General features: G+C 53.6%; 54 protein-coding genes and 1 pseudogene (1 of these 55 cut by a window edge). 33 read left to right on the forward strand and 22 right to left on the reverse strand.

Features of this window, described 5'->3' with window-relative positions:
• Nucleotides 1-195: 195 nt before the first annotated feature.
• The 3 genes from RHH81_RS08080 to RHH81_RS08090 are packed head-to-tail and all read left to right on the forward strand — an operon-like array spanning nt 196 to nt 1,263.
• Nucleotides 196-405: a DUF2997 domain-containing protein gene (locus tag RHH81_RS08080; RefSeq protein WP_190278215.1), complete on the forward strand. Its 210-nt coding sequence runs from the start codon at nt 196-198 to the stop codon at nt 403-405.
• Between the two features lie 20 nt (nt 406-425).
• Nucleotides 426-812, forward strand: coding sequence for a DUF1257 domain-containing protein (locus tag RHH81_RS08085; RefSeq protein WP_206199740.1), 387 nt, complete (start codon nt 426-428; stop codon nt 810-812).
• A gap of 22 nt (nt 813-834) precedes the next feature.
• The gene (locus RHH81_RS08090; protein ID WP_206199741.1) at nt 835-1,263 is read left to right on the forward strand and encodes a ferredoxin; all 429 of its coding nucleotides are present in this window, start codon (nt 835-837) and stop codon (nt 1,261-1,263) included.
• On the opposite strand, the gene RHH81_RS08095 is transcribed toward RHH81_RS08090, so the two are convergent.
• Nucleotides 1,250-1,681 carry an NfeD family protein gene (locus RHH81_RS08095; RefSeq protein WP_206199742.1) on the reverse strand — a complete coding sequence of 144 codons (432 nt, stop codon included), beginning with the start codon at nt 1,679-1,681 and terminating at the stop codon, nt 1,250-1,252. The two genes, RHH81_RS08090 and RHH81_RS08095, sit on opposite strands and share 14 nt — an antisense overlap.
• 203 nt (nt 1,682-1,884) lie before the next feature.
• Between RHH81_RS08095 and RHH81_RS08100 the strand changes: the two genes are divergently transcribed.
• From RHH81_RS08100 to RHH81_RS08110, 3 genes are read left to right on the forward strand one after another with little or no spacing between them, the layout of a single operon-like run.
• On the forward strand, nt 1,885-2,061 hold the full coding sequence (locus RHH81_RS08100; protein ID WP_190278217.1) for a hypothetical protein: 177 nt from the start codon (nt 1,885-1,887) through the stop codon (nt 2,059-2,061).
• A gap of 38 nt (nt 2,062-2,099) precedes the next feature.
• On the forward strand, nt 2,100-2,864 hold the full coding sequence (locus RHH81_RS08105) for an EI24 domain-containing protein (RefSeq protein ID WP_206199743.1): 765 nt from the start codon (nt 2,100-2,102) through the stop codon (nt 2,862-2,864).
• A complete protein-coding gene (locus RHH81_RS08110; RefSeq protein ID WP_310742882.1) occupies nt 2,845-3,600 on the forward strand; it encodes a DUF429 domain-containing protein in 756 nt (251 codons plus the stop codon). The genes RHH81_RS08105 and RHH81_RS08110 overlap by 20 nt, the downstream gene beginning before the upstream one ends.
• Here RHH81_RS08110 and RHH81_RS08115 read toward each other — a convergent pair.
• Nucleotides 3,597-3,896 carry a DUF6825 family protein gene (locus RHH81_RS08115; RefSeq protein WP_206199745.1) on the reverse strand — a complete coding sequence of 100 codons (300 nt, stop codon included), beginning with the start codon at nt 3,894-3,896 and terminating at the stop codon, nt 3,597-3,599. The genes RHH81_RS08110 and RHH81_RS08115 overlap by 4 nt on opposite strands.
• 285 nt (nt 3,897-4,181) lie before the next feature.
• Between RHH81_RS08115 and RHH81_RS08120 the strand changes: the two genes are divergently transcribed.
• Nucleotides 4,182-5,873, forward strand: coding sequence for a SulP family inorganic anion transporter (locus RHH81_RS08120; RefSeq protein WP_206199746.1), 1,692 nt, complete (start codon nt 4,182-4,184; stop codon nt 5,871-5,873).
• Here RHH81_RS08120 and RHH81_RS08125 read toward each other — a convergent pair.
• Genes RHH81_RS08125 through dnaK form a run of 4 tightly spaced genes read right to left on the reverse strand, consistent with a single transcriptional unit; the run spans nt 5,864 to nt 10,566 of the window.
• Nucleotides 5,864-6,376 carry a DNA-3-methyladenine glycosylase gene (locus tag RHH81_RS08125; RefSeq protein WP_255451731.1) on the reverse strand — a complete coding sequence of 171 codons (513 nt, stop codon included), beginning with the start codon at nt 6,374-6,376 and terminating at the stop codon, nt 5,864-5,866. The genes RHH81_RS08120 and RHH81_RS08125 overlap by 10 nt on opposite strands.
• Nucleotides 6,377-6,422: 46 nt before the next feature.
• On the reverse strand, nt 6,423-7,508 hold the full coding sequence (locus RHH81_RS08130; protein WP_310742883.1) for an acyl-CoA dehydrogenase family protein: 1,086 nt from the start codon (nt 7,506-7,508) through the stop codon (nt 6,423-6,425).
• 3 nt (nt 7,509-7,511) lie between these two features.
• Nucleotides 7,512-8,492 (reverse strand): DnaJ C-terminal domain-containing protein, encoded by a 981-nt coding sequence (locus RHH81_RS08135; RefSeq protein WP_206199748.1) that lies wholly within the window; start codon nt 8,490-8,492, stop codon nt 7,512-7,514.
• 49 nt (nt 8,493-8,541) lie between these two features.
• Complete coding sequence (gene dnaK / locus RHH81_RS08140) at nt 8,542-10,566, reverse strand: molecular chaperone DnaK (protein WP_206199749.1); 2,025 nt, start codon at nt 10,564-10,566, stop codon at nt 8,542-8,544.
• Nucleotides 10,567-10,856: 290 nt separating this feature from the next.
• Between dnaK and RHH81_RS08145 the strand changes: the two genes are divergently transcribed.
• Both RHH81_RS08145 and ribD read left to right on the forward strand, forming a co-directional pair.
• On the forward strand, nt 10,857-11,171 hold the full coding sequence (locus RHH81_RS08145) for a DUF6679 family protein (protein ID WP_024125163.1): 315 nt from the start codon (nt 10,857-10,859) through the stop codon (nt 11,169-11,171).
• 9 nt (nt 11,172-11,180) lie between these two features.
• Nucleotides 11,181-12,320: a bifunctional diaminohydroxyphosphoribosylaminopyrimidine deaminase/5-amino-6-(5-phosphoribosylamino)uracil reductase RibD gene (gene ribD, locus RHH81_RS08150; protein WP_206199750.1), complete on the forward strand. Its 1,140-nt coding sequence runs from the start codon at nt 11,181-11,183 to the stop codon at nt 12,318-12,320.
• Here the strand turns inward: ribD and RHH81_RS08155 are convergent.
• Entirely contained in the window at nt 12,292-12,762 is a 471-nt protein-coding gene (locus RHH81_RS08155) for a hypothetical protein (RefSeq protein WP_206199751.1), read from the reverse strand. The genes ribD and RHH81_RS08155 overlap by 29 nt on opposite strands.
• A 616-nt stretch (nt 12,763-13,378) precedes the next feature.
• On the opposite strand from RHH81_RS08155, the gene RHH81_RS13080 reads away from it, so the two are divergent.
• From RHH81_RS13080 to RHH81_RS08170, 3 genes are all read left to right on the forward strand, one after another.
• The gene (locus RHH81_RS13080; protein WP_310742884.1) at nt 13,379-14,707 is read left to right on the forward strand and encodes a M23 family metallopeptidase; all 1,329 of its coding nucleotides are present in this window, start codon (nt 13,379-13,381) and stop codon (nt 14,705-14,707) included.
• 3 nt (nt 14,708-14,710) lie between these two features.
• Nucleotides 14,711-16,231, forward strand: coding sequence for a uroporphyrinogen-III C-methyltransferase (gene cobA, locus RHH81_RS08165; protein ID WP_310742885.1), 1,521 nt, complete (start codon nt 14,711-14,713; stop codon nt 16,229-16,231).
• Nucleotides 16,232-16,292: 61 nt separating this feature from the next.
• Nucleotides 16,293-16,883, forward strand: a complete 591-nt coding sequence (locus RHH81_RS08170) for a chromophore lyase CpcT/CpeT (RefSeq protein WP_206199753.1) — start codon at nt 16,293-16,295, stop codon at nt 16,881-16,883.
• On the opposite strand, the gene lgt is transcribed toward RHH81_RS08170, so the two are convergent.
• The 3 genes from lgt to rpmI are packed head-to-tail and all read right to left on the reverse strand — an operon-like array spanning nt 16,880 to nt 18,290.
• Nucleotides 16,880-17,686, reverse strand: coding sequence for a prolipoprotein diacylglyceryl transferase (lgt, locus tag RHH81_RS08175; RefSeq protein WP_302676175.1), 807 nt, complete (start codon nt 17,684-17,686; stop codon nt 16,880-16,882). The two genes, RHH81_RS08170 and lgt, sit on opposite strands and share 4 nt — an antisense overlap.
• Nucleotides 17,687-17,700: 14 nt before the next feature.
• Nucleotides 17,701-18,051: a 50S ribosomal protein L20 gene (gene rplT, locus RHH81_RS08180; protein WP_149818464.1), complete on the reverse strand. Its 351-nt coding sequence runs from the start codon at nt 18,049-18,051 to the stop codon at nt 17,701-17,703.
• A gap of 41 nt (nt 18,052-18,092) precedes the next feature.
• Nucleotides 18,093-18,290 (reverse strand): 50S ribosomal protein L35, encoded by a 198-nt coding sequence (gene rpmI, locus RHH81_RS08185; RefSeq protein WP_149818467.1) that lies wholly within the window; start codon nt 18,288-18,290, stop codon nt 18,093-18,095.
• A 65-nt stretch (nt 18,291-18,355) separates the two neighbouring features.
• On the opposite strand from rpmI, the gene RHH81_RS08190 reads away from it, so the two are divergent.
• The 3 genes from RHH81_RS08190 to RHH81_RS08200 are packed head-to-tail and all read left to right on the forward strand — an operon-like array spanning nt 18,356 to nt 20,282.
• The gene (locus RHH81_RS08190) at nt 18,356-18,754 is read left to right on the forward strand and encodes a hypothetical protein (RefSeq protein ID WP_206201667.1); all 399 of its coding nucleotides are present in this window, start codon (nt 18,356-18,358) and stop codon (nt 18,752-18,754) included.
• Nucleotides 18,755-19,486 (forward strand): photosystem II S4 domain protein, encoded by a 732-nt coding sequence (locus RHH81_RS08195; protein ID WP_310742886.1) that lies wholly within the window; start codon nt 18,755-18,757, stop codon nt 19,484-19,486. It begins immediately after the preceding gene.
• A 4-nt stretch (nt 19,487-19,490) separates the two neighbouring features.
• A complete protein-coding gene (locus RHH81_RS08200) occupies nt 19,491-20,282 on the forward strand; it encodes a YdcF family protein (protein ID WP_206199757.1) in 792 nt (263 codons plus the stop codon).
• Here RHH81_RS08200 and RHH81_RS08205 read toward each other — a convergent pair.
• The gene (locus RHH81_RS08205; protein ID WP_310742887.1) at nt 20,279-21,166 is read right to left on the reverse strand and encodes an alpha/beta hydrolase; all 888 of its coding nucleotides are present in this window, start codon (nt 21,164-21,166) and stop codon (nt 20,279-20,281) included. The genes RHH81_RS08200 and RHH81_RS08205 overlap by 4 nt on opposite strands.
• A 271-nt stretch (nt 21,167-21,437) precedes the next feature.
• Between RHH81_RS08205 and RHH81_RS08210 the strand changes: the two genes are divergently transcribed.
• From RHH81_RS08210 to RHH81_RS08255, 11 genes and pseudogenes are all read left to right on the forward strand, one after another.
• Nucleotides 21,438-22,445 (forward strand): PstS family phosphate ABC transporter substrate-binding protein, encoded by a 1,008-nt coding sequence (locus RHH81_RS08210; protein ID WP_310438237.1) that lies wholly within the window; start codon nt 21,438-21,440, stop codon nt 22,443-22,445.
• A gap of 135 nt (nt 22,446-22,580) precedes the next feature.
• Nucleotides 22,581-23,594 carry a phosphate ABC transporter permease subunit PstC gene (gene pstC / locus RHH81_RS08215; protein WP_206199760.1) on the forward strand — a complete coding sequence of 338 codons (1,014 nt, stop codon included), beginning with the start codon at nt 22,581-22,583 and terminating at the stop codon, nt 23,592-23,594.
• Nucleotides 23,595-23,596: 2 nt separating this feature from the next.
• A complete protein-coding gene (gene pstA / locus RHH81_RS08220) occupies nt 23,597-24,544 on the forward strand; it encodes a phosphate ABC transporter permease PstA (RefSeq protein WP_310742888.1) in 948 nt (315 codons plus the stop codon).
• Entirely contained in the window at nt 24,538-25,341 is an 804-nt protein-coding gene (gene pstB, locus RHH81_RS08225; protein ID WP_310742889.1) for a phosphate ABC transporter ATP-binding protein PstB, read from the forward strand. The genes pstA and pstB overlap by 7 nt, the downstream gene beginning before the upstream one ends.
• Nucleotides 25,342-25,451: 110 nt before the next feature.
• Complete coding sequence (locus RHH81_RS08230) at nt 25,452-27,014, forward strand: polysaccharide deacetylase family protein (protein WP_310742890.1); 1,563 nt, start codon at nt 25,452-25,454, stop codon at nt 27,012-27,014.
• 30 nt (nt 27,015-27,044) lie between these two features.
• On the forward strand, nt 27,045-27,716 hold the full coding sequence (locus tag RHH81_RS08235; RefSeq protein ID WP_310742891.1) for a Uma2 family endonuclease: 672 nt from the start codon (nt 27,045-27,047) through the stop codon (nt 27,714-27,716).
• Between the two features lie 125 nt (nt 27,717-27,841).
• Nucleotides 27,842-28,708 (forward strand): cyanophycinase, encoded by an 867-nt coding sequence (locus RHH81_RS08240; protein WP_206199765.1) that lies wholly within the window; start codon nt 27,842-27,844, stop codon nt 28,706-28,708.
• A gap of 93 nt (nt 28,709-28,801) precedes the next feature.
• Complete coding sequence (gene cphA / locus RHH81_RS08245) at nt 28,802-31,492, forward strand: cyanophycin synthetase (RefSeq protein ID WP_310742892.1); 2,691 nt, start codon at nt 28,802-28,804, stop codon at nt 31,490-31,492.
• A gap of 150 nt (nt 31,493-31,642) precedes the next feature.
• Nucleotides 31,643-32,353: a hypothetical protein gene (locus tag RHH81_RS08250; RefSeq protein ID WP_206199767.1), complete on the forward strand. Its 711-nt coding sequence runs from the start codon at nt 31,643-31,645 to the stop codon at nt 32,351-32,353.
• Nucleotides 32,328-32,765: pseudogene (locus RHH81_RS13085) on the forward strand (DUF2290 domain-containing protein). The gene RHH81_RS08250 and the pseudogene RHH81_RS13085 overlap by 26 nt, the downstream one beginning before the upstream one ends.
• 45 nt (nt 32,766-32,810) lie before the next feature.
• Complete coding sequence (locus tag RHH81_RS08255) at nt 32,811-36,458, forward strand: hydantoinase B/oxoprolinase family protein (RefSeq protein WP_310742893.1); 3,648 nt, start codon at nt 32,811-32,813, stop codon at nt 36,456-36,458.
• 10 nt (nt 36,459-36,468) lie between these two features.
• On the opposite strand, the gene RHH81_RS08260 is transcribed toward RHH81_RS08255, so the two are convergent.
• Together RHH81_RS08260 and RHH81_RS08265 are read right to left on the reverse strand one after the other, a co-directional pair.
• Entirely contained in the window at nt 36,469-36,870 is a 402-nt protein-coding gene (locus tag RHH81_RS08260; protein ID WP_206199770.1) for an AbrB family transcriptional regulator, read from the reverse strand.
• Nucleotides 36,871-37,367: 497 nt separating this feature from the next.
• Nucleotides 37,368-37,976: a Uma2 family endonuclease gene (locus tag RHH81_RS08265; protein ID WP_206199771.1), complete on the reverse strand. Its 609-nt coding sequence runs from the start codon at nt 37,974-37,976 to the stop codon at nt 37,368-37,370.
• Nucleotides 37,977-38,065: 89 nt separating this feature from the next.
• Between RHH81_RS08265 and RHH81_RS08270 the strand changes: the two genes are divergently transcribed.
• A complete protein-coding gene (locus RHH81_RS08270) occupies nt 38,066-41,077 on the forward strand; it encodes an SMC family ATPase (protein ID WP_310742894.1) in 3,012 nt (1,003 codons plus the stop codon).
• A 72-nt stretch (nt 41,078-41,149) separates the two neighbouring features.
• The gene (locus tag RHH81_RS08275; protein ID WP_206199773.1) at nt 41,150-42,400 is read left to right on the forward strand and encodes a VWA domain-containing protein; all 1,251 of its coding nucleotides are present in this window, start codon (nt 41,150-41,152) and stop codon (nt 42,398-42,400) included.
• Here the strand turns inward: RHH81_RS08275 and RHH81_RS08280 are convergent.
• The 5 genes from RHH81_RS08280 to RHH81_RS08300 are packed head-to-tail and all read right to left on the reverse strand — an operon-like array spanning nt 42,392 to nt 47,057.
• Entirely contained in the window at nt 42,392-43,168 is a 777-nt protein-coding gene (locus RHH81_RS08280; protein WP_310742895.1) for an SAM-dependent chlorinase/fluorinase, read from the reverse strand. The genes RHH81_RS08275 and RHH81_RS08280 overlap by 9 nt on opposite strands.
• A gap of 11 nt (nt 43,169-43,179) precedes the next feature.
• Complete coding sequence (locus RHH81_RS08285; protein WP_310742896.1) at nt 43,180-43,914, reverse strand: SDR family oxidoreductase; 735 nt, start codon at nt 43,912-43,914, stop codon at nt 43,180-43,182.
• A complete protein-coding gene (locus tag RHH81_RS08290; RefSeq protein ID WP_310742897.1) occupies nt 43,911-45,269 on the reverse strand; it encodes an FAD-binding oxidoreductase in 1,359 nt (452 codons plus the stop codon). The genes RHH81_RS08285 and RHH81_RS08290 overlap by 4 nt, the downstream gene beginning before the upstream one ends.
• The gene (locus RHH81_RS08295; protein ID WP_310742898.1) at nt 45,247-45,654 is read right to left on the reverse strand and encodes a GtrA family protein; all 408 of its coding nucleotides are present in this window, start codon (nt 45,652-45,654) and stop codon (nt 45,247-45,249) included. Before RHH81_RS08295 ends, RHH81_RS08290 begins: the two co-directional genes overlap by 23 nt.
• A complete protein-coding gene (locus RHH81_RS08300) occupies nt 45,651-47,057 on the reverse strand; it encodes a UbiA family prenyltransferase (protein WP_310742899.1) in 1,407 nt (468 codons plus the stop codon). The genes RHH81_RS08295 and RHH81_RS08300 overlap by 4 nt, the downstream gene beginning before the upstream one ends.
• A 239-nt stretch (nt 47,058-47,296) precedes the next feature.
• Here RHH81_RS08300 and RHH81_RS08305 point away from each other — a divergent pair, with 239 nt between their 5' ends.
• From RHH81_RS08305 to RHH81_RS08325, 5 genes are read left to right on the forward strand one after another with little or no spacing between them, the layout of a single operon-like run.
• Nucleotides 47,297-48,256, forward strand: coding sequence for an SPFH domain-containing protein (locus RHH81_RS08305; RefSeq protein WP_302676103.1), 960 nt, complete (start codon nt 47,297-47,299; stop codon nt 48,254-48,256).
• Nucleotides 48,257-48,259: 3 nt separating this feature from the next.
• Entirely contained in the window at nt 48,260-48,529 is a 270-nt protein-coding gene (purS, locus tag RHH81_RS08310; protein WP_206199780.1) for a phosphoribosylformylglycinamidine synthase subunit PurS, read from the forward strand.
• Between the two features lie 5 nt (nt 48,530-48,534).
• A complete protein-coding gene (locus RHH81_RS08315; RefSeq protein ID WP_206199781.1) occupies nt 48,535-49,140 on the forward strand; it encodes a hypothetical protein in 606 nt (201 codons plus the stop codon).
• Nucleotides 49,137-49,862, forward strand: coding sequence for a phosphoribosylformylglycinamidine synthase subunit PurQ (gene purQ, locus RHH81_RS08320; RefSeq protein WP_206199782.1), 726 nt, complete (start codon nt 49,137-49,139; stop codon nt 49,860-49,862). Before RHH81_RS08315 ends, purQ begins: the two co-directional genes overlap by 4 nt.
• Before the next feature lie 23 nt (nt 49,863-49,885).
• Nucleotides 49,886-50,566, forward strand: a complete 681-nt coding sequence (locus RHH81_RS08325; protein ID WP_315863409.1) for a C40 family peptidase — start codon at nt 49,886-49,888, stop codon at nt 50,564-50,566.
• Here the strand turns inward: RHH81_RS08325 and RHH81_RS08330 are convergent.
• The 4 genes from RHH81_RS08330 to RHH81_RS08345 all read right to left on the reverse strand — a co-directional run.
• On the reverse strand, nt 50,563-51,726 hold the full coding sequence (locus RHH81_RS08330; RefSeq protein WP_206199783.1) for a GuaB3 family IMP dehydrogenase-related protein: 1,164 nt from the start codon (nt 51,724-51,726) through the stop codon (nt 50,563-50,565). The genes RHH81_RS08325 and RHH81_RS08330 overlap by 4 nt on opposite strands.
• Before the next feature lie 112 nt (nt 51,727-51,838).
• Nucleotides 51,839-52,738, reverse strand: coding sequence for a hypothetical protein (locus RHH81_RS08335; RefSeq protein WP_225901539.1), 900 nt, complete (start codon nt 52,736-52,738; stop codon nt 51,839-51,841).
• 144 nt (nt 52,739-52,882) lie between these two features.
• Nucleotides 52,883-55,066, reverse strand: a complete 2,184-nt coding sequence (gene glyS / locus RHH81_RS08340) for a glycine--tRNA ligase subunit beta (protein WP_206201671.1) — start codon at nt 55,064-55,066, stop codon at nt 52,883-52,885.
• Between the two features lie 12 nt (nt 55,067-55,078).
• Nucleotides 55,079-56,179, reverse strand: the 3' portion of a protein-coding gene (locus tag RHH81_RS08345) for a polyribonucleotide nucleotidyltransferase (RefSeq protein ID WP_206199785.1). It continues 1,047 nt past the right edge of the window; the window shows 1,101 of its 2,148 coding nt (coding positions 1,048-2,148); its start codon lies off the right edge, out of view — the gene reads right to left on this strand; it ends in the stop codon at nt 55,079-55,081.

The following is a 56,179-nucleotide window of genomic DNA, read 5'->3' on the forward strand; positions in this document are numbered from 1 at the left end:
GACGCAGACTTGGCTCTATAGATGACTGATTCTTCAGGTCTTCAGGCAGCCGGAGGAAACTGCTGCGGAGTGTAAAGTTTATTAAAGCCCTTGACTCCTTTGGTTAGCCTTCGTCACAATGAGTTCCATAGGTTAGGACTTGAATTTTATCCTCGTGAGCGGTTTGTCATAACTGCGAGGGAGTAGGCTGTGCCAATGCTAGAAACCCTTGAATTCGTGATTTATCCCGATGGCCGTGTCGTTGAAACGGTGACGGGAATTTCTGGGGCATCCTGTGCTGAGGTGACTGCTGCCATTGAAGCGCAGCTGGGGTGTGTCATTAGCCAACAGCCCACCGCAGAATACTACGCTCCCCAAGAGGAAGAAAATCAATTGGTTGTTCAATCTGTCCCCTCCCAGTGGTAATCGTTGAGGATTGGTGATCCATGTCGCACTTCAGCCAAATCAAAACCCAAATTCGCAGTTTACCCGCCCTCCAGTCTGCCCTAACGGACTTGGGCTTACCATGGCAATCTGGCTGCCAAGAAGTGCGCGGCTTTCGCGGTCAAACCCAAACGGCTCAAGTCGTTGTTCCCCAAGACAACGGCTATGACATTGGCTTTCGCTGGAATGGCACCGAGTATGAGCTAGTGGCAGATTTGGAGTTTTGGCAGCAGGCATGGTCAGTGGATCGCTTCTTGAATAAAGTCACTCAGCGCTATGCCTACCATGCGGTGTTGCAATCCGCTACTGAACAGGGCTTCCAAGTGCAGGCCACAGAACAGCAGGCCGATGGGAGTGTCAAGCTCGTATTGCAACGCTGGCGTTCCTAGCCGTTGAAGATCATTCAAAACAATGGAGAGGCACGGGGCAGAGGGGCAACCCCTTGGTTTAGAGCCAGAACTTGGCGGCCAACTTCGCCAAAGTGAACCTCGCAGCGGCTACGAACCTGAACTCGGGGGCACTCACCGTCAGCGCGGTGTCTATGTCGATGAAATTACCTGTATTGGCTGCAAACACTGTGCCCATGTGGCGCGAAATACGTTTTACATCGAGCCGAACTACGGGCGATCGCGGGTGGTACGCCAAGATGGTGACCCCCTTGAACTGATTCAAGAAGCCATTGATACCTGTCCCGTTGACTGTATCCACTGGGTAGATTACACGGAATTAAAACGGCTTGAGAAAGAACGCCTTGAGCAGGTGGTTCCCCTTGCCGGTTTCCCCATTGATCCAGCCACCACGCACCGCAAGAAACGGCGATCGCCGCCTAGGACTGAATAGCATCCTCGGGCATCACAATCAGCGTCGTTCCCTGACGGCCAATGATAATCACCCGCTGATGTTCGGGAATGGCCAAGCGGGGATCACCACAGCGAGCTTGCCAAGAAATCCCTTCGTACAGCACTCGCCCCGTCTCGCCAGCGGGGATTTTCGTAAGTGTTTCCGCCTCGGCGGCTTCCTTGAGGACGGGGGGAACTCGCTTTGGTTGATACCGCCGCAGGAGAAAGGCCACCACAACGGAGAGCAGCATCCAGAGGAGAATCTGTATTGAAAAGCTGGGAATCAGAAACGAGAGAAAGGCAACAATCAGGGCGCTGAGACCGAGAGTGGCTTCCATAAAAGCCGTCGGCAAAACAAGCTCCATCACAAAAAGAATGATGGCAACAATTAACCAAATCCAAAAGGGAGACAGGGGCATTGCTCTTATCACCGAAGGCAGCCACTTCAACGATAGCTCAAACTCTGCGGCTACAGCGAGCAGGTTTAACCGTTTTGAGTGTATTCAATTCTTGCGAAAGGTTGCACTGGAACTTACAAGAGTCCCACTGCGTCAAGAGAGCCAGCACTCAAGAGAGATTCATCCGATTCTGTACAATAATGACTTCAACGAGGCGAACAACGATGACGGATCTATTCATTCCCCTCTTGGTGGGACTTCTCACCCTTGGACTGTTGACCAGTTGGCTATGGCGACCGACAGCAACGCCAGTTTCCCGTGCTGAACAGGTCAATACCCCTGATTTTGTTGCCGATGCGCCGCCGCCGGATGATGAAGGAACACCGCCCCGCCGTGGATAGGCTAGGATTTTCCTAGGGGCTTCTAGAAGAATGATTGAGTGATCAAGCAGCTTTGGGCAGCAGGACGGCGGTTTCAGGCGGGTTTCTTTGCCTTTGGTCGTGGTCTTTTTTTTATCGCCCGTTATCGTCTTTGGGGCTATCTACTGTTACCTGCCTGCTTGAGCCTCGTTCTGGGGGTAACGCTTATCATTGCTGCTTTCTGGGCTGTTCAAGTCATTGGTGATTATTGGTTTGTGGGTGGGGAATGGCAGTGGCTATACCAAGGGTTCATTGATATTTTGGCAACCCTCATTGCTGTCTTTTTGGCCCTAATTGGCTATCAAACGCTGATTCCCCTTGTGGTGATTCCTTTCCTTGGTCCGCTGCTCAACCGTGTTGAAAAAATTACCACGGGACAAACGATTGAGGTGGGGTGGCGGCGCGATCTATTGAACGCTATTATCGGTGGTTGGTTTGCGCTGCGGGATGCAGTGTTGCAGGTGATCTTCCTGCTGCTTTCATTTCTAACAGGGCCGCTGCAACCTATCGTGATGGCGATCGTTAACAGTTTCTTTCTAGGGCGAAGCAGCTTTGATTACCTCCTTGAAAAACACAGCACCTCTTTGAGAGAGCGCAAGCTCTTGACCCGTGCCTATACGCCACAAATCTATGGTCTTGGTCTAGCGCAGTTTTTGGCACTCTTCATTCCCTTCGTGGGGTTAGTGCTGGTACCGCCAGTGGGAGTTGTGGCTGCTGCTTTGCTGATTCAAGATCATCCACCGCAACAACAGTTGATGGCAGTGAATGCGGTTTCTCGGCGTTGATCTGGCGTGGCGGGGGGGAGCGTCGGGGTACTGCTGTTTGCAGTGGCAGGGACAAGATTTGGCGCTGGTCGCTTGCGATCGCTCCCGTGATACGGATGAACTTTTGGCATGGATTGATCGCGATGCACCCTCTGCGCAAGCAGCCATGGTGGCGGTGGATGCCCCCCTCATTATTCCCAATTCGCGGGGAATGCGTACCTGCGATCGCCAAGCTCACCAACTGCTTGGGCGCTATCACGCCGGCTGCTATCCGGCCAATCAGCAATCCCCCTTTGCGCAGCACACCACGGGTTTTAGTCAAGCCCTTAGCCAACGGGGGTTTCGCCATGCGCCTACAATCGCCCCCCAAGCACACGGGCGATTTCAAATTGAAGTCTTCCCCCATGCCACGGCGATCGCCCTCTTTCAGCTTGACCAAATCATTAAATACAAAAAAGGCCGCCTTGCAGAACGAGCCAAAGGGTTAGCCAAGCTTAGGGATTTAATGGCCACCCAGCTTCCCCACTGTGAGCCACCCTTAGCACTAGAACTCACTATCGAAATCCCCAGCAACGGGCGAGACCTCAAGGCTCTTGAAGATCAACTCGATGCCGTTCTCTGTGCCTACACGGCAGCCTATTGGTGGTATTGGGGGCGCGATCGCCACTGGGTTTTGGGTGGTGAGTCTTTTTCCCCAAAGCCAGCATCAACCGATGCCTACTTAAAAACTGGCTATATTGTTGTTCCGCGTGCCTAGCTTTCGCGATTGCGGTAGCGTTGCAGTTCCGTGCGTAGAGCAGCAATTTCCGCCCGCAAATCATCAATCAAAGCTTGCCAATCCACTTGTTGGCTACGCCGAGGCACCACCATTTCTGCTTCTTGACGGGCACGAGCTTGCACCTCTTCCATGAATTGATGGAGCCGCTGCTGCTGCTCGGCATCAAATCGCCCCAGTTGACTTAGGAATTCCACAAATAGATGCTGCGCCTGATCACGCAGGAGCGTTGCGGTTGCTCGACCAAGGAAAAAGGCATCCAGCGGCGATTGACTCATAGGAGTGTCATGACCTCGTAAGTTGCTGCTCTCAATCCCTGAGTGTAACAAAGTTTTACAGTGAGCAAGCCTCGCTCTCTGCCGATTCTCCCCTTTTTGCCTATAGGACAGATAAGAAATTCTTTGATGTTTTCCCTAGACCGATTGTCTCCCCTAAAGCATAGAATTATATCAATTAAATATTTTCTTACCATAGCTACAAGTTATGAGGATACTCCCATAGGGAGTGCTCTTAACAGCGATTTCGCTATGACACCCTCTCTAGATTCGCCAAAAGGGGCAGAAATGCTAACAAATTTAGTTAATCGAGTTCACTTTCGCTATTGGCGCGGCGATCTCTTTGGTGGGCTGACTGCCGCCATTGTCGCCTTGCCGATGGCCTTGGCCTTTGGGGTCACCTCTGGGGCTGGTGCAACGGCGGGACTGTACTGCGTCGTCTTTCTTGGCTTTTTTGCGGCTCTCTTTGGGGGCACGCCAACACTCATTTCCAATCCGACAGGGCCGATGACCGTCGTGATGACGGCAGTGATCACCCGCCTGACCAGTGAATATCCCGAACAGGGGTTATACATGGCTTTTACGGTGGTAATGCTGGCGGGCGGTTTTCAAATCCTCTTTGGTCTGTTGCGGTTGGGTAAATACATCACCCTCATGCCCTACACCGTGATTTCTGGCTTTATGTCGGGAATTGGCCTGATCATGATCCTGCTGCAAATTGGTCCACTGTTGGGGCACAGCAGTAAAGGGGGGGTCTTGGGGGCAGTGCAAAACTTGCCAGAGTGGATTCAAACCCTGAACTCGGCTGCCCTTACCTTGGGCTTGTTCACCCTCGGACTCATTTATTTCACGCCCCAGAAAATTCGGCGAATTGTGCCGCCACAGCTTCTCGCCTTGGTTTTAGGCACGATTTTGTCAATGGTGTTTTTTGCGGATGCCGGTTTGACCCGCATTGGCACGATTCCCACGGGGCTGCCAGCGTTTGTGCCGCCGACGTTTACACTGCCTGCGCTGAAAACGATGATTGTGGACGGGGCAATGCTGGGGATGCTCGGCTGTATTGATTCGCTCCTGACCTCGGTGATTGCCGATAGCATTACCCGCACCCAGCACGATTCCGATAAGGAACTGATTGGCCAAGGTATTGGTAACCTACTGTCCGGCTTATTTGGTGGTCTGCCCGGTGCCGGTGCCACGATGGGCACAGTGGTGAATATTCAAGCGGGGGGACGCACCTGCTTATCGGGCATGATCCACGCTGTCATTCTACTGATGGTGGTGCTGTGGGCTGCGCCTTTGACGGAACCGATTCCCAATGCCGTGTTGGCGGGGATTCTGATCAAGGTGGGGATTGACATCATTGACTGGAATTTTCTCAAACGTGCCCACCTCTTGTCCCTGCGGGCGGCCTTCATTATGTATGGTGTGATGCTGCTGACGGTCTTTGTGGATTTGATTGTGGCGGTGGGTGTGGGTGTCTTTATTGCCAATATGCTGACGATCAAGCGCTTGGCGGATCTGCAATCGGAGGATGTGAAGGCGATTACCCACGCCGATGATCAAACGCCCCTCACCCCCGAGGAAAAAGAACTCTTCCGCGAAGCCAAGGGTCAACTGTTGCTCCTCCACCTTGGGGGTCCAATGAGTTTTGGCTCCGCTTGGGCAATTTCCCAGCGGCAGGCGATCATGTCGGACTATAAGGTGCTGATTCTGGATGTCAGCAGTGTGCCCCTGTTGGGGGTAACGGCAACGTTGGCCATTGAGTCACTCATCCAAGAGGCACAAAAGCATCGTTTAGCAATTTTTCTCGTGAATGGTTCGGCGGATAAGGTGCAACAGCGGCTGCAACGCTTCCGTATTTTGGATCGGTTGCCGGCAGACCATGTGGTGAGCAATCGCCGACAAGCCCTCGAAAAGGCCATTCAGTTTCTCCACCAACCGGAGGAATTGCTGGAGGTGACAACGGGCAGCTACGAATAACGGGAGACCGCCGGGTTGCCCTGCACATACCACCGCCACGGAATCTCCTGACCTTGGGAAATACCAATGCGAGTGGTTTGTACCACAGGGGCTGTTAGGGGTTGGGGTGGCTTTTCTAACCAGAGGCCGCTCTCTTTCCCTAGCATCAAGCCCGAAAGCTGGCGATCGATCCCCAAGACTTGGCACAGTTTCCCCGGACCAGCAGCACTGCGGGGGGGCAAGGGCGGACTAAGCATCTCAAGGGCACGAATGAGAACAGCACTGGCAAAATTGGGGCGATCGCTGGCGATATTCAGGCAGTGGTGAATGCCATAGATTTGATAGACATAGATTGTCCCTGGTGCCGCAAACATCGGGGCGTTGCGAGCCGTTTGGCGACGGTAGCCATGACACGCGGGGTCGCCGGCCATATAGGCTTCAGTTTCAACAATACGGCCTCGGTAGAGTTGACCATTGGCCTGCTGTCGCACGAGAAGACACCCCAGTAATTCTTGGGCAACCACTGGGGCAGGGCGAGCCAACCACTCAAGGGGCAGACACTGATCTTGCTCAATGGGAACCCTTTTCAAGCAACAAATCCTCCATCAAGGCATGGCGCACGGGGGCATTCAAGCCAGAGACGGTGTAGAGCATGGCTTCGCGATAGAGACGCTGCACTGTGTGACTGAGCATCAAGGCACTGCCACCCGTTGTCATCAGGGCAGCCTGAGCCGCTTGGACGGCAAGGTGAATGGCGGCGGCGCGCAGTTTTGCATGGTAGGGGGGATTCAGGTTCTCTAGCTCTTCTTGAATTTGGTCGTAAAGGCGGTGCCAGCGATCGCGAAAGTGGTGATAGAGGTCTTTGGCGTCGGCACTCTCAGCGAGAATCTGCAAACTGGCACGGCCACAACCCATGGGGGCGGCACTGCCCCGCAGCAATTGCTGGCGATCGCGGACGGCCATCCAATCCACCTCACTGATACCCACTACATCTTCCGGCGGGACTAACCAATCCACCACTTCTGCTTGCACCGTTTGAGTTGAGGGCACAGCCGCTAGAGGCAAGGGCAATGAGAGGTGCAAAATTCCGCCAGTGGCCTGTTGGGCATTGATAAAGGGCATGAGGGCAAAGAGAAGACGCTGATCCGGTAGGGGAGCTGCGGCGACAAACATCGTCATGTGCTGAAAGCCACTGAGCCAAGGCAGTGTTCCCCGCAAGAGGTAGCCCTCGCTGGTCGGTTGAGCTTGTAGATCCACTGGGTTGTGGCGTAGGTGGGAAAAGCTGACACCAATCAACATCTGCCCCTTCATTAAGTCCGCTAGGTAGGTTTGGGCAACGTTCCCTTCAGGATGTTCAAGAATGATCCCCAAGGCGGATTGATGTTGTGCCACCAAAAAGGCAAGGGCACCGGAGGTTTGCGCTAGTTGCAAGTTCAAATGCCACAGGGTACGGCGATCGCACCCCAATCCCCCCCTTGCCTTGGGTACCGCCAAACGAAAAATGCCCAAATTCCCTAGGGCTTGCAGACTTTCCGATAAAAGGGACTTTTGCTGATCAATGCGGTTGGCAATTGGCGCAACAACGGTACTGAGGTAGGTCTGAATGTCCTCTAGGAGAGGCTGCGCTGCGGGGTCAGCAAAGACCAAGGCATCCATAGTTTAGGAGTACGCCAGATGGGCACGGGGGTTGTAGGACTCAATGGCCTGAAGTTGCCGGTAGAGATCGCGTTCAGCATCACTCAGTTGGGGCGGCAGTGTAATGACAATTTCCACCAGTTGGTCACCGCGATCGCCATCGGGGCGAGGATAGCCCTTACCCGCCAGTCGCAAACGTTGGCCTGTGCGTACCCCTGCTGGCACCATCATTTTCACCCAACCATCGAGGGTCGGGGCTTCAATTTGGCCGCCGAGGGCAGCCTCACTGGGGGTCACGGGGAGTTCACAGACGATGTCGTAGTCCTCAAGGCGAAAGAGGGGATGGGGCGTCACTTGAATTTTCAGATAGAGATCACCTCCACCTGTACCTTGACCCCGCAGCCGAATCCGCTGACCCGTAACCATCCCCGGTGGCAGCGTCACTTCTAAGGAGCGTCCATCCCCAAGGCGAATCCGCTCCCGTCCCCCTTCGTAGGCCTTCTCGAGGGGGATTTCTAGGGTGGCTTCAGCGTCGCGACGACTCACAGCGGTATAGGCGGTTTTGACGGTGCCGGGGCGAAAGTAGTCTGTGTCTATCGTAGGCGAGCGACGGGGGGGATCCGCAGCAACCGTAGAGGTGCGGGGCGATCGCCGACCCAACAGTTGATCCAAAAACTCTTGAAAATTATCTTCACTGAGGTCGGGTTCTTCCCTGACACTGGTGCCATTGCGCCGAGCCATAGTGGTACGTTGGGAAGGGCGAGTGCGAAAGCCGGGCTGTGACCAATATTCACCGTAGCGATCGTATTGCTCACGGCGAGCCGGATCACTTAGGACTTGGTAGGCTTCACTAATGTCTTTGAACTTCTCTTCAGCAGCGCGATCGCCCGGATTCATATCGGGATGATACCGCCGCGCCAGCCGCCGATAGGCACGTTTAATTTCCTCAGTGCTCGCACCTCGATCCACGCCCAAAAGCTGGTAGTAATCTCGAAAATTACGCATCGACAGTCCTATCTACACTCACAGTTGCGGCAAACAATGCAAACAAGTTCTACCAGTCGTCGTCATCCCAATCCTCCCATGCGGCTGAATCACTGCGCTGGGAATACCCCCGAGAACGCCGCGTCCGGGGTGGCTCATCCCACTCATCCTCATAATCGTCACGCCGCCGCTCTCGACCCCGCACCGCATCAAGGCCTTTATTGACTGCTTCCTTGAGGTTGGGCAGCTTAAAGACATCCTCATCGTCTTCCAATGCTTCTTCGCTGAGGCGCAGTTGGCGGACAAAGTCGTAGAGCCGCTCTTCAAGAGCCGCATAGGTGAGGTCAATCTGGCGATCGTCCTCATTGCGAATGGCCTCCTGCAATTGCCGCACTAGGGCCTCAATACTCCGGCGCTGATCAGCGGCAAATTGATAGCCAAATTCCTGAGCCGCTTCCCGCAATTGACGTTCAGCGCGGTGAATCAAATCTTGAGCACGGTTGCGCTTCTCAATGCGTGCCCGCCGCTGGCGATCGCTGGCAGCGTTGGTCTCGGCATCCAAGAGCATCTGCTGAATTTCCTCTTCACTGAGGGTTGATGCCCCCTGAATCACCACACTTTGCTCACGACCGCTAAAGCGATCCAAGGCCACCACTTGGAGCAGGCCATTGGCATCCAAGTCAAAGGATACTTGAATTTGGGGCACCCCCCGAGGCGCTGGCGGAATTCCCGTTAACTTAAAGCGTCCCAAGGACTTATTGTGTTCTGCCAGTTCTCGCTCCCCTTGAACGACGTGGATTTCCACTTGGCTTTGGTTATTTTCTGAGGTTGAGAAAATATCGGAGCGGCGCACCGGAATCGTTGTATTGCGGGGAATCAGCACCTTCGTGACGCCGCCAATGGTTTCCACACCCAAGGAAAGGGGGGTTACATCCAGCAGCAGGATATCCTTCATATCCCCGGCGAGAATGCCTGCTTGAATGGCGGCACCAACAGCCACCACCTCATCGGGGTTGACATTTTGGTTGGGTTCACGGCCAATCATCTGCCGCACCAGATCCTGCACCATGGGCATCCGCGTCGCGCCACCCACTAGCACCACGGCATCAATTTGAGCGGGGGTTAAATGGGCATCCATCAGTGCCTGTTCGACCGGATAGCGCAGCCGTTGCAGCAGGTCTTGGCTCAGGTCTTCAAATTGGCGACGACTGAGGGTGGTTTCAATGTGTTTTGGCCCATCCGCTGTGGCGGTGACAAAGGGCAGATCGATATTGGTTTCCAGTAAGCCTGAAAGTTCAATTTTGGCTTTTTCGGCAGCATCGGTGAGCCGTTGTAGCGACTGGCGATCGCGCCGTAAATCAATGCCCTCTTTGGCGAGGAAGTCTTCGGCTAGCCAGTCCACAATCAACTTATCAAAGTCATTGCCCCCCAGTTGGGTATCGCCGCTGGTGGCCTTCACCTCAAACACGCCATCGCCAACATCGAGAATGGAGACATCAAAGGTGCCACCGCCAAGGTCAAAAACGAGAATCGTCTGCTCCTTCTGGCGATCGAGGCCATAGGCAAGGGCTGCTGCCGTCGGTTCATTAATAATCCGCCGCACATTCAGACCCGCAATCCGCCCAGCATCACGGGTGGCTTGCCGCTGCGAATCATTAAAGTAGGCGGGGACAGTAATCACCGCATCGGTGACGGGTTCCCCTAGATAGCGGCTGGCATCCTCCACCAGCTTGCGCAAGACCATGGCTGAAATTTCTTCGGGGGCAAATTCCCGTTGCAAGCGTGGGCACTTGATGCGCACTTTACCCGATTCATCGCGGCGAATCGTATAGGGTACCCGCTTGGATTCAGCCGTCAGTTCACTGTATTCGCGGCCAATAAACCGCTTCACGGCATAGAAGGTGTTTTGGGGATTGAGCACCGCCTGTCGCCGCGCCAACTGACCCACAAGGCGCTCGCCATCTTTGCCAAAGGCCACCACAGAGGGGGTGGTGCGGGAGCCTTCTGCATTGGCAATCACAACGGGTTTTCCCCCTTCCAACACAGCAATGACGGAATTGGTTGTCCCCAAATCAATGCCAACAATTTTGCCCATGCCGTTTGAACGACTCCGCACTGGTTAGAATAAATGAATAGCGTTATAGTAACGGATTATTTACCCTTTGTTACGCTTATTCGATTGTACGAGATCTGCCCCAGACCGTCAGAGAATCACTCTTTCCCCTGTGCTGCGCGATCGCTACAACGATATGAACAACCTCAGTCCCCACACCTCCCATTCACCGCTGCTCATCTTTTGAAGTCTAGCGGTAAGATGACAGGCAAGAGGTTGCAGCACAGCTTATCAACTGTTGCTACGCCCAATTCCGAGAAGGAGACCGTTCTATGCTACACCGCAAGCTTTATCAACTCTATACCGACGGCCAAGAAGTCTGGATTTACTTGCGGGATCAACAACGCCTGATTGACCGGGCACGCATTGTGGACATCGAAGGGAATGTTGTTACCATCCGCTACGAAACGGAGGAAGACGACGAAGTGTGTGCTTGGGAAGAGATCGTCAATATCGAAAGCATTGGCTCGATTTCACGGCGGCTCGCAGCAGTTCCGCGGGGTTATGCGGAGTTACCCATTGCGGATGAGTGTCCAGAGGCGGAGCAACTGCCGAAGCATTCCTCGGAAACCGAACACGAGCGTTGATTCTTACCCATGCGCTCAGCCCCCGTTGTGGAGGAGATAGCCACGATTGATGCCCAGTACATGGGGCGCTGCCTTGAGTTAGCCGCTCGTGCCAAAGGCTGTACGGCTCCAAATCCCCTCGTGGGCTGTGTGATTGTGGCGGAGGGACGGGTGATTGGAGAGGGGTTTCATCCCAAGGCAGGGGAACCCCATGCCGAGGTGTTTGCCCTGCGCAGCGTCAGCGAGAGCGATCGCCCCCTCCTCAGCAAGGCCACCCTCTACGTCAATCTTGAACCCTGCAACCACTATGGCCGCACGCCCCCCTGTACCGAGGCGATTATAGCGGCGGGTATTCCCAGGGTGGTGGTGGGCATGATTGATCCGAATCCCCAAGTAGCGGGGGCGGGGGTAGAACGGCTGCGCTCAGCAGGCATAGAAGTCACCGTCGGCGTGCGGGAAGCAGAGTGTCAACGCCTGAACGAAGCGTTTGTGCATCGGGTGCGCTATCAGCGTCCCTTTGGCATTTTCAAATACGCCATGACCCTCGATGGCAAAATTGCCTCCAGTGCCGGCCACAGTCTCTGGGTGAGTGGTGAAGCCGCACGCGCCATGGTGCATCAACTGCGCTCTGAATGCGATGCCGTGATTGTGGGGGGCAATACCGTGCGTCTGGATAATCCCCTTTTGACCTCGCGCCATGAGCGCAATCCCCTACGGGTGGTGATGAGTCGTACCCTTGATCTACCGCCGAATGCCTCTTTGTGGGAAACGACCACGGCTCCAACATTGGTGGTTACCGCTGCTTCACCCCAACATCCCCTCATTCCCCAATTGCAGGCACGGGGCGTGGAGGTGGTGCACCGAGAGCCGCTAACACCGACCACCGTTATGGCAGAGCTGCATCAACGGGGCATTATGACGGTGCTTTGGGAGTGCGGCGGTTCCCTTGCAGCGGCAGCGATCGCCGAAGGCATGGTACAGAAAGTGTGGGCATTTATTGCGCCAAAAATTATTGGTGGCTCCGATGCCCCCGCCCCAGTGGCCGATCTCGGCTTAACCAAGATGAATGAGGCCTTGTGCCTCGAGGACGTGACTTGGCAAACCGTGGGCGAGGACATTCTCGTGGTGGGCTACCTACCGCCTAGGCCTCGGGTTCCGTCAATTCAATAATGGTACAGCCCGTTTCTGTGGGGGGCGTATCCGCCTGCTCATAGAGCAAATCAATCCACAGTGACTCCGGGTAGGGCTTGCGACTAGAGACATAAAAAAGCCAATGCTGGCTGACATTGAGGGACTCGCGCCGCAGCTTGGCCATTGCCGGGGTTGTAATCAGGCGCAGAGCAGCGTTGGCATTGCGCCACTGCTCAATAATCCCAGCCGCCACCCGCAGGGTTTCCCCCTCGCTATTTTCTAATTCCAAAATGCCGTCAATGTGGATACTCTCCCACCAGTGCTGTGGATCCCGCAGATCCAATCCTTGGCCATCCATATAGTCAATGAGGTTGGGAAGATATTCGCGAATAAAGTTTTGGACAACACTAAAGGGAGGAAAAGGACGCAAGACTTTGAGGCGGCTTGCTGTTTGTTGAAACCACAGCTTGTGGTAAGTCATGGGGACAACGCTCCATCAAAAAGGCGATCGCCAAAAATCGTTACAAACTGGTTTATTTTACCAAGCAAGCTTGCTCTAATTGTTCCTAAGAGCGAAGATGAATATGTGCCACTTTTAGCGCAATTTGGCACAAGTGTTATAGGACAATTTTGATTGAACGACCAACGCTGAGAAGGATGTCAACTGACTTACATTATTAAAAAAAACTATACACACTGATTAGCTAACTTTACTCTACTTATTTATTTATTGGAAATAATGATTTTTCTTTCATGGGTAGTAATTAAGCCCAAGTCGTGATGAATTCAGGTTTTTTTGATTATTGACCAGTAGGTAGAAAATTCGTATTTTTATTTTGCAGCAAGTAATTCACCCCCCCAGAGAGGGCAGGACGAGGCAAGGGGGTGGCTTGTCATTTGGTTGTGGATTGGGTAAAGTCACCTAGAAGTTTCGTCGTGGTGCCAAAACACCCTTTGCATAAACAACAGATTGGGACAGTTTTAGGCATAGATGCGGCGAGTGGCCTCTGGCTACCTTGGACGATTGCTCATGATGTGTGTTCTCGGTTCACCGCTTTGTCGAATCACTGTCAATTTTGTGTGCGAGGAGGATTACCTTGAGCAACGATAGTCGTACCCCTACCGCCTCTCAGGATGCACCTCTTGCGCCTGCTGCTATGCTTGGTCGTTCGCTGCGCTCCCTTTGTTCCTGTCTGCCCCTGCTGGGTACCTTTGTTCTGATTCAGCCTACGCAAGCCCTTGATTTGACCACTCTTGCAGGCGATCGCGATCTGGGTTCAAAGGACATTCGCCCCGAATCTCTCAACCTCCCCTCCCTCTTCAGTACTGAAAGCCAAGACCCGCTTGCGGAATTTGAAAATCTTTTATCCGCCGACAAAACCGACCTACTCTTGGGCGTCACCCAAACGGCATGGCAACGCACCATCCAGTCCCAAGTCAGTTTTGCCCCCCTCACCCTCAGAAGACCGGCGCTGACCCTCTCTGCCTTTGCTTCCTTTGACCGTCTCAGCCGTCCTTCTGAGCCGACCTTCAAAGTGGTGGATCGGCGGGTTCGCACCGATAGCTTGGCGGATTTGGTGACGCAGGCCACCACCTCTGTTGTTGCTTCCTTGGCCATTGATACCCCCTTTGCGATGGGTGGCTCTTTGGAGCAAACCACGACGGCAGTTGAACCACAGTCCGCCGAGGGGGAAACGACTCAACTCTCGCAGCGGGTGGCAGTTGTGAACTCTCCAGCCGCATCGACCTCAACTGCAACCCTAGAGCCTGTTCCCTTTGGCCGTGCTGCTGAGCGGCGGCGGCATACCACCCCTGCCTTGGTTTCAGTCCAACAACCGCCTGCTCGCCCAGCGCTACCCCAGCCCACTGTTGCAAATCGCCCGCAAACAACAACAGTAACAGCACCAACACCTGCCACTGTACAGCCCATTGCCCCCCCTGTGCCCGTCAAGGTGGCACGCTCAATTGTGGCTCCCTCTTTACCCAGTAATCTCGACCTACCCCCTCTGCCCAACTCCGATCGCTTTCTACCTAGCCTAACCACCAACTTTATCTGGCCGGCGCGTGGTGTGTTGACCTCTGGCTTTGGTCCGCGCTGGGGACGGATGCACCGCGGGATTGATATTGCTGCTCCCATTGGCACGCCCATCTATGCTGCTGCCGCCGGTGTCGTTACCTACTCCCAATGGAATTCTGGTGGTTTCGGCAACCTGGTGGAAATTCGCCACGCCGATGGCACCCTGACGCTCTATGCCCATAACCATCGCAACTTGGTGCGCATGGGCCAATACGTTGAGCAGGGTCAGCAGATAGCCGAAATGGGCAGCACCGGTCGCAGCACAGGGCCCCACGTTCACTTTGAGATACATCCCCCAGGGCGGGGTGCGGTCAACCCAATGATCTTCCTGCAACGTACCCAAGGCTAGTCATTGGCGGTTTATTTTGTGGGTGCGGGGTTAGGTACCCCTCGCTCTCTCACGCTCGAAGCATGGATTTGCCTGCAGCAGGCGCAGGTGGTACTTTACGATGCCCTGCTCTCCCCTCGCCTCCTCGAACTCACACCCCCCGATTGTTTGCGAGTCGCGGTGGGCAAACGGGCAGGGGCTGAGGCAGTTCCCCAATCAGAAATCAACCGCCTTTTAGTGGCCTATGGCCAGCAGTACCAGCGGGTTGTCCGCCTCAAAAGTGGCGATCCGGGGCTGTTTGGCCGTTTGCATCAGGAACTGGATGCTGTCCTAGGGGCAGGTCTAGAGGCGGTGGTGATTCCGGGTCTATCGTCAGCGCTGGCGGCACCACTGCTGGCGGGATTGTGTCTGACGGCAAAGGATGTGAGCCAGTCCGTAGCGATTCTGTCGGGACATGCGCCAGAAACCCTTCCTTGGGCAGCGATCGCCCAAATGGAGACGCTGATTTTTTTGATGGCCACCCGTTCCCTGCGATATATTGCCGAGCAATTGTTGAGGCAGGGGCGATCGCCCGCTGAGGGACTGGCAATTTTGCAATGGGCCGGCCAGCCGCAGCAACAGTTTTGGTTCGGCACGTTGGAGAGCTATCTAAATACGCCTCACGTTCCAGACAGGGCACCAGCCGTCGTGGTTGTGGGGGCGATCGCCCAAAAACGCTACCCTTTGGCTAGTCTAGATCTGGTCTTCCCTGAATTTTTGAAGATTTCCCCATCAGCCATGTCTCCGCTCCACGGCAAAACCATTCTCGTCACCCGGGCAGCAGCGCAAGCGAGTGACTTTACGCAGCAACTGACAGCCGCCGGTGCCACCGTTTTAGAAATGCCGACACTGGAAATCGTTCCCCCCAGTTCTTGGCAGCCCCTCGATCAGGCTTTGGCGCAACTCAATACCTTTGACTGGCTCATTCTCACGTCCCACAATGCCGTTAGCTTTTTTATGGAACGGTTGCAGCATCATGGCAAGGATAGTCGTACCCTCGCGGGTCTCAAGATTGCTGTTGTTGGCGAAAAAACCGCCCAAACCCTCAGCAGTTACGGCTTAGTGGCTGACTTCACCCCCAGTGAATTTGTCGCCGATGCCCTAGTGGCAGAATTCCCAGAACCTGTAGCGGGGTTGCGTTTTCTCTTCCCACGGGTTGAAAAGGGTGGGCGACCCGTGCTAGTAGAGACCTTTACAGCGGCTGGGGCTGAGGTTGTTGAGGTGCCCGCCTACGATTCCCGCTGTCCCCAAACCGTTGATGCCCAAGTCTTAGGGGCGCTGCAAGGGGGTCAAGTGGATATGGTCACGTTTACCAGTTCTAAGACGGTGAAACACTTTTGCCAATTGGTGGGTGCGCAGGCGGCAGAGTTACTTCAGAATGTGCAGATTGCCAGTATTGGCCCGCAAACCTCGCAAACTTGTCGCGAACTCTTGGGACGGGTGGATACTGAAGCCACAGAGCATACCCTTGAGGGACTCCTTCAGGCGTTATTACGGATCACTTAGTGCTTTGGGTGCACCAATCCGCTAGTGTGAAAAAAGGACTGTTGTAAGGCAATTGTGGAGCATGACACACGCAACCGATGTGCTGACCCTTGGCCGTTGGATGGCGGCGGATTTTAGTAACCAAGCCCAAGCCTTTGAGAATCCCCCCTTCTATGCCCATATTCGGGTGTGTATGCGCCCCCTGCCCAGTGGTCTTTTGGAGGGCATTGCCCTTTATGTGGAACAGGCCTATGACTATCTTCTAGGTGTCCCCTACCGCACACGGGTTTTAGAACTGGTGCCCGCCAATGATCACATTGTGATTAAAAATTACGTACTCAAGGATGAAAAACGCTTCTTTGGCGCAGCTCGCGATCGCCAGCGGCTTCAGGCGATGACAGCCGATGATTTGGAACTCCTCTGTGGCTGCAATATGCTCACCTACTGGACAGGGCACAGCTTTCGCGGTGAAGTGGAGCCGGGCAAAGCCTGTAAAGTCGTGCGTAAAGGACGGGAAACCTATCTTGATAGCACGTTTGAAATTGATGGCGATCGCTTCATTAGCCACGATCGCGGACGGGATCCCGAAACCGATGAGCACGTTTGGGGCTCCGTGGCAGGTCCCTTTCACTTTGTGCGCTGGCAGAGCTTTGCTGATGAAATTATTGCCTAGGCGGTTTGCCAATCGGGTAACGGTTTGCCTTGGTAATAAAGGCGAAAGAGTCCCCAAGCCCCTAGGGCGATCGCAACCAAGCTAACCACTTGGGCAATTCGCAGCGGCCCCAACATCAGGCTGTCCATGCGCAGTCCTTCAATCCAGAAGCGACCCAAGCTGTAGGCAATGGCATAAACCATCAGGAGCGTTCCCGGTTTTTGATAGCGAGGTTGACGAAAGAGCCACAGCAGGAGAACAAAGACTCCTAGGTTCCAAAGGGACTCATAGAGAAACGTGGGGTGGTAATAGGCTTCGTTGATTAGCGCCGGGGGACGCTGCGGCGCAGGGATATAGAGTTTCCACGGCAAATCCGTAGGGGCACCAAAGGCCTCAGAGTTAAAGAAATTGCCCCACCGTCCAATGGCCTGTCCCAAAATTAGTGAAGGGGCAATGACATCCGCCACTTGCCAAAAGGAAAGCCGCTGCACATAGGTAAAGATCGCCATCGCTAGCATACCGCCGAGGATGGCACCGTGAATGGCAATGCCGCCTTTCCAAATTTGCACCACTTGATCTAAGTGCTTTTGGTAAAAGCCCCAGTTAAAGGCGACGTAATAGAGCCGTGCAGCGGGAATAGCGGCAACCACAAGCCAAATCGACAGATCCGCAATCAGATCAGGATCAATCTGCCGCTGGCGTGCCAAGCGTTGACTCAGCCAAATACCAATAAAGACGGCGGCGGCAATGAGTAGCCCGTACCACCGTAGGGTGATGAACCCTAGCTCAAGGGTGGCACCGGGGGATTGGAAAGTGGCGATCATGCCTAGAATAGGTTCTAAACAGCGCGAGCAGTCTGAATGACAGTGGCAAAGGCGTCCGTATCCAACACGGCCAATTGAGCCAGCATCTTGCGATTGAGTTGAATATCGGCTTTTTTGAGGGCGCCCATGAGTTGACTGTAGCTCATGCCATGTTGACGCGCAGCAGCGTTAATCCGCGCAATCCAGAGCCGCCGAAAGTCCCGTTTGCGCCGCCGGCGATCGCGATAGGCATTGCACAGTGCCTTCATGACCACCTGATTGGCGGTGCGGAAGAGCTTGGAGTGCCCCGCACGATAGCCCTTGGCGAGCTTGAGAATTTTTTTACGCCGTTTGCGGGCAACGTTACCCCGTTTGACCCTTGCCATAGTTCAATTTCACCCTTGATCAAAAACTGAAAATTTATCAATTAAGCGTAGGGCAGCATCAGCGATACTCGCTCAAAATCCCGTGGATCGACGAGGGCTTTGTGGGAAAGACGATTCTTGCGATCGCTCCCCTTATGTTCGAGTAAGTGATTTTTGTTGGCCTTACGGCGGACAAACTTACCACTGCCCGTCGTCCGAAATCGTTTGGCAGCAGCACGACGTGTTTTTAGCTTTGGCATAGCCTTGCCCTATTTTAGACACAGCTTACTAGTGTACTATTTTGAAGAGAGTCTTGGCAAGCTGCATGGAACTGGAGTTCATTCCTGTCGAAGAGTTTTATTTTGCCCTTACCTTGGCCATGCGCACCCTAGAAGATTTAGGCGATGCGGCATTTGTGGAGCGGGTGCGATCGCGCTTGCAGGAGCGGTTTGGTCAAGCCTCAACGGTTGCTGCCGGCAAGCAAAACACCTTTAACTATGTCTTTCGCGTCAAGGGGGTGGACAATAGCCCCGCCCCGCAGTTAATGCTTTCGATCGCTGACTGGCAGGGAAAAATCCGCCTCAGCAGTGACTATGGCTGGACATTGGATGCGCAGCGCAAAACAATCCGCACCGAGAAATTTGGCGATCGCTCCCAATTTTGCCAACAGGTGAAAGCCCACTTAGCCCAGTGGCTGGAATTACCCGAATTTCTTGAGGCCTAAATGTTTGACCTAGGGACCGCCCTTGAGAGAGCCATTAAAACTTGGTCGGTGGTGCATACCCTCTTTTTGCCGCCAGATCAGGTAGTGCAGGCACTCCGCACCCTTGAGCAACGAGCCGATGTTCATGGTCTCGCCTGGGGGGGGTACCCGCAAGCGGAACGCTGTCGGCTGGCGATCGCCCCCACTGAACTCAGTCTTGAGGAGCAACAGCCGCCCCTTGCTTTGGTGCGAATCACAGGCAACTTTCTCTTTGATCCCGCCACCTACAGTGATTTTGAGCGAGCGATCGCCAATGCCGGTCTTGATGACGGCGATTATGGGGATGTGATTCTCCTTGGGGAACGGGGGGCACAGGTCATTCTCATCCCTGAAAAAGTCCCTACTTTACAAGAACACTTAAAACAAGTGCGGACTGTAGCGGTGACCGTCGATCTCTGTGACTGGTCAGAACTGGCCGTAGCGCCCCCCCAACGGAAATCCCTCAGTACCGTCGAAGCATCATTGCGCTTAGATGCAGTGGCCTCAGCCGGCTTTGGCGTCTCCCGCAGTAAAATGAGCGAGTGGATTAGCCAAGGGCTAGTGCGGGTCAACTGGCAAGTGGTGCAACAACCGCGCTATCTGCTCAAGGTGAATGACCTCATTGCCATTCGCGGCAAAGGGCGATTGCAGATTCAAGAGATTCAAGTGACAAAGAAAGAACGCTACCGCATCCAGATGGAGCGCATTCGCTAACACTATGGCTCTGCTGCTGTCGAAATTACTGCCGCCACTGCTGTATCCATTGTCCTTGGCCTGTTGGGCATTGGTTTTTGCCATTGTTCGCTTTTGGCGTGCTCCCCAACAGGCAGCGATCGCCCTTGTGATTGCCCTGAGCATTTTACTCCTGAGCGGCAATGACTATGTGGCAACGGCTCTCATTGCTTCCCTAGAGCGACAGTATTTACCCCCTGATCCCATGCCCAAAGCTGCCGCGATCGTGGTTCTCGGTGGGGCGGTTGTCCCGCAAACGGCGCCGAGGCCGTGGGTAGAAGTCACGGAAGGGGGCGATCGCATCCTCTACGGTGCCCACCTCTTTCGCCAAGGCTATGCCCCCTATCTCATCCTCAGTGGAGGGCGTATTGACTGGCTGGGCGAAGCCTTTCAGCGGGGCGAAGCAGCAGACATGGCGGAAATTGCTGCCACCTGCGGTGTGCCGACAGACAAGATGCTGCTAGACACCACCTCACTGAACACCTATGAAAATGCCGTGAATGTCAAAGCGCTTCTGGAGCAGCATCAAATTCAGGGGGATCTGCTGCTGGTGACCTCTGCTTACCACATGCCCCGCTCCGTGGCTATTTTTCGCCGTTTGGGAATGAAGGTGATCCCGGCACCCACGGACTATCGGTACCTGTCGATCGCGCGATCGCCCACTTGGCAAAACCTGCTGCTCAGCCTGATCCCCAATCCCTACAACGTGGACATCACCACGATCGCCCTACGGGAATACCAAGGTCTGCTCGTTTACAAACTCAGAGGTTGGCTTTAGAGACCCTGAGCACGCAGAAACCCTTGACAGGCCTCCACAAAAGCAGGGGCTGACTCATAGGGCAAGACATTGCGCCCCGCAATCACCACTCCCTCAGCATTGGGAAATGTCTTGGTATAAAACTGCAACCGTTCTTCAGGCAATTCAGCCCCACCCTCCCGACTGATACTCGAGGCTTGATCCCCCATCACCACAAGCACTGGCTGCTGAGTCTGCCGCATTTTCTGACGATAGTCTCGCCGCCAAAAACCCGACAGGAATGAATACACCGCATGGCGACTCTCAAGGTCAGCACAACCAGCGGCCAGCATCTTTAGCCACTCATCATCCACATCCTCAGGCTTGGCAAAAAGCTGCTTGATTGAAAACTGCCGCAGGAAATGTTCTTGGCGGGCATAGAGATAAAAGCCCCAACCCAAGGGAGAATCAAAGAGATTCCAGCGCACCTTTTGCCACCTAGGATCAGTGTTTTCAGAAACGAGAGAAGCCGCTGGAGGGCCACTGAGGATCATTGCCCTGACTACTTGGGGATCAAGGTGCACTAGCTCCATTGCTACGGGAAACAATGCCCCTTGGACAACAAGAATCACCGCTTGGCGAATCTCAGAGGCGATAAAGACCTGTAACTGAGCCGCCCAATCTTCGGGGTAATAGGCAATGTGGGGTAGGGCGCTCTGGCCACAGCCGAGCAAGTCAGGGATATAAAATGAGTAACCTTCCCCTTGGAACTGCCAATGACCCACACAGCGATCCCAGAACCGCCCAGAGAGGCCAACCCCCACTGGATGGATAAAAAGAATCGGTGTTTGCCCTTCTTCCGAACTCAAGCGATAGGCGCAGGAAAGACCCTGCCACTGATAAGTTCTAGAGGCCAATGACGGCATTCCTAACGCTCCTGCAAATTGCCTGAAAAAACTCTATGTAACGCGATCAACGGTAAAGTTGTTACTCCTCTCAACAATATGACTGAACCCTAACATTCAGTAGAAATTTTAACCAAATTTTTCCCTTGCCTTAACCTAATCCCTTGAATCTGTTGCTTATTCTGACGAAAGGGTAGTTTGATCGGTTCGCCTTTTTGAAATGTGTGGGCAACCGTCACCCCGAAGGTACTTTACTTGCAAAACGTTGTTTACTCCGCTAGGAAACATCACCATGTTTACATCTGCAAAAAGCTATGCCCGCCTAGGGGTAGTTGCAGCCATCGCGGCTCTGTCGGGTAGCCTGATTCCCGCTGCTTTTTCCCAAGGGACACCTACGATTCGCATTGATGGCTCCAGCACTGTTTTCCCCATTACCGAAGCTGTTGCTGAAGCCTTCCAAAAAGCCCAAGGGGGCAAAGTCCGCGTTACGGTAGGTGTGTCCGGTTCAGGCGGTGGCTTCAAGAAGTTCTGCCGCGGTGAAACGGATATTTCCAACGCCTCACGCCCCATTCTGGCCAAGGAAATTGCTGACTGTCGCGCTGCTGGTATCAACTTTATTGAACTGCCAATCGCCTACGATGCCATCACCGTGGTGGTTCATCCTCAAAATACTTGGGCAACAAGCTTAACGGTTGCTGAATTGAAGCGGATGTGGGAACCCGATTCTAAAATCAATAACTGGAGCCAAGTGCGCCAAGGCTTCCCCAATGTTCCTTTGAAACTCTTTGGGCCAGGTGCTGACTCTGGAACCTTTGACTATTTCACTGAGGCCATCAATGGTAAATCAAAAGTCAGTCGCAAGGATTTCACCGCCAGCGAGGATGATAATGTGTTAGTCCAAGGTATCGCTCGCGATCGCGGTGCGCTTGGATACTTTGGTTTTGCCTACTATGCGGAAAACCGCAATCGGCTCAAAGCGGTTGCCATTGACAGCGGCAAAGGCCCTGTTCCACCTTCCGAGCAAAACGTGCTGAATGGGACATACCAGCCCCTCTCCCGTCCCATCTTTATCTACGTCAACGCTAAGTCAGCGCAGCGGCCTGAAGTACGGCAGTTTGTCACCTACTACCTAAATAATGCCCCGGCCATGGTGAAAAAGGTGAAGTATGTGCCTCTGCCGGCTAGTGCCTACCGCACGATTCTGGCTAACTTCAACCGCAACCGTGTGGGTACGATCTTTGGGGGCAAAGAGGCTATTGGCTTGACAATCAACCAACTGCTGAGGATGCAACCCCAATAGATTAATATTTTGATTTAATGAAGGGTGTGAGGTATCAGCCCTCCACCCTTTTTTCCCATTTTGTCAACCTCAGTCGTTGATTCTCTGAAAAGATAAATTCCAACTAAAAGATTTTTGCTTGCTGGAATAATACCCATGGTAGAACAGCCCCTACCCTACTCAACGAAGCTCCCCGTCGCCTTGCCATCCCGTACTGTGAGGATTTGGCGCGAACGGATCATTGCTAGCATTCTTTTTTTGGCAGCGATCTCATCGGTCGTAACAACACTGGTCATCATCTATATCCTTTTTGCCGAGACAGTCATCTTTTTTGAAAAGGTGATGGAAGTGCACCAAGAATCTCTCTTTGAGGCTCTGCTGGAGTTCTTTACGAGCACGGACTGGTCACCTCTAATTGAGCCGGTGGGAATTGGTATCTTACCCTTGCTCTCCGGAACCTTCACGACCTGCTTTGTGGCCAGTTGTGTGGCTATTCCCCTTGGCACGATTGCGGCCATCTATCTGAGTGAGTTTGCACCTGCCAAAACGCGGGAGATCCTCAAGCCTATCCTTGAAATCTTGGCGGGTATTCCCACTGTGGTTTACGGCTACTTTGCCCTTTTGGTGGTCACTCCCTTTCTCCAGAAAATCATTCTTGGTGTTCAGCAATTCTTTAATCCTGGTAAAGAACCTTGGGAATACTTTGAGCTGCCTGGTTTTAATATGTTGGGGGCAGGTATTGTGGTGGGGCTAATGGTGCTGCCCTATATTGCCAGCTTGACAGAAGATGCCCTCCAAGCTGTTCCTTTGCAACTGCGGGAGGGATCCTATGCAATGGGGGCAACGCGTTTGCAAACAGCAATCAAGGTTCTCATGCCGGCTGCTATCTCTGGCATTATGGCCGCCTATATTTTGGGGCTGGCACGGGCAATTGGCGAAACAATGATTGTGGCCGTGGCCGCGGGGTTACAGCCGAAGTTTACGTTTAATCCTCTAGAGGGGGCTTCAACCACAACTGCTTTCATTGTGTCAGTGAGTTTGGGGGACTTGCCCCACGGATCACTAGAGTATCAGTCGATTTTTGCCGCAGGGATCATGCTGTTTTTTGCAACCTTGATCTTAAACGTGCTGGGCTACTTCTTGAGTCGCCGTTATCGTGAGGTGTACTAGCCATGCGTAGCCAACGAACGATTCTCAATAACCTCCGCAATTCGATCGCGATCGCGGCCTCGATTCGGGAGCGCAAGCGCTGGGAACAGTTTTTTATCGTTTTAGGTTGGTTCTCCCTGCTAGTCGCCTTACTCACCCTTGTTTTTCTTGTGGGTGACCTCTTCCTGCGCGGCTTACCCATGCTGAACTGGAAGTTTTTTACTTCACCGCCGAGTAGTGACCCCGAAGAGGCAGGTATCCTCACGGCATGGGTGGGTAGTTTATTGGTCATTCTTGTAACGGCGTTTGTGGCTATTCCTTTGGGCATTGCGGCGGGCATTTACCTCGAAGAATATGCTCCCAAAAACTGGCTGTTGGATTTCATTGAGGTGAACATTACTAATCTGGCGGGTGTGCCCTCAATTATTTATGGCCTACTGGCTCTCGGTTTCTTTGTCTATATCCTCAACTGGGGCGAAAGCATTCTGACTGCCGGGTTTACACTGGCATTGTTGATTTTACCCGTGGTGATTGTGACCACCCGTGAATCCTTGCGCGCCATTCCCCAGGGGATTCGGGAAGCCGCCTATGCGGTTGGTTCGAGTCGCTGGCAGGTGATTGCTGATCATGTGCTGCCCTACTCGATGGGGGGGATTCTCACGGGGATTATTGTGGGTATCTCCCGCGCGATTGGCGAGACGGCGCCGCTGATCACCATTGGTGCTTTGACGTTTATCACGTTCTTGCCGGATCCACCCATTCAAAGCGAGTTTCCCTACATTTCGTTTAAGTGGCTTTGGTCTCCCTTTACGGTGCTGCCGATTCAGATGTTTAACTGGGTTTCCCGTCCTCAAGAGGCCTTTCAAGTGAATGCTGCAGCGGCTGGGATTGTCCTGCTGGTGTTGACGCTGGCGGTGAATGCAACAGCTATTTATCTACGCTATCGTTTTAGGAAGAGTATCAAATGGTAAAACCTACAGATCGGGTCGTGGCTACCGAGAACGAGCCACTGAAAAAGCTGGCAGAAGTTCGGGACTTGAACTTTTACTACGGTGGCAAGCAGGCTCTGAAAAACATCAACTTGCCGGTCTATGAAAAGAAAGTTACGGCACTGATTGGGCCTTCAGGTTGTGGCAAGACCACGTTGCTGCGTTGCTTTAACCGTATGCATGATCTGTATCCCGGCAATCGCTACGAAGGGGAAATTTGGCTAGGGGATGAAAACCCCCGTAACCTTTTGCAGATGGATCCCATTGAGGTGCGGATGCAGATTGGCATGGTCTTCCAAAAGCCCAATCCTTTCCCCAAGTCGATTTACGAAAACGTTGCCTATGGATTGCGGGTGCGCGGCATCAATAACCGTGCGATCCTCGATGAGGTGGTGGAGCGATCGCTCCGTCGTGCTGCCCTGTGGGATGAAGTCAAAGATCGTCAGAAGGAACCGGGCACGTCTCTGTCGGGCGGTCAGCAGCAGCGGCTCTGTATTGCCCGTGCCCTAGCCACTGATCCAGAGATTATTCTCTTTGACGAGCCAACATCGGCATTGGATCCGATTGCCACGGTCAGTATTGAGAACCTGATTAGCGAACTCAAGGAGCAAGTGACGATTCTGATTGTGACCCATAACATGCAGCAGGCGATTCGTATTTCCCAGTTCACCGCCTTTATGTATTTGGGTGAAATCGTTGAGTACAACGAAACCATGTCCATCTTCACGAAGCCAGTGGAACAGAAGACCGCCGATTACGTGAGTGGTCGCTTTGGTTGATCGCTGCGTCAAGTCCGCTTGAGAATGTGGTCTAAGAGGTAAGGTGTGGTTGTGAATCGATCGCTACCCTAGGGCTAGTAGTTATTTGTTCTCGCTCTAGGAGCGCAGTTATGGTGGCATCGCTGGAGTCAACGGTCAGGGAGATTTCACCTCAGGCGATCGCCCGTGAATTGGCGCTCCGCCTTGCTCCGCAGGCCACCTATGTGCGTGTCGCTCACTCCGCCGAAGGCTGGAAAATTCTCCTAGAGGCAGAGCAAATTCCCAATCAACGCACCTGCCTTGATGTCTTGGTTGCTTTTTTAAGTCCTGTCCTCCCCCAATCCATTGATGTCTATGGGCGACAGTTGGGGGGGCAGCGCCCTGCATGGGGAGTACGTCTGCGGCCTCGGCCGGTTGCAACCCCCACACCCACAACAGTTCGCGATCGCCAGCTTGAACCCTTAGCTTTAGCGGCCAGTGTCTTAGGGATTTTTGGTTTAGGAGCCGTCGGCCAATGGCAGTCTCCCAGTGTTTGGTTGGCAGCAGCACCAGAACCCAGCGTTGAACAAGTGCGATCGGTCATTCTCAATGCTGCGCCCACTCTGGCTCCCGCCCGCCCACCCCTGTGGTACCACTACTCACCCCCTGAGGCCTTCCGTGGCCGTGTGTTTAATCAGGTTACCTTACCCCCTGAGCAAAAGTTGGTGGCACTGACCTTTGATGATGGCCCTGATCCGACCTACACGCCCCAAGTGCTCGACATTCTTGCCCAAGAAAAGGTCAAAGGGACATTTTTTGCTATTGCCAGAGCCGTTGCAGCGCGCCCAAAATTAGCGCAGCGCATTGTTAGGGAAGGTCATGTCTTGGCCAACCACTCTTGGAGCCACGGCTACCATTACTTTAATCCTGCCGCTGCCCAGCACGAGGTGGATCAAAGTCAACAATTGATTGAAGACATCAGCGGGGCAAATATCAAGCTCTTTCGACCACCGGGGGGAAATCTCCATAATGGTCTGGTGAGTCGCGCCAGCCAACAGGGTTACGGTGTGGTGATGTGGTCAGTGGATCCACAGGATTGGTTACCTCGCCAAACGAGCGATCGCATTGTCAACACAGTTGTTCAGCAGGCGCATGCCGGTGCCATTGTCCTGCTCCATGATGGGGGTGGCTCTCGGCGAGCCACGGTTGCGGCCTTGCCCAGCATCATTGCCGAACTGCGGGCTAAAGGCTATCAATTTGTCACTGTCCCTGAGTTGATTGCGGCTCAAGAGCCAACAAGTCTACCAGAACCCCCTTCTTGGCTAACGATTCAAGAAACGGCGCAGCTTCAGCAGTTGGTTCTGCAACTGGAGACCCGCATTCAAGCTTTAGAAAAAGATTTAAGGACCACACCCCCATGGGCGATCGCCGAACGGGAATACCTAGCAGCCACCCTACGGGAGCAACAGGCAGCCCTGTCTTGGGTGCAACAACGGCTGGCCTTTGAACAAGCTGCTGCAGGTCAATATCAAGCGGCTCTCAAACTGGCGGAGCAGGCGACGCTTGCCGCTAAGGCACAACAATCATCAGTGGCCAAAATCTTGTGGCAGCGGGCGATCGCCACCCTAGACACCATTCCCAACACGGCCTTTGTTGCCACCCTTGCCCGGATCAAGCAACGACAATATAGCCGCAGAATGCACCAACTAAAATAAAGGCAGCACGCGAATCCCCAACAGCCTGCCATGACAATTGAACACCCAGTGCAACTGCCGCCCCTTGAAAGTGGCGATCGCCTGACACGGGACGAATTTGAGCGGCGCTACGCGGCCATGCCTCAGCTGAAAAAAGCAGAACTGATTGAGGGAATTGTTTACGTGGCTTCACCCGTTCGTGTCAGTCACAGTCAGCCCCATGCCGAGATCATGGCTTGGCTCGGTTTTTACAAAGCAGCTACGCCGGGGGTTCTTGTCTATGACAATCCGACCGTTCGCCTAGATGGCGATAATGAACCGCAGCCCGATGCTGTGCTCCGCCTTGAAAGCGGGGGCAACTCCCGCATTAGTGAGGATGGTTATATCGAGGGGGCACCGGAACTCGTGGTTGAAATTGCCGCCAGCAGTGCCGCCTACGACCTGCACGATAAGCTCCGGGTGTACCGCCGCAATGGCGTTCAGGAATACCTCGTCTGGTGTACCTACGATCGCCAGATCCACTGGTTCTCACTTGAAACGGGGGAATACCAACCACTTGCTGCCGATACTGAGGGGATGATTCGCAGTCGTCAATTTCCCGGACTCTGGCTTGCCCCTGAGGCATTACTGACCCATGATCTGGGTACGGTTTTGCAGGTACTCCAACAGGGAATTGCCACCCCCGAACATCAAGCGTTTGTGCAAATCTTGACCGAAACTTAAAAAATTTCCCTAATCTGGCATTATGCTGTATAGAATCCCCGTGTCAATAGGGGAATATTGGCATCGCCCTTGCCAAATGCATCGATATCTGTCTGCCGATTGACCGTTTCATTCACCGTAGCCCTATGTTGCAATTAGACCCCATTTCCAAAACGACCAATCAACATTCTGGTCACAAAGGTTTAGTGATGGCGATCGGGGGAGCCGAAGACAAAGTACGTGGGCGACAAATTCTCACCACCTTCTGCCAACGTGCTGGCGGCCTAGATGCTGTCATTGGCGTCATTCCCTCTGCTTCCCGTGAACCCGATGCCATGGGGCGACTCTACCACGATATTTTCCGCGAAATTGGCGTGCGCGAAGTGGACGTTCTATTGGTGGGCGATCGCGCTGATGCCGAACAGGAAGAGATGCTAGCTCGCTTGAGTCGCTGTACTGGCATTTTTATGTCCGGGGGCGATCAACTGCGTTTGTCGGCGCTGCTGGATGAAACCCCCCTCCTCTACCAATTGCGTCATCAAGTCTGGGAAGGCAAATCAATTCTTGGGGGCACGAGTGCCGGTGCCGCTGTCATGGGTGAGTGCATGATTGCCAGTGGGGGCAGCAATGAAGCTCCAAACCGCTCCTTAGTCGATTTGGCCACAGGCTTGGGTATTCTTCCCGATGTTTTAGTGGATCAGCATTTCCACAATCGCAATCGCCTCGCGCGCCTGATCAGCGCCATTTCTGCTCACCCCGACAAGCTGGGAGTCGGCATTGATGAAGATACCTGTGCCATGTTTGAAGCTGATGGTATGCTGCGGGTTCTTGGTCGTGGTTCTGTCACCATTGTTGATCCTCGGGATGTCAGCTACACGAGCTATGCCCATGTGGATGTTAACGAACCCTTGAGTATCTACAACTTGCGCCTGCACATCCTCAGTGATGGTGACTGCTATAATCTCCGCACCCATCAAGTGCAGCACAAATGTATTTTGCCTCCCCTAAATTAAGTTTTCAGGAAAGTGTTGCTTAAGATACAGTTTATTGCGTCACTCGCCTCAAAACTAAAAATGGTAAGCTGTCCTTAAAAAAGCCACTCTTCTATGAAAATTCTCAAATTACAAACGCTGCGGGGTCCTAATTATTGGAGCATTCGGCGTCATAAGCTGATTGTCATGCGTTTAGATCTAGAAGAGGTGGCCAACACCCCCTCCAATCAGATTCCCGGCTTTGTGGATGGGTTGGTGCGGGTTTTACCCAGTCTCTACAATCATTTTTGTTCCCTTGGCCATGAGGGGGGCTTTCTCACCCGCCTAAGGGAAGGCACCTACCTCGGTCATGTGGTTGAGCATGTCGCCCTCGAACTCCAAGAACTAGCAGGGATGCCCGTTGGTTTTGGCCGCACGCGGGAGACCTCAACGCCGGGGGTGTATCAAGTCGTCTATGAATACCAAGTGGAAGAAGCGGGTCGCTATGCCGGCCGCGCAGCGGTACGACTCTGTCAAAGCATTATTGATACGGGCACCTATCCCCAGCGCGAACTGGATCAGGATCTCGCCGATCTCCGCGAGTTAAAAGCCAAAGCCTCCCTAGGCCCAAGTACGGAAGCGATTGTCCGCGAGGCGGAAGCCCGTAATATTCCTTGGTTTGAGTTGAGCAGTCGCTCGATCATTCAATTGGGTTATGGTGCTCGCAGTCATCGCATGCAGGCCACCTTGAGCGATCGCAGTGGCATCTTGGCCGTGGAACTCGCAGGGGACAAAGAAGGGGCAAAGCGACTGCTTCAGGATGCCGGAATTCCTGTGCCCAAGGGAACCGTCGTCCGCTACATTGAAGACCTCCCTGAAGCCATTGAGGACATCGGCGGCTACCCGATTGTCATTAAGCCCCTCAACGGCAACCACGGTCGGGGGATTACGATTGACATCAACAGCCTAGAAGAGGCCGAAGAAGCCTTTGAAATTGCCAGCAGTGTCTCCAAATCAGTGATTGTGGAACGCTATCATGCGGGTCGCGACTTTCGGGTTCTAGTGGTCAATGGCAAAGTAGTCGCCGTTGCTGAACGGGTGCCAGCCCATGTTATTGGCGATGGCCGCTCCACTATCGAAGAACTCATTGAGAAAACCAACCAAGACCCGCAGCGGGGAGACGGTCACGATAATATCCTCACTCGCATTGAGGTGAATCACGACACATGGACACTCTTGGAAAAGCAGGGCTATACCCTAAATACAGTCTTGCAACCAGGGGAAATTTGTTATCTACGCGCCACGGCGAACCTGAGTACCGGTGGCATTGCCGTCGATCGCACCGATGAAATTCACCCGGAAAATGTTTGGATTTGCCAGCGGGCGGCTCGGATCATTGGCCTCGATATTGCGGGGATTGATGTTGTCAGCCCCGATATTAGTCAGCCCCTGCCTAAAGTTGGCGGTGTGATTGTCGAGGTCAATGCTGCTCCCGGCTTTCGCATGCACACGAACCCCAGCCAAGGGATTGCCCGCAATGTCGCCGAACCGGTGTTGAATATGCTCTTTCCACCGGGAACGCCTTGCCGCATCCCGATCTTTGCGATTACGGGCACCAACGGTAAAACCACCACCACCCGTCTCATTGCCCATATCTGCAAACAAACGGGGCAAACCGTTGGCTACACCACCACAGACGGCATCTATATTGGCGATTATCTGGTGGAAAAAGGGGACACCACGGGGCCTCAAAGTGCCCAACTGATCCTGCAAGACCCCACGGTTGAGATTGCTGTCCTAGAAACAGCGCGCGGTGGTATTCTCCGCTCCGGCTTGGGCTTTGACCACTGTGATGTCGGGGTGGTGCTGAATGTGCAGGCTGACCATCTTGGCCTTGGTGATATTGACACCGTTGAACAGTTGGCGGACTTAAAGGCCGTGGTGGTGGAATCCGCTTGGCCGAATGGCTATGCTGTCTTGAATGCCGATGATCCCCTCGTGGCGGGAATGGCACGCCAAGTCAAAGCCCAAGTGGCCTATTTCTCGATGAATCCCCACAATCCGATTATTCGGCAGCACATTCAGCAGGGGGGCCTCGCCGCTGTTTATGAAAATGGCTATCTCTCGATTTTGAAAGGGGACTGGACGCTACGGATTGAGCAGGCAGAAAATGTGCCCATTACCCTTGGCGGTCGAGCCGGTTTTATGATTGCCAATGCCCTCGCTGCCAGTCTAGCCGCCTTTGCCCAAGGCATCAGTATTGAGCATATTCGCGCTGCCTTGACCACCTTCCGAACTTCAGTGGAGCAAACCCCCGGGCGGATGAACCTCTTTGATTTGGGGCAATTTAGTGTCTTGGTGGACTATGCCCACAATCCAGCAGGGTATGAGGCCATTGGTGAATTTGTCCAAAAATGGCCAGGGCAGCGCATTGGTGTCGTTGGCGGACCGGGCGATCGCCGTGATCAAGACTTAGAACAACTGGGTGAACTCTCGGCAAAAATCTTTGATTGGATCATCATTAAAGAAGATGACGATACCCGTGGCCGGCCGCGCGGCGATGCCGCCTATTGGATTGAGCGGGGAGTACATCACCACAGTGTCCAACGCCAATACGACATCATCCATGACGAGGTAGCAGCGATTCAATTTGCCCTCGATCGCGCCCCCCAAGGCTCCCTAGTGGTGATCTTTCCAGCGGAAATCAGCCGCACCATTCAACTGATTCACCAGCATCATCAACGACTCCAAGGGGAAACGACCAATGGCTTTCACAGTGAGGGAATTTCCACTAGTGGTGATCTCAATCCCTCCATCTCCCATTAGGCAGTTTCTCGACCACTAGCAACGCTGATCTGATCAAGTCACTCTGATCAACAGCGAGAAGCACAGTATAGGCCTTTTCAAAAAGGTTGGAGGATCTCACCGCTTTTACGTACTCCCTTTATATTAGAAAGAATTCATAAATAATCAATTATGAACGAGATTCATTTCATCCACGGCATTAACAATAAGCCAGTTGCTTCTAAAGCACTTGAACATGCACTTCAAGCAATCTCAAACATCCACGGAGAGTGTTTTCTGGGGTATCTTCTACCGACACCAGAAGGACTTTCAGCCATTGAGAATCTCTCCTCTTTACGGAAAAAGTCTCAGCAACGCCAAATTAATAGACCGAATTCTCGTGGAGCAAAGCTTAAGCAACTAGAAGATTCAATTGCTACCCTCGACCATCAGCAACATCGGGCGGTGATTGAAACCATTGATGGCGTCCAACGGATTCGTGGCTTAGCAGGCTCCGGTAAAACTATTATCCTTGCTCTAAAGGCTGCTTATTTACATAGTCAACACCCTGATTGGTACATTGCAGTAACCTTCCAGACGAGAGCCTTAAAAGGACAATTCAAGCGCCTAATTAATCAGTTCTGTATATCGCAAACCAATGAGGAACCAGACTGGACAAAAGTGCGGATAGTTAACGCATGGGGAGCTAAGGGGGATGAAGAACGGGATGGACTTTATTATGAATTTTGTAGAGTTACGGGTAGTGAGTTTCTTGATTTTTCAACAGCTAGGAGTCGTTTTGATAGTAGTGAAAAAGCTTTTGACAGTGCTTGCCAGCTAGCACTTGATACAGCCACAAAAATGCCAAAAATTTATGATGCTATTTTGTACTGGTATAATTAATGATCAAAACTTTCCTAAGATAGTTAGGCACCCCAAATCCATATGGGATGTCAAATTTGATCACTGTGAAAACATTGCATTAGTAATAAGTGAAACGGATTATTCAGTAATTCACCAAATACTTAAAAATAATAGATACTATAGTGTAAAAATGATTGATGGTGGATTGCTTCAACTTATTTATCGGTTCCAAAGAAATACTCTCATTCAGCATCGCCTTGCTTATTATCTATCTTCTCAATTACTGCCATTTCAAGAAGATCCAGCATCTTATTTTGAAGACACGCACTTCCTTTAGATTATTAATAGACGTACTATTGCTTTTCCTTTGCGGTTTGACTTTGATCAGCAAGCGGCTATCAATAAGACACACCCAGCTTGTCATCTAACTTTGGGCGATGCAAAAAATTGATGAAAGTGGTATGGTTCACGTTGTCATTCCTGATATAGAGTGATCATGAACAATGCGGTTGCAATGAAAGCCAAATGGCAATTTTGGATCGATCGCGGGGGCACGTTTACGGATATTGTCGCCCGCCGTCCCGATGGTCAAATGGTGGTGCACAAGCTGCTCTCAGAGAATCCAGAGCAGTATCGCGATGCAGCAGTAGCGGGAATTCGTACCCTCATGGGGTTGGCGCCGGATGCCCCCATTCCCAGTGAAGCCGTTGAAATTGTGAAACTGGGGACAACGGTAGCCACCAATGCCCTTTTAGAACGCAAAGGCGAGCCAACGGTGCTCCTGATTACCCAAGGCTTTGGGGATGCTCTAGCCATTGGCTACCAAAACCGCCCGGATCTGTTTGGCTTAGCGATTCAGCAACCGCCGCCCCTCTACAGCCATGTCATTGAAGTCAAAGAACGGGTGAGTGCCCAAGGGGAAATTCTCGTCCCCCTTGACTTAGAAGCCCTGAAGCCCCAATTGGCAGCGGTCTATGACCAAGGCATCCGCAGTTGCGCCATTGTGCTCGTGCATGGCTACCGCTACCCTGACCATGAACAACAGGTGGCAGCCTTGGCAAGGAAGATGGGGTTTAGCCAAGTGTCGGTGTCCCACGAGGTAAGTGGCCTGATCAAGCTGGTCAGCCGGGGCGATACGACTGTTGTGGATGCTTATTTGTCGCCGGTGCTGCATCGCTATCTACAGGGGGTGCAGGGGGAGCTGGGGGAGATTCCCCTCTACTGTATGCAGTCCAATGGCGGTGTGGTGGCGGCGGCCTGCTTGCGCGGTAAGGATAGTCTGCTTTCAGGCCCTGCTGGGGGGATGGTGGGGGTGGTGCGCACCGCTTTAGCCGCAGGGATTGAGCGGCTGATTGGTTTAGATATGGGGGGCACCTCGACAGATGTCTGCCACTATCGTCACAATCCGGATGCCCCTTGGCCAGAGTATGAGCGGTGGCAGGAAACGACCATTGCGGGTGTGCGGCTGCGATCGCCCCTCCTAGCCGTGCATACCGTCGCTGCCGGCGGTGGCTCGATTTTGCGATTTGATAAGGGGTGCTACCAAGTGGGGCCAGACTCTGCCGGTGCCAATCCCGGACCTGCTGCCTATCGTCGCGGCGGACCTCTCACGGTGACCGATGCCAATCTCCTCTTGGGGAAAATTCAGCCCGCCTATTTCCCCGCTGTCTTTGGCGCCGATGGTCAACAGCCCTTGGATCGCGAGACGGTGGAACAGCAATTTGCTCAACTGCGCCAAGAGATCTACGAGAGCACCGGAGATGCCCGCAGTGTTGCCGATGTGGCGGCTGGTTTTATTGAAGTAGCCGTGAATACCATGGCACAGGCAATTAAGAAAATTTCCCTAGAGCAGGGGCACGATGTGCGCGACTATACCCTCTGCTGTTTTGGCGGTGCCGGCGGCCAACACGCCTGTTTGATTGCCGAGGTGTTGGGAATGCCGCAGGTGTATCTCCATCCCTATGCGGGGGTGCTCTCGGCCTACGGCATTGGTCAGGCGGAGCTGCGGGTACTCAAGGAGCAAACGATTGAACAACCCCTCACCGCCGCTGTTCTGGGGGAGCTGCAAGGCCAAATTGAGCAGCTAAAAGGGCAAGCAATAGATGAACTTGTTGCCCAAGGGGTCGATCGCCCGCAGATTCAAAGTCAAGTGCGCATCGGCTTAGGTTATGTGGGGACAGATACGATCCTCTGGGTGCCCTGGGCAGATTTGGAAAGGATGGCAGCCGCATTTGCCCAAGCCCATCGCGATCGCTATGGGTTTACTATACGGGGGCGATCGCTCCGCATCGGTCAAGTCGCAGTTGAAGCCGTTGCTGTTCAAGCAGTTCCAGCGGTCACGATGCCCCATGCCACCACAGAACTCACGCCCCTTGCCCATGTGTCGGTTTACAGCAAAGGCCAATGGCACAAAGCACCCGTCTATGAGCGCGATCGCCTCCCTGCCCATCAGATCATTGCAGGGGTGGCCTTGATCTTAGATGCTACGGGTACCAATGTGGTTGAGGCAGGCTGGCAGGCCGAAGTGGATGATCAAGGGGGGCTGTGGCTACGTCCCCTGCAAGAATCCCCGGCACCGTCAAAGCAGATTGCCGCCACCGTTGCGGATCCAGTGCAGCTTGCAATTTTTCAACAGTTATTTCGCGCCATTGCTGAGCAGATGGGCGTCACACTCCAGCAAACCAGTGCCTCGGTCAATATTAAAGAACGGTTGGATTTTTCCTGTGCTCTGTTTGATGCTGCCGGCAACCTTGTGGCCAATGCCCCTCATATCCCCGTCCATTTGGGGTCAATGAGCGAAAGTGTTAAGGCACTGCTGGCTGAGAAAGGCAACACCCTCCGGGCGGGTCAAGTGTTTGCCACAAATAATCCCTATCGCGGTGGCACCCATCTGCCGGATATTACCGTAATTACCCCCGTATTTCTCAAGGGGGAAGCGCAACCCGCCTTCTTTGTCGCTTCGCGGGGGCACCATGCTGACATTGGGGGCATCAGTCCTGGATCCATGCCGGCCAATAGTACCGATGTCCGTCAAGAGGGAATTCTCTTTGATAATGTGCTGCTGGTGGAGGGCGGGGAGTTTCAAGAGGCGGCGATTTATCAACTGTTGAGCCAAGCCCCTTGGCCGGCTCGCTATCCTGAGCAGAATCTGGCGGATCTGCAAGCCCAAATAGCCGCCAATCAGCGGGGGGTACAAGAACTGATTACCCTGTGCGATCGCTATGGTCGCGAGGTTGTGGCTGCCTACATGGAATTTAGCCAAGCCAATGCCGCTGAGTGTGTGCGCCAATGCCTGCGATCGCTCCAAGGGGGTCGCTTTTGCGTGGCCATGGACAACGGCAGCCAAATTCAGGTGCAAATCACTATTGATAGTCACGAAGGCACCGCCTGCCTCGACTTTGAGGGCACCTCCCAGCAAACCAATGACAATTTCAATGCTCCCCTTGCCATTACCAAGGCGGCTGTGCTGTATGTCTTCCGAACCCTCGTACAGGAGGACATTCCCCTGAATGCGGGCTGTTTGCGTCCCATTGAACTGCGGGTGCCGCAAGGCTCACTGTTGAACCCCCAGTTTCCGGCGGCGGTGGTTGCTGGCAATGTCGAAACCTCGCAAACCCTTACCAATGCCCTCTACGGTGCCCTCGGCATTATGGCAGCGGCTCAGGGAACGATGAACAACCTCAGCTTTGGCAGCGATCGCTATCAATACTACGAAACCATCTGTGGCGGCGCTGGGGCAGGAGCCACCTTTGCCGGAGCCAGTACCGTGCAAACCCACATGACCAACTCTCGACTCACCGATGTCGAAGTGTTAGAAAACCGCTACCCCGTGATTGTTTGGGAGTTTTGCCGTCGCCGGGGCAGTGGGGGCAAAGGGCAGCAACCGGGAGGAGATGGGGCAATTCGTGTCCTTGAGTTTCGTGAACCCATGACCGTCAGCCTCCTCAGCCAGTCGCGCAAAATTCCCCCTTTTGGCCTTGCGGGTGGTGAGTGCGGTGCAGTTGGTGAAAATCAATGGCTGAAATTCGGCCAAATCCCCCATCCCTTAGCAGGAACCGCCACAATCAATGTTCAAGCAGGCGATCGCCTGCGCATTTGTACCCCAGGTGGTGGTGGCTTTGGGGTACCTCAACTCTCAGATTAGATATATCAAATTAATCTTCATCGTCGGTGGGTTGACCGTTGCTGCTCACTTGTCTAAGGTGAATGTGCTTACGGCCAAGGGTAATTTCAAATTCATCCCCCGGCTTGAGATTCATTTGCTTGGTATAAGCTGAACCAATGAGCAAATTACCATTGGCTTGTACCGTGATTCGATAACTAGCACTGCGACCGCCTCGGCTACCACCACGTCCTGACTTCGTATCAAGATTCATCCCCAAGGCTTCAAGAAGCGCCTTATTAAACTTCATTTTGCTGATGCGCTCCTTACCACTTTGGGTGATCGTATAGTAGCCACAGGCCTTTGCTTTTTCCTCGTGGCTGAGATGTTCCAATTGTTTGTACTTCTCTAATAAAGCAGCACCTGTCAAGGGTTCTACTTGTTTGCGTCCCATTTTAACCTACCTTTTCAATGATCCAATACTGTCTATTCATTGGCGATTCAATCAAAGAGTGCCAAAGTCTGACAGCGGACTCGTAATGAATGAGTGTCTACTTTTAGCAAACCATAATTTTTTTCAGAATTCAAGTTGCGATCGCCCTTGAGTCAGGGTTTTACATTTCCTTTAGACGAGTTACATTGACACTCTTTTCACAGGGACGCAAGAGGCTCAAAAAAGGTGAGGGCTAGTGTAGAAAGTACGCCACCTCTTTTACAGCCCTTTTCACAGGTGTCCACAGACTCAACGCTACAAAAGTCACGACGGAAGAGATTTCTATCAGCATTTATGTGTCCCCTATTTAAGATAAGGGCGGTAGATGCTCTATCCTTCAAAACAATGACGCTAATCAAACTTACGGCACTTTTTGCAAGAATTGAATACGCTCACAACAGTCGCTTCAGTGTGAGGTGGAAAAGCCCAAGAGTGTCAAACCCGAGTTGGCCTGCTGATCATTGTGAATTATTTGGGAAAATAGAAGCAAGCTCAAGCACTTGTTCGGGGAACTGCGGCAATTGCACAACGCCACTGGTCGGAATAATTCTCTTGCTGAGGTAGCCAAACTGCCGCGGTGTAATTTCAGCAGGTTCGCTATAGACTTCCAGTGTGCGATCGCTAACATTGAACAGCCAATAATAGGGAATCTTGGCTTCAGCATAAAGCGATAGTTTCACTGTGCGATCGTACTCTAGGGATGAATCCGCCACTTCTATCACCAGGAGCGTGTCCGCAGGTGTGGGATGGGCTGAGGCATAGTCATCTTCTTGGTTTTTCACGATCGCCACATCGGGTTCTGGCTCACCATCAAAGGCAATCGTAATCGGCGACTGGCACTGAAGCGTGGCGCGATCGCCCACAATCTTCGGTAAAATTCGCAATAATCGCCGCAGACAGCTTTCGTGCGCTGTTCCCTTGGCCGCCATGCGCACCAGTTCCCCCCGAATTAGCTCAATGTGGTCATCTTCACTCAGAAACCCAAGTTCCAGTAAACGGTGGTAGTCCTGCACCGTAAATCGCACTGGTTGGGGGGTTGGAGTGGGTTGGCAAGTAGTAGTGATCATGATCTTAATTTTAGGCAGAGTCTCAGAAGTGACGCATTCTTCGCTAGAGAATGCCCTAAACTGTGGAAACATCAAGGGTGTGGTGCCCTATGATTCCACGTCAACTGGTATTGCGCAATTTCCTCAGCTATCGCCAAGCCACTCTTCCCTTTGCGGGGTTACATCTGGCCTGTATTTGTGGTGCCAATGGGGCGGGCAAGTCCTCGCTTCTTGAGGCGATCGCCTGGGCACTGTGGGGGCAAAGCCGCGCTAGCCGTGAGGATGATGTGATCTACTACGGCGAAATGGAAGCCCAAGTGACGTTTGAGTTTAGCGTTCAGGGGCAGACCTATCGGGTGGTACGGTTGCGGCGCCGCGAGCAACATACGGTTTTAGAGTTGCAGATTCAAACAGTAGCGGGCTATACCTCGCTAACGGGGCGATCGCTACGAGCAACACAGGAAAAAATCATTCAAATTCTGCGCCTTGACTACGCCACGTTCGTCAACAGTGCCTATCTGCGCCAAGGCCGTGCCGATGAATTTATGGCCAAACGCCCCAGTGAGCGCAAGCAACTCTTGGCCACCCTTTTAGGCTTGGATCAATACGAGACCCTAGCGGAGGCGGCTCGCGATCGCGCCCGTGACTACAAAGCCCAAATCAGCGTTCTGGAACAACGCCTCCAGAGCCTAGGGGAGCAACTCGCCCAAGAACCGCAGTTACGCGCCCAACAGGCAGCGGTGAGCCAGCAGATTCAACAGCAACGGCAGCAAGTCGAGCAGTGTCAACAACGGCTCCAAGAGCAACAGGCCGCCTACCACGTCTATCAACTGCAACAGCGGGACTATGAACACCTGCAACAGCAGCGAGACACCCTCGGGACAACAATCGCCCATCTCGAGCAGCAGTGCCAGACGCTCCGCCAAGAACAGGCCGCGATTGCGGATCTAGAAGCCCGTGCCCCCCTCTTGGAAGCCGCCGTTAGCCAATGGCAGCGCCTGAAAACCGCTGAAGCGCAATTGCAGCAGTGTTTTGCTGACTATCAACGGCTGCGCCAAGAGCGCGATCGCCAGCAGCAGAACCTCGACCAGCAGCGCCAAGACCTTCTGCGCACCCTGCATGGATTGGAGAGCCAGCAGCAATTTCTTCTGGAACAATGCCAGCAGTTGGAAAAGCTCCTCAAGCAAGAAAATCAGATTGTCGCTGCCTTTGAACAGTTACAGCGATCGCGCGCTCAGCTCCAAGCCCAGGAAGAGCTTCAACAAAAAGTCTTTCCCCTTCTGCAAGTCAAACAGCGCCTTGAACTGGAACGGCAACAGCAGGAACAACGCCTCCGCAGCCGGCGCGATGAATTGCAACAGTTGTGGCGGCATCTCCATCAACAGGTGGAACGACAACCCGCTCTCCAAGAGGCAGTGACATTGATTACTGCCCAGATTGAAACCCTTGAAAAACAGCGCATCTATCAAGACCATGTGCGGGAAAAGGGACTAGAGCGCCGCCGCTTCCTAGAGCAACTGCAAGCCCGCCAGCGGGAATATGAGCGGCAAATTAATCAACTGGAGCAGCGCTTAGAACTGCTGAATCAGCCGGGAGCGATTTGCCCCCTGTGTCAACGTCCCCTCGATGCCGAGCACCACGAAGCTGTCCTGCGCCGCAATGCCGCCGAAAAAGAGGATCTGCTGAATCAGTTGTGGGTGATTCGTGAGCAATTGGCGGTCACCGAGCGGGAAATTCAAGTCCTACGGCGGGAATATATTACCGTGGGCTATGAGATCTCGCAACTGACGCAACTGTTTGAGCAACGGGGGCAACTCCAGCAGCAACTCCAGAGCACACAGGATTTAGAACCGCAATTGGATCGCTTGGCCGCAGAAATTCAGCAGATTGAGCGGCAGCTGAGGAACGGCCATCAGGAAACCCTTGGGGAACTGCAAGCCATTGAGACGGAACTGAAACGCCTGAACTATGACGAGAAAAATTTGGCGATCGCCCGCGGGCAAGTGGAAAAATGGCGTTGGGCCGAAGCCAAGGAACAGGAACTCCGCCAAGCGCAGCGGCAATACCGCCAAATTCAGCAACAACTGCCGGCCCTAGTGGCACAACAGGAAGAACTGCAACGCCAACTCAATGCCCTTGAAACTCTCTCCCCCTTGGCACAAACCTTGGCCACCATTGATCAGCAGTTGGCGGCCTTAGCCTACGATCCTGAGCAGCATGCCCAAATTCAGGCACAACTGGCGGCATTAGAACCGGACTATGAGGCCTATCAGACCCTGCAACGGGGGCGATCGCGCCAACCCCAACTCCGCCAAGACCTCCAGCACCTAGAGGAAACGCTGCACCAACAACGGGAACAACTGCAACGCATTACTGACAAACTTGCTACCCTTGAGGACACTGCACGCGCCGCCAGCCGCCTTGCCGCCGAGCTGAACCAACGTCAACAGGAACTCCTGAAGCAGCAGCAGACCCTCGAAGCTAACCTTGCCCAGCAGGGCAAACTCACCGCTGAATTAGAGCAACTCCATCGCCTAGCCCAGGAATACGAACAGGGACAGCAAACCCTTGCCCACCTCCGCCATCAATACCGCCTCTACTGCGAACTAGCCCAAGCCCTAGGCAAAAATGGCATTCCTGCCATGCTCATTGAAACCGTCTTGCCCCATCTGGAGGCAGAAACCAACCATATCCTAGGCCGCCTGAGTAACCATCAACTCCATGTCCAATTCATTACCCAACGCAGTCGGCGGCGCAGTGGCGCTGATACTAAGCCCATTGAGACCCTCGATATTCTCATTGCCGATTGCCAAGGGACTCGACCTTACGAAAGTTATTCGGGGGGTGAAGCCTTTCGCATCAATTTTGCGTTGCGTTTAGCCTTGGCCCGACTGTTGGCACAGCGATCCGGCAGTGATGTTCAGTTTCTCATTATTGATGAGGGGTTTGGTACTCAAGATGCCCAGGGCTGTGAACGGCTGATTGCCGCCCTGAACGCGATCGCCCCTGAATTTCACTGCATCCTCGCCATTACCCATGTGCCTGCCCTCAAAGAAGCTTTTCAAACCCGCATCGAAGTCACCAAAATAGGGGGAGCCTCCCAACTCAGCATCATTACCTAGGACAGGGGTAGCAGCTTGCGGCACAATATCGGCAAAATGATAGAGTAGGGTCAGCAACAGCACACTTTGCCAATGACGGTTGAACTTATTGCCAAACTCAGCGATCCCATTGTCAGTGCCGGACAGGGGGCACAGCGCCAACTGGAACTAACGTTAGCGGCACAGCGACAACAACAGCAGCGCGCTCCTCTCAATCTCTGCCTGATTTTGGATCACAGTGGCTCAATGGCATGGCAACCTTTGGCAATGGTCAAGCGAGCCGCGCAGTCCTTGGTGGATCGGTTACTGCCGACGGATCGCCTGAGTATCGTGGCCTTTGATCACAAAGCTCAGGTGTTAGTGCCCAATCAATTTGTGCAGGATAAAGCCGCAATCAAGGAGCAAATTGCAACCCTTGAGCCAAGTGGTGGCACTGCCATTGATCTGGGGATGAAACTGGCCCTGACAGAGTTGGCCAAAGCCAAACACGGAACCATCTCCCAAGCCTTTTTGCTCACCGATGGCGAAAATGAGCACGGCGATAACCAACGCTGCCTTGAACTGGCCAAGCTGGCAGCAGAGTACAACATTACGTTTAATACCTTAGGGTTTGGCGTTCACTGGAATCAGGATGTCCTCGAGCAAATTGCCGATGCAGGCGGCGGGCGGCTGATGTTTATTGAGTATGCTGAGCAGGCAATCGCCTGTTTTCAAGCGCTCTTTAGCCACATTAGCAGCGTGGACTACACCAATGCCCATGTCCTATTGACCCTGAGTGAGGCGGCACAACTAGGGAACTTCAAACCAGTCAACCAAGTGGCTCCCGATACGATTGAACTCACCTACGACAGCCCCACCCCCCACGAGTATGTGATTCGGGTTGGCGATGTTTCCGCTACCATCAAACGCACACTCCTGATCACCCTGAGTACCCAACCCTTGCCCCCAGGCTCTCACCTCATTGGTTTTGTCCAAGTCCGCTACAATGACCCCGTGCAGCAGGCCACGGGTCTTTTCTCTGAAAAAATTCCCCTCACACTCACGGCAGAACCCGATCACATCGCCCAAGTGGATCCAGAAGTACAGCAGAGTATACTCACCCTCGAAAAATACCGCAAAACCCAGTTGGCAGAAACAAAGCTGCAAGCGGGAGATACCGCGGGCGCTGCCACCTTTTTGCAAAGTGCTGCCAAAACGGCTCTGCAAATGGGAGATACGGAAGCAGCAAAAGTCCTTGAAGCCTCGGCTCAAGAGCTACAGCAACAATCTACCCTCAGTGAAGCCGCCCTCAAGCGCACCCGCATTGCCTCAAAAACAGTCCTGAGCAATCCCCCCTCAAACTAGCCACACAGCATCGCCATTCTGGCAGCCTAAGAGCGACTGGGCATTGCCCCTATTAACGGCTAGCTCAATAAACCCATGACTGCCTACTAATGCCATCAGATGTTGAGGTGGAACATCACCATAGGTGTGGACGAGGGGAATCTGCTGCCCCTGAATCTGAATGTGGTGGTAGTCCTTGGCTAAAAGCGCCGCAGGGAGTGTGGTGATCACATTCCCAAAGTGATCAATCGCTTGAATCCAACCTTGGATGCCTTGGGGGGTAATCTCATAGGTGAGATGGGGCAAGCGCACCAAACTGTCTGGCTCAATGGCAGAGCCAAGGCGCGCCAAATCGGTTCCTGCGGCTAAATGGGCGGCCACGGGGGCAAAAATATCCCGCCCATGGAAGGTAGCACTGGGGTTGGGGGTGCGCCAAAACTGCGGCTGGGTGAGTTCAACCACTCGCTGAGGAGGATAGCGATCGCACACTTGACTAAAGACACCATTATCGGGCCCCACACAATACCCGATCCCCAGATCAAGGGCGATCGCCCGCCGACGGGTTCCCACCCCCGGATCCACCACCACGACATGCACCGTTTGCGGGGGAAAATAGGGCACCGCTTGCAGCAGTTGAAAACTGGCCGTGCGACAATCCTGCGGCGGAATTTCATGGCACAGGTCAATCACTTGGGCTTGGGAATAAAGACTTAAAATCACCCCCTTCATCACACCGACATAAACATCCTGATGGCCAAAGTCCGTCAGCAGGGTAATGCAGCAAGCCATGGGCAATCCCCTTAAAAGGAAAGGCGCTTAAACACAGGTTCAGGGATCCAACGAATGATCACCATGACCCAGCGCCAAATGGGTCGCACATAGATCACATCTTTCTTCTTTTCTATGGCTGTGTAGATAGCAGTGGCCACTTCCTCAGGCTCCGCCGTCAGCAAGGGGGGCAGTTTTGTGCCCTCGGTCATCCGTGTCCTCACATAGCCTGGCAAAACCGTTAAGACTCGAACCCCCGATTTGGCTAAGCGCTGCCGCAACCCCGACAAAAAGGCTGTAAACCCCGCCTTGGCAGAGCCATAGCAGTAATTCTTTGCCCGCCCCCGTTCCCCCGCCACAGAGGAAATCCCCACTAACGTCCCAAACCCCCGCTGCTCAAACACATTGGCAAAGAGACTCAAAACAACCGCTGGACCTTCATAATTGGTGCGCATCACTTCAAGGGTAAGGGATAAATCTTGCTCACATGCCTTTTGGTCTGGCATGAAGCCAACAACGCAGATCACGATCGCTGGTTGCTCCGGAAGTTTCTGGATAAAACTTGCATGGGTCTCCACCGCTAAAACATCAAATTCATGGACACTGACGGGCACGCCGTAGCGTATTTCCAAATCTGCTTTATCTGGCTCTAGGCGACCCACCTGCCGTGCCGCCAATTGAATTGGGTAGCCTTTAGCTGCAAAGCGGTGGGCGATCGCCCGCCCCATATCAGAAGTTGCCCCCAAAATCAGCACAGGCGCCCTCATAGATGTAACCTCTTCGACTGTTCCGACGCAAAGTTGACCTGCCACTGATGGGCATTCCTAACTTGAACAAACCTCTCTACCCGAGCATCGGACTGGCGCAAGCGCATCGGCGTTAAATGGCTATCCTTGGCAAGGTAAAAGCGACCCCCATAGTGTAGGGTGATCTCCTCCAGTTGATCCAAAACCTTGAGGGTGCGTTGCGACATCGGAAAGTCCAAGGCCAAGGTATAACCCGCCATGGGAAATGAAAAATAACCCTGTTGATCCCCCAACTTCTTCAAGACCGCCAGAAAGGATCCCGCTCCTGCAGCTGACGTGCAATGCAGTAAGGCCGATAAACCTTCACGGGCAGTGCTCAGGGGCAAGACACATTGGAACTGGACAAAACCGCGCCGCCCATAGATGCGATTCCATCCCAATAAGCTATCAAGGGGATAGAAGAAAGTATCCCAATCCACAAAGGACTGACCCGCTTTGCGTTGACTGTTGAGGAAATACAGTTGATTAAAGGCACGCACGGTCAATGAATTCAAGGCACCATTGGGAAAATCCACGGGAATCGAGAGTTTGCGTCGTTGCGGAGTCCGCAGTGGACTTTGGCGATATTTGGCTGGCAACCCCTCCCGTGTGGCGTGTTCGCCCAGCATGAGCACAGACCGTCCTAACTGCGAACCAGTCGCCAGACAATCAATCCAAGCCACGGAGTAGGTCACGTCCTGAGCCGCCTCAAAGAGATTAATGACCTCGTCTAAATGCTTGGCGATGCGGGTGGTTTGGCGAATCCAAGCGGTTTCAATGGGGCGCAAGCGAAAGGCTGCCCTGAGGATCACCCCCGTCAAGCCCATTCCCCCCACCGTCCAGTAAAACAAATCCTGATTTTCGGAAGGGGAGCAGCGATAAATTTGCCCCTCGCTGGTGAGGAGATCCAGCCAGTCCAAACTGTGAACAAAACTGCCCTCTTTGTGGTGATTCTTGCCATGAACATCAGCCGCAATCATGCCCCCCACGGTGACAAACTTTGTACCGGGGGTAATCAAGGGAAACCAACCGCGAGGCACAAAGATCTCTAAAATCTCCGCCAGCAGCACCCCCGCCTCAGCAATCAATTGACCCGTGTGCGGATTAAACCCCAATAGGCGATTGAAGTGGCGCATTTGCAGCGTTGCTTCGCTATTGAGGGCGCTATCGCCGTAGGCGCGGCCATTACCGCGGGCAATGAGCGACAAGCCACTGTTGAGCAGCTGCAGAATTTCGGATTCTGAGTGCGGACAATACACATGACAGGTCTGCACAGGATAACGTCCCCAGCCGCAGAGCGGTTGTAGATAGCTCCTATGGGTGATGGGAAAAGACATATCGTTTATCTAAGTGATACTTGACCACGTAGCCAATGGCTAGACCAATAATGGCGCCAATTTCGCGCATGAAATGGCTTTGCCAAATCAACCAAAATACAGTTTCAAATCCCCAAAAGATGGTCGTTGTGAAAATCCCCATCGAAGCATACAGACTAAATTGACGGCTATAGTGATGCGCACCCTTTTTATGATCAAAAAAAATCCAGCGCTTATCCAGATAGTATTTCACTACCAAACCCACGAGGGTACCCACCGCCACTGCGGTTATAAAATAAGGGAAACTATTATCAATGAGTAATATCACCCTTTGAAAAAATAAATTCATAAAGGTGGCAATAACCGCAAAAACTGTATAGCGAATAATCAGAGTTTGCAAACTCATAGAATCCCACCAATTATAAAGAGAAATAGGCAGATCAAGAAGCAGAGTTGACTTTGGCGATCTTTAATTGCATAAACAATTGGATCATCGTGCATCAAACCCCGATGGGTAATCATAATGGTTCTTGTAATCCAGTATAGAAGCACACAGCAAATGCCCCAGAGCACCTGTGGTCTTGTGTAAAGAAGCTGCACTTGGGGAGAGTTGATATAGAGCGCCAGCACCAAAATTGAGACATAACCCGCCCCAATGGCCATCATGCTAATAATCGGCAAATCGTCAATGTGGTAGCCCCGACCACTGGCCTTGAGTTGTTTGCGGTGACGATGATCCACCAGTTCTGCTTGCCGCTTGACTGTTGCTAGGCAAAAGAAGAAAAAGATGGAGAAGGCCAAAAGCCAGACACTGAGGGAAATTCCTGTGGCAACCGCACCCGCAAAGATGCGAATGGTGTAAAGACCAGCCAGCGTGCAAATGTCAATAATAATCCGTCGCTTTAGGTAAAAGGAGTAGGCAGTTGTGAGACCATAATAGGCCAGCAGAATGCCCAGAAATGGCCAACTAATGGTGGTGGCGATCGCCATTCCCAGTCCTAAAAGCACCAAAATCATCCAGATGCCATGACAGAGGGGAAGATCGCCAGCAGCAAAGGGACGATGACGCTTCCGAGGATGGGCGCGATCGACCTGCAAATCCAAAAGATCATTTAAGACATAGACACTGGACGCCGTCAGACTAAAAGCAGCCGCTGCCACCAGCGAAATCCAAAAGGTTGGTAAGTCAAATTGATGTGCCGCCAGCATTGGCACAAAAACCAAACTATTTTTCACCCATTGATGGGGGCGGATTTCTTTCAGGTAGGGTTGAATGCTTCGTTTTGCGGTAACTAGATGTTCAACATTAGGATTAACTTGCTCTACTTTCTTGCGCAGCCGAGGTGAGGCATTGACGGTAATTGCTTTGGCCGCAACTGCCCACACAGGCAAATCAGCCTCAGAATCCCCCATATAGATAAAATTTTTCTCACCAAAACGCTCTACGATAAACCTTGCTTTATTTCCTCCCTTCAAATTAACTTGGCCATCAGAACCATAAACCTCATCAAAAAGCCCTAAATAGGCAGCAATCTTATCAGCAATGAGTTGATCAGTGGCAGTGACGAGAGCAACCTTACCCCCCTTTGCTTTCCAAGCTTGGATATACTGAATAACCTCCGAGTTATAGGGCAGTGCTGTAACATCTATTTCAGAGAGTTTAGCTAATTTTCTTTTAATCTGGGCGCGATGAAAGCTTCTTGTTTGAAAGAATGTAACTAGAGACTGAGCCAAAGAAGAACAGATTAATTCCAGCAGAATATCCGTCCTCAGCAGTGTATTGTCTAGATCGATAAGAAGATAAACCATCTTTTACCGTTTAAGACTTGCGCTATGTTCTTGGTCAGCTTAAAGTAAGCTACCGCTTAACCCATTCTTTTCCATGAACTGCATGAGGGTATTAACCAAAATCGTTGATCCAAGGTGCCAGAATCAGCAATCCTAGGTCAGCTAAAGGCGAGTAACAGATTATGAATTAGCCGCTGCTGTAGCCCAACCTAGGCCGCCAGCTACTAGAGTAGTAGTGAACTGATTCGGGAACGGAAACTATGGGTGAACTCTTTGGCCTGCTGTTTCTACTGGGGTTTGGAGGCTGGGGTATCGCTAACTCTGTGCGCATTGTCAATCAGGGCAATATGGCCTTGGTGGAGCGGTTAGGCAGCTATAGCCGTCGCTTGGAACCGGGGCTAAATTTTACAGTGCCGCTCCTTGATCGCGTGGTCTTTGAGCAAACGATTCGGGAAAAGGTCTTAGATATTCCGCCGCAGCAGTGTATCACCCGTGACAATGTGACGATTACGGTGGATGCCGTTGTCTATTGGCGGATTATTGATATGGAGCGCGCCTACTACAAGGTGGAAAACCTGACGATGGCAATGGTGAATCTGGTGCAAACGCAGATTCGAGCAGAAATGGGGAAGCTAGAGCTGGATGAAACCTTTACCGCCCGCACTCAGGTGAACGAGAATCTCCTGCGGGATCTGGATATTGCCACCGATCCTTGGGGGGTGAAGGTGACCCGTGTGGAACTGCGGGATATTGCCCCCTCGAAGGCGGTTCAAGACTCGATGGAACTGCAAATGTCCGCTGAGCGCAAAAAACGCGCTGCGATTCTCACCTCTGAAGGGGAACGGGAAGCAGCGATCAACTCGGCTCGAGGTAAAGCGGAAGCTCAAGTGTTAGCCGCCGAGGCCGAACAAAAAGCCGCTATTCTGGCAGCGGAAGCAGAACAAAAAGTGGTGGTGTTGCGTGCCCAAGCGGAGCGCCAAGATCAGATTTTGCGTGCCCAAGGAACTGCAGAAGCAATGAAGATTATTGCCGCAGCACTGCGTGAAGATCCGAAGGCGAAGGAAGCGCTCCAGTTTCTCCTTGCTCAGGGCTATTTAGATATGGGACGCACCATTGGCCATAGTAATAGCAGTAAAGTACTATTTATGGATCCCAGCAGTATCCCGGCAACGATTGAGGGTGTGAAGTCCCTGATCGAGCAGTCCTCCCGCGAGGTATAGTCCATGGCACAATTTCAGGCACAGGTTTTTGTTACGCTGCGACCATCGGTGTTAGATCCCGCAGGCGTCGCGGTACAGGCGGGAATTCATCATCTCGGCTATACAAATGTGCAATCGGTACGCATTGGCAAACTGGTGGAACTCACCCTAGAGGCCAGCGATCGCGCCACTGCCGAGGCACAACTCACCCACATTGCCGATCAACTGTTGGCCAACCCCGTGATTGAAACCTTTCGCATTGAATTGCAGGAGCTGGCAACTGCCGCAGGATAGGCACGATGTTCAACTGGTGGGATGATCTATTAGCCAGTATCGAGGCGGGCATCAAGGCCAGGATTGAATCGGGATTACAGTCCTTGGCGGAGACCCTTGCCCCCTTGCTTCAGGTACCGGAACCTGCAGCCCCGTTCCAACGCATTGCCCTTTTTCGGGCGGGTGTCGATCAACCCATTGCTGGCTCTGGTCTCAGGGTTGAAGGCGCCGCTTGGTATCTGGAGTCCCACTGGCCGCAAACAATTCCCCTCTTTGAACTGCCGGAAGCCCACCTGTGGTTGGAAGTGCCTTCTGCCCAAGGGGGAGATCAGTTGCTCCTGTGTCGCGCCCTAGTGAAAACCGGGATGCTGCCTGAGGGAGGGCAACTGGTTCTCAGCCGCAGTCAACCCTTTGGTTGGACATTTTCGCGCACGGTTTCCCTCGTGGGCGATCGCGATTGGCATCTGTGTGAAGTGCCTTTTCACCTGAAACCAGAACCCCAGACCCCTGGCTTGATTAAAATTGGGGTGGAATTCATGGGACGCGGTGTGGTCTGGCTACGGGATATTGAGCTACTCCATGCCCCTGCCAAGTTAAAGCCGATTACTGACGTGATGGATGGATTGCTGTGAGTCATGCCCTAAACGTGGGGATTGTGGTTTTTCCCGGATCCAATTGCGATCGCGATGTGGCCTACGTCACGAGTGAGATTCTCCAATGGCCAACGCAACTGCTGTGGCACGAAGAGACCCATCTGAGTGACTATGATTTGATTGTGCTACCGGGGGGCTTCAGTTTTGGTGATTATTTGCGCTGTGGGGCGATCGCCCGCTTCTCACCAATTATGTCCGCCGTCAAAGACCATGCCGCCGCTGGCAAATGGGTGCTGGGCATTTGTAATGGGTTTCAAATCCTGACCGAGGCCAAACTGCTCCCCGGTGCTCTAGTGCGCAATCGGGACTTGCATTTTATTTGCGATCGCGTGTATTTGCGCTTAGAAGCCAAGGAACGCCCGTGGCTACAGGCCTATGGCGATAAAACGGTGATTCGCTTGCCCATTGCCCACGGTGAGGGCTGCTACTACGCCGATGCCGCCACCCTCGCTGAACTGGAAGCCAACCGCCAAGTCCTCTTTCGCTATGCCGATGCCCAAGGGAATGTCACCCCTGAGAGTAATCCCAATGGTTCGCTCAACAATATCGCGGGTATTTGCAATGCTGCTGGCAATGTGTTAGGAATGATGCCCCACCCTGAGCGCGCCGCTGACCCCGCCTTGAGCCACTCCCCCAGTGATCACACGTTGGATGGCCTGCAATTGTTCAAATCGCTTTTGATGGCTGCGGCTGAGGTTTAGAGGTGTTTTCGTCTTTGGAGGCGATGCAACTTCATCAACTGACGGCAACCGTCAACCTCTATGATGCCCCCACGGGCGATCGCTTGGCGACCCAAGGGGCAGCAGGACGCTTGCTCTGGGCACCTGCTTTGGGGGCTGAACGTACCTACGTGCAACTTGCTGAGGATGAATACTGGGGCTGGCTGGATCCACAGGATTACCGCCATCTCACACCCGCCACTCAGTCCTATCAACCCATTGCCCGCGATCGCGCCTACATCGAGGCTGTCCTTGAAGAGGTGATTGCCTTTTGCTGCGCGGCACAGCAGGTTCCCCATGAATATCTCTGGGGCGGAACCGTTGCCCCCAACTACGACTGTTCTGGCTTGATACAGGCCAGTTTTGCCAGTCAAGGCATTTGGCTGCCCCGTGATGCTTATCAGCAGGAGGCCTTTGCCACGCCCCTAGGGAGCAACTCCATTGAGGAAACCTTACCCCAGCTTCAGCGGGGTGATCTGGTGTTTTTCGGTACGCGTGAAAAGGCGACCCATGTGGGTCTCTATCTGGGGCAGGGACAGTATATCCATAGCTCTGGCAAAGAATATGGCCGCAATGGCATTGGCATTGATACCCTCTACCCCAGTGAAGATACCGTCAGCATCGCCTATCAGCAGCAGTTTCGCGGCGGTGGCCGCATTGACTATAGCTATCTGCCCCTAGGCTAGCGCCCCATCCCCAGTTTTTGCGCTTTTTGATAGACCTTGCCTTCCGTGAGCAGGGAAGGAGCAATGACAATCTCCACCTGCTGCATTTCCCGCAGATCCTTGGCGCCAAGGGTGCCCATACTGGTTTGCAATGCCCCAAGAAAGTTGTGGGTACCATCATCCAACTGAGCCGGTCCCCGCAGAATCTGCTCAAGGGTGCCAGTGGTGCCGACATGAATGCGCGTCCCCCGAGGCAGCACCGGACTAGGCGTGGCCATCCCCCAGTGATAACCGCGACCGGGGGCTTCTTTGGCACGGGCAAAGGGGGATCCCATCATCACCGCATCTGCGCCGCAGGCAATACACTTGCAGACATCGCCACCCGTGACAAGGCCCCCATCGGCAATCACAGGCACATAGCGTTGCGTCTCTTCAAAATAGGCATCCCGTGCCGCTGCACAGTCAGCGATCGCCGTGACCTGAGGCACCCCCACCCCAAGCACGCCCCGGGAAGTACAGGCTGCCCCCGGCCCAATCCCCACCAGAATCGCTGCTGCACCACAGTGCATGAGACTGAGGGCCACCTCATAGGTGACGCAATTCCCCAAAATGACGGGCATTGGCATCCGTTCACAAAAAGCAGCAAGATCGAGTGGTTCTGTCCCCTCAGGGGCAAGGTGAGCCGGTGAGACGACCGTGGCTTGGACAAAGAGCAAATCGGCCCCCGCCGCTGCCACAACATCGCCAAAACGACTAGCCCCCGCTGGGGTTAAACTGACGGCAGCAATCCCCCCTTGGGATTTGATTTCTTGAATGCGTTTTTCAATGAGGTGGGGCTGAATCGGCTGGGCATACAACTGCTGCATCAGGGGCACAAATTCATCAACACTGACGCTGGCAATGCGTTCGAGAATCGGTGCTGGATCTTCGTAGCGGGTTTGAATCCCCTCAAGGTTGAGGACGCCCAGTGCCCCCATTTGGCTGAGTTTGACGGCCATCGTAACATCCACGACCCCATCCATGGCACTGGCAATAATCGGAATTTCCCGTTCAATGGAACCAAGGCGCCAGCGGGTATCGGCCAGCTGGGGATCAAGAGTGCGGTTGCCGGGGACAAGGGCAATTTCATCAATACCGTAGGCGCGACGGGCGGTGCGATGTCCCCCTAGTTGAATCGTCATGGTGTTCCTCGCAGTAGGTGGGCTAAAGGATCAAGTACGGTGTCTAAGTTGTTGTTGACAGTGCAACAAATTTACAAAAATTTACAACACTTCGACAAGCCATGCCTTGGCGCTAGTTCAATGGGGGATTGGGCGATCGCCGAACCGGGCGAAAGGGGGTCGGACGCGGCGATATGGTCGATGAACCGGGACGCTGAGGGCGCTGGGGACGGGCTGGCCGTGCCTTGGCTTTCTTGGGCTTCTTGATTTTGCGGGGGGGCAAAATACCCACCGTGGCTGCCTCCTGAACCACTAGACTTGTGCCCTGTCGCTGTACCTGAAAGTCCCAAAAGTATCCGGGTGACTTCATAGGCACGGTTCCTGTTAGTTTCAGTTTGAAAGCTTTGGGTTTCTCGCCCCGCCGACGCGGCAACTGTTGAATTTTAACGACGACAAAGTTCTTTTCTTGGGAGTTGAAGATCACTTCTCCGCGTACAGAAAAGTAGCCGTCATTGACGCCGGGATCCGCTGCTGTGGCATTGGCCTGTTGCAGGCGCTCCGGCTCCCATACGCCCACAATTTGCAGGTGCAGTTTCACCGCTTCTTTGTCAACGTCGCGGGTGCGGGGATAGACCACCCAGAGGTGGGGTTCATTCAGGTCGAGATATTTTTTAATCAGGTTCATCACCTGCCCCAAGAGGACGGTTTCAATTTCCACGCCATCCTCGGTCATCATCACCCCGCGGTTGAACTCCTCCTCCGAAGCGGGTACATAGCGACCGCGCACAACCCCGATCGCCCGATATTGCATCCGTTCACTGGGGGGCGGGATCGGCTGGGGACGGGAAGGAAGATCTTCTTGCTCAGAAATCGCTTCTTCAGGAGCAGTATTGACCTTGGGCGGTGAGCTACCCGCTACCGCAACACCGAGAATTTCTGGGCGAGATTTGGTTTCTAACTCAGGGGAAGGCGTTGGCGGAGTCGCTGGGGTCTTCTTGGCGCGGGGGCGCTTGGCCGGGGGTTCAGCAGTCATGGCAATTCTCGCAAACAGTCTAAACACCAACTGAGCACCTGTTCAGATGAACAGGCCACGGCAATTCTCAATTGGGGTACTCTCAATTATGCGTTGCCGCTGTGAGCTAAGCAACACTTTTGTTCCTGCCAAAAGTTGTGAGAACTATGAGCTGGATGCAACGCTCTCGATTTGGACGATCGCCCCAAAATCGCCAATAATTGCCGCACAATTGCGCAATAGACCAAGGAGCGCTAAGCGATTGGCACGTACCGTTGCATCCTCTGCCATCACCAGTACACTTTCCTCGCCATCGAAGAAGCGACTGACAATCGGAGCCAAGGAGGCTAGGGCACGAACAATCTCGCCATAGGCGCGCTGCACTTGAGCTTGCTGGACGGTGGGCAAGATGTCCTTGAGGGCGGCATAGAATTCCTTTTCAATGGGGGCTGCGAGGTGCTTGGCCTTGACGGCACGGATATTCAGGCAGTCTGTCCCTAGGGTGCCTTGGCGTGCCAAGCGAGCAGCGCGGTTTACCGTGGGGTAAATCGTCATCAGTTCACCGGATTGGCGCAGTTTTTGGAGAAATTGGGCGCGATCGCGGGCATCCACCACATCCCTGAGGGCACGCGTCTGCAACCCCGGCTGATCCTCTGGAATGACGGCATTCACCAAGTCATACTCAATGCCGAGTTCTTCTTGCAGTAGGGTTCGCAGCCGTTGGCTAAAAAACTGCCGCAGTTGCTGCTCTAAGTCAGCGGCACTGAGCTTGGCGGCAAATTGGCGACAAAAGGCTTGGGCAGACTCCTGTAGCAGAGCGAGGAAATCCAAGTGATGTTCCCCCTGCCAGAGAATGGTGATCACGGCATTGGCAGCCCGCCGTAGGGCAAAGGGATCTGATGACCCCGTGGGACACAGGCCGATACCAAAAAGGCAGACAAGAGTATCCAAGCGATCGGCGAGTCCCACCACCTGACCCGTGAGACTTTGGGGCGGGCGATCGCCAGCAAAACGCGGCAGATAATGTTCAAAAATCCCCGTGGCCACCGCTGGCGCTTCCCCGGAGACCGTGGCATACACTTGCCCCATGTAGCCTTGGAGTTCCGGAAATTCCCCTACCATCTGCGTCACTAGATCCGCTTTGCACAGGCAGGCCGTGCGTTCAATGGCAGCAACGTCCGCAGCCGCACAATTTAAGGCGGTGGCAATTTGACGAGCCAGTGTGGTTAGCCGCTCCACTTTGTCGGCCATGGATCCCAATTCATCTTGGAAGGTAACCGTGGCTAGTTTGTCACGATAGTGCTCTAGGGGCTGTGCCGTATCCGCCTTGTAGAAGAACTCGGCATCCGCTAGGCGAGCACGAATCACCCGCTCATTCCCAGCACGAATCAAGGGGGTGGCCGCCGGGTCGCCATTGCTAATCGTGATGAATACAGGGAGCAGCGCTTGGCGAGTGGCATCGGTGTACACGGGAAAATACCGCTGATGGGACACCAATACGGTGGTAATCACCTCAAGGGGCAGGGCAAGAAACCGCGCTTCAAAACTTCCCAAAACCGCCGTTGGCCATTCCACGAGGTGGGTGACTTCCTCCAAAAGGGGCACCTCTAAATCCACCCATCCCCCCGCTTCCGCAGCAAGGGCAGCAATTTGCTCGCGAATCCGTTGCTGGCGAACCTCTGGATCTACCAAGACTCCCGCCGTTTCAAGGGCAGCTTCATAGTCTTGGGCATGCTTGAGGACAATAGCCCCTTGAGAAAGGACGCGATGGCCATAGGTGGTGCGATCGCTGGCAATGCGCACGGAATGGCTCTCCAAGACCAAGGGCAGTACCTGATCCTCCCACAGCAGCACTAGCCACCGAATGGGACGCGAAAACCGCAAATCCCCATCCCCCCAGCGCATGAAGCGGGCACCCTCAAGGGCGGCAATCCACTGTGGTGCCAACTCGGTCAATCGTTGGGACGTCGGTTGGCCGGGGCGAACTTGCTTGAGATAGACTACCTCTCCTTTTTCCGTGGGACGGATTTCAATTTCCTCAAGACGACCTTGGCGCGATCGCAAGAACCCCAATAGGGCAGGGGTAGGTTCCCCCTCGCGAAAGGCCACGCTGGCCGCTGGCCCTTTGATTTCAATTGCTTGATCGGGTTGCTGGGGCGGTAACCCCTCAATCAGTACCGCTAAGCGGCGCGGGGTTGCCCAGACTTTGACTTCCCCCTCCAGTCCCTGTTCCTTGAGGGTTTGGGGAATCAGGGTGTGCCACTGGCGCAGGGCACTACTGACAAAGCGGGCGGGGAGATCCTCGGTTCCCACCTCTAGGAGGAACGTATGCGGTGATGACTTGGGCATGGTGACCATGGGCTAGATAACGGAGCTACTGCGGGCGGCTTCGGCCTCGTCGGGATGAATACCAAGGCGGGTCAAGTTAATGCGACCTTTGCTGTCCACCTCACGGATTTTGACGACAATTTCATCGCCAATTTTCACTTCGTCCTCGACTTTGCCAACGCGATATTCCGCCAACTGGGAAATGTGGATCATCCCCTCCTTGCCGGGGAGAAACTCGACAAAAGCGCCAATGGGAATAATCCGCGTCACCTTGCCCAGATAGACATCACCGGCGTTGAGCTTTCGCGTCAGACCCTCAATGGCCGCCCGTGCTTGCTTGGCGTTGGTTTCATTGGGGGCAGTAATGGTGACCAGCCCTTCTTCACTAATATCCACCTTGACGTTGTATTGCTCGCAGATACCGCGCACGGTTTTACCACCGGGACCAATGACAAGGCCAATCATATCGGGGGGAATTTGCAACGTCAGCAGCCGTGGCGCACTGGGGGGCAGTTGTGGACGGGGTTTGTCCAGCACCGCCAGCATTTTCTCAAGGATATGGAGCCGTGCCGGACGTGCCTGTTCGATCGCCTGCTTGATCACGGCAACGGGCAAGCCAGTAATTTTCATATCCATTTGCAGAGCGGTAATACCGCTATCGGTGCCGGCTACCTTGAAGTCCATGTCGCCAAGGAAGTCTTCAATCCCCTGAATGTCGGTGAGGATGCGCACCTCATTGCCCTCCTTGATCAGCCCCATGGCCGCCCCACTGACGGGTTTACGGATCGGTACCCCGGCATCCATCAAGGAGAGGGTGGAACCACAAACGGATCCCATGGAGGTAGAACCATCGGAAGAGAGCACCTCCGACACGACGCGAATCACATAGGGAAACTCCTCTTTGGGAGGAATGACCGGTTCGAGGGCACGCTCTGCGAGGGCACCATGGCCAATTTCCCGCCGCCCGGGCGATCGCAGGGGTTTGACTTCACCCACAGAGTAGGGGGGAAAGTTGTAGTGGTGCAGATAACGTTTGCTGTCCTCGGGATGCAGATCATCAAGGGCTTGGGCATCGGCAGGAGAACCGAGGGTGGTCACAGACATCACCTGCGTCAAGCCGCGATTAAAGAGGGC

Origin of the sequence: Thermosynechococcus sp. PKX95 (assembly GCF_031583295.1) — a bacterium.
Lineage (GTDB): Bacteria > Cyanobacteriota > Cyanobacteriia > Thermosynechococcales > Thermosynechococcaceae > Thermosynechococcus.

What these genes read in the sequence shown, in the direction of transcription:
- RHH81_RS08200 (WP_206199757.1), top strand. Translation starts at nt 19,491, where the DNA reads ATGGCTCTGCTGCTGTCGAAATTACTGCCGCCACTGCTGTATCCATTG.
- pstA (WP_310742888.1), top strand. Translation starts at nt 23,597, where the DNA reads ATGCGTAGCCAACGAACGATTCTCAATAACCTCCGCAATTCGATCGCG.
- RHH81_RS08135 (WP_206199748.1), bottom strand. Translation starts at nt 8,492, where the DNA reads ATGCGTAATTTTCGAGATTACTACCAGCTTTTGGGCGTGGATCGAGGT.
- RHH81_RS08100 (WP_190278217.1), top strand. Translation starts at nt 1,885, where the DNA reads ATGACGGATCTATTCATTCCCCTCTTGGTGGGACTTCTCACCCTTGGA.
- RHH81_RS08115 (WP_206199745.1), bottom strand. Translation starts at nt 3,896, where the DNA reads ATGAGTCAATCGCCGCTGGATGCCTTTTTCCTTGGTCGAGCAACCGCA.
- RHH81_RS08210 (WP_310438237.1), top strand. Translation starts at nt 21,438, where the DNA reads ATGTTTACATCTGCAAAAAGCTATGCCCGCCTAGGGGTAGTTGCAGCC.
- RHH81_RS08260 (WP_206199770.1), bottom strand. Translation starts at nt 36,870, where the DNA reads ATGGGACGCAAACAAGTAGAACCCTTGACAGGTGCTGCTTTATTAGAG.
- RHH81_RS08090 (WP_206199741.1), top strand. Translation starts at nt 835, where the DNA reads ATGGAGAGGCACGGGGCAGAGGGGCAACCCCTTGGTTTAGAGCCAGAA.
- RHH81_RS08205 (WP_310742887.1), bottom strand. Translation starts at nt 21,166, where the DNA reads ATGCCGTCATTGGCCTCTAGAACTTATCAGTGGCAGGGTCTTTCCTGC.
- RHH81_RS08285 (WP_310742896.1), bottom strand. Translation starts at nt 43,914, where the DNA reads ATGAGGGCGCCTGTGCTGATTTTGGGGGCAACTTCTGATATGGGGCGG.
- RHH81_RS08240 (WP_206199765.1), top strand. Translation starts at nt 27,842, where the DNA reads ATGTTGCAATTAGACCCCATTTCCAAAACGACCAATCAACATTCTGGT.
- RHH81_RS08290 (WP_310742897.1), bottom strand. Translation starts at nt 45,269, where the DNA reads ATGTCTTTTCCCATCACCCATAGGAGCTATCTACAACCGCTCTGCGGC.
- RHH81_RS08270 (WP_310742894.1), top strand. Translation starts at nt 38,066, where the DNA reads ATGATTCCACGTCAACTGGTATTGCGCAATTTCCTCAGCTATCGCCAA.
- RHH81_RS08145 (WP_024125163.1), top strand. Translation starts at nt 10,857, where the DNA reads ATGCTACACCGCAAGCTTTATCAACTCTATACCGACGGCCAAGAAGTC.
- glyS (WP_206201671.1), bottom strand. Translation starts at nt 55,066, where the DNA reads ATGCCCAAGTCATCACCGCATACGTTCCTCCTAGAGGTGGGAACCGAG.
- RHH81_RS08095 (WP_206199742.1), bottom strand. Translation starts at nt 1,681, where the DNA reads ATGCCCCTGTCTCCCTTTTGGATTTGGTTAATTGTTGCCATCATTCTT.
- pstC (WP_206199760.1), top strand. Translation starts at nt 22,581, where the DNA reads ATGGTAGAACAGCCCCTACCCTACTCAACGAAGCTCCCCGTCGCCTTG.
- RHH81_RS08315 (WP_206199781.1), top strand. Translation starts at nt 48,535, where the DNA reads ATGTTCAACTGGTGGGATGATCTATTAGCCAGTATCGAGGCGGGCATC.
- RHH81_RS08275 (WP_206199773.1), top strand. Translation starts at nt 41,150, where the DNA reads ATGACGGTTGAACTTATTGCCAAACTCAGCGATCCCATTGTCAGTGCC.
- RHH81_RS08265 (WP_206199771.1), bottom strand. Translation starts at nt 37,976, where the DNA reads ATGATCACTACTACTTGCCAACCCACTCCAACCCCCCAACCAGTGCGA.
- RHH81_RS08280 (WP_310742895.1), bottom strand. Translation starts at nt 43,168, where the DNA reads ATGGCTTGCTGCATTACCCTGCTGACGGACTTTGGCCATCAGGATGTT.
- RHH81_RS08255 (WP_310742893.1), top strand. Translation starts at nt 32,811, where the DNA reads ATGAACAATGCGGTTGCAATGAAAGCCAAATGGCAATTTTGGATCGAT.
- RHH81_RS08155 (WP_206199751.1), bottom strand. Translation starts at nt 12,762, where the DNA reads ATGACTTACCACAAGCTGTGGTTTCAACAAACAGCAAGCCGCCTCAAA.
- rplT (WP_149818464.1), bottom strand. Translation starts at nt 18,051, where the DNA reads ATGGCAAGGGTCAAACGGGGTAACGTTGCCCGCAAACGGCGTAAAAAA.
- dnaK (WP_206199749.1), bottom strand. Translation starts at nt 10,566, where the DNA reads ATGGGCAAAATTGTTGGCATTGATTTGGGGACAACCAATTCCGTCATT.
- RHH81_RS08325 (WP_315863409.1), top strand. Translation starts at nt 49,886, where the DNA reads ATGCAACTTCATCAACTGACGGCAACCGTCAACCTCTATGATGCCCCC.
- rpmI (WP_149818467.1), bottom strand. Translation starts at nt 18,290, where the DNA reads ATGCCAAAGCTAAAAACACGTCGTGCTGCTGCCAAACGATTTCGGACG.
- RHH81_RS08110 (WP_310742882.1), top strand. Translation starts at nt 2,845, where the DNA reads ATGCGGTTTCTCGGCGTTGATCTGGCGTGGCGGGGGGGAGCGTCGGGG.
- RHH81_RS08295 (WP_310742898.1), bottom strand. Translation starts at nt 45,654, where the DNA reads ATGAGTTTGCAAACTCTGATTATTCGCTATACAGTTTTTGCGGTTATT.
- lgt (WP_302676175.1), bottom strand. Translation starts at nt 17,686, where the DNA reads ATGATCGCCACTTTCCAATCCCCCGGTGCCACCCTTGAGCTAGGGTTC.
- RHH81_RS08120 (WP_206199746.1), top strand. Translation starts at nt 4,182, where the DNA reads ATGCTAACAAATTTAGTTAATCGAGTTCACTTTCGCTATTGGCGCGGC.
- RHH81_RS08230 (WP_310742890.1), top strand. Translation starts at nt 25,452, where the DNA reads ATGGTGGCATCGCTGGAGTCAACGGTCAGGGAGATTTCACCTCAGGCG.
- RHH81_RS08300 (WP_310742899.1), bottom strand. Translation starts at nt 47,057, where the DNA reads ATGGTTTATCTTCTTATCGATCTAGACAATACACTGCTGAGGACGGAT.
- RHH81_RS08170 (WP_206199753.1), top strand. Translation starts at nt 16,293, where the DNA reads ATGACACACGCAACCGATGTGCTGACCCTTGGCCGTTGGATGGCGGCG.
- purS (WP_206199780.1), top strand. Translation starts at nt 48,260, where the DNA reads ATGGCACAATTTCAGGCACAGGTTTTTGTTACGCTGCGACCATCGGTG.
- cphA (WP_310742892.1), top strand. Translation starts at nt 28,802, where the DNA reads ATGAAAATTCTCAAATTACAAACGCTGCGGGGTCCTAATTATTGGAGC.
- RHH81_RS08195 (WP_310742886.1), top strand. Translation starts at nt 18,755, where the DNA reads ATGTTTGACCTAGGGACCGCCCTTGAGAGAGCCATTAAAACTTGGTCG.
- RHH81_RS08330 (WP_206199783.1), bottom strand. Translation starts at nt 51,726, where the DNA reads ATGACGATTCAACTAGGGGGACATCGCACCGCCCGTCGCGCCTACGGT.
- RHH81_RS08305 (WP_302676103.1), top strand. Translation starts at nt 47,297, where the DNA reads ATGGGTGAACTCTTTGGCCTGCTGTTTCTACTGGGGTTTGGAGGCTGG.
- pstB (WP_310742889.1), top strand. Translation starts at nt 24,538, where the DNA reads ATGGTAAAACCTACAGATCGGGTCGTGGCTACCGAGAACGAGCCACTG.
- RHH81_RS08335 (WP_225901539.1), bottom strand. Translation starts at nt 52,738, where the DNA reads ATGACTGCTGAACCCCCGGCCAAGCGCCCCCGCGCCAAGAAGACCCCA.
- RHH81_RS08080 (WP_190278215.1), top strand. Translation starts at nt 196, where the DNA reads ATGCTAGAAACCCTTGAATTCGTGATTTATCCCGATGGCCGTGTCGTT.
- RHH81_RS08250 (WP_206199767.1), top strand. Translation starts at nt 31,643, where the DNA reads ATGAACGAGATTCATTTCATCCACGGCATTAACAATAAGCCAGTTGCT.
- RHH81_RS08085 (WP_206199740.1), top strand. Translation starts at nt 426, where the DNA reads ATGTCGCACTTCAGCCAAATCAAAACCCAAATTCGCAGTTTACCCGCC.
- RHH81_RS08130 (WP_310742883.1), bottom strand. Translation starts at nt 7,508, where the DNA reads ATGGATGCCTTGGTCTTTGCTGACCCCGCAGCGCAGCCTCTCCTAGAG.
- RHH81_RS08235 (WP_310742891.1), top strand. Translation starts at nt 27,045, where the DNA reads ATGACAATTGAACACCCAGTGCAACTGCCGCCCCTTGAAAGTGGCGAT.
- ribD (WP_206199750.1), top strand. Translation starts at nt 11,181, where the DNA reads ATGCGCTCAGCCCCCGTTGTGGAGGAGATAGCCACGATTGATGCCCAG.
- RHH81_RS08190 (WP_206201667.1), top strand. Translation starts at nt 18,356, where the DNA reads ATGGAACTGGAGTTCATTCCTGTCGAAGAGTTTTATTTTGCCCTTACC.